The following is a 57,671-nucleotide window of genomic DNA, read 5'->3' on the forward strand; positions in this document are numbered from 1 at the left end:
TGTCTTGATTTTCATCCCATTTCCAGAAATTGCTGCTACAAATACGTTGCTAGTGGCGTACATCTGCGGCAAATCTTTTTGGAACTGGATCGGAGGATATTTGATAATTATCAGATATTTGGCTTGTTACCCGTAGCTTTAGAGAGTTGATTCAGGAGAGTCTCAATCCATTTTGTCGGTATGTTACCAAATACTTTCACACATATCCTTTAAAGTCTAAAGTTGAGAATATACATACCTGTTAATTCTATATTCTCAATCATCAAATTATTTCAGTGATATCACTTAATTATTTTCTTGATGATTGCTTTAAAATGAGAATATTTTTCCCACTTTTTCGAGCAACTATAGCGTTTTTCGGGGGAGCATCCCAATGAATGCAAAATCTAACAATATAAGCGTCATTGCGTCCGCGAACGTTCCTCTCTACGAGACGCGCAACGCGAACGCAATGACATATTAATTTTTATTATTTCATCGAATAATAAAAGCTTGGATGCACCCCGGACTTTGTTTGTATAGCTGCGATTTGAATCGTTGAGCAATCAGATGTACCGAACCTGATTTTCCATTTCATCCGCTGTTACTTGATTCAAAATTGCTAATAATCTTTGCGTGATGTCTTGAGGTGAACGACGAACAGCCAAAATTACGCCGTAATGAATTTGTCCGGTATCAAAGTACGCCTGTATAAGTTCTTCAAAGTCGGTTCGATTGTGCGTAACCAGCGTTCTTTCCTAGCTGACAGCATAAGCAAACTGTTCTTCATCGCTTGCATGAAGTTGTCCTGCGTCTCTTACAGTTAGAGCATCGAAGCCCCTCGCTTTCAGCAAATCTGCTACCAACACATTGACATCTTCATCTAAGTACAAGCGAATGAACAAATTACTCATAAACCTCGTACTAACGGGTCAATTAAATCATCGGGAATTCGGTTACGTTCGATATAAGCGTTAATCTCATCTTGATGATCGCTGTAATAGCTCAACGCATCAAATACTTGCGCCAGCCTTAGATGAGGCAAACCCTTTAGGATTTCTTCAGGAGCAATTCCCATCCGCCAGGTTTCAACAATTGCCCTAACTGATGTGCGTGTTCCTTTAATAATCGGCTCACCACTTAGAATATGCTCATCTTTAACAATGTAAAGATGTTCTGTTGATTGAACCATAGCTGCTTCTATCACCTAAAATATCACCAACACCAATTCTAGCGAATAGATGAGTTAATTAGAGGTTGATATGACAGCGCTTACATTAAACCTCAATTCTATAATTAAACTGACAAGAGAGCAGTTTTATCAATTGTGTGAAGAAAATGCCGATTTAAAATTAGAACGTAATGCCCAAGGAGAATTGATTATAATGCCACCTACGGGAGGAGAAACAGGGAGAAGTAATGTTAATTTAATTCTTCAAGTAGCATCATGGAATGAACAAAATCAATTGGGCGAAGTTTTTGATTCATCAACTGGGTTGACTTTACCTTCAGGGGCTGACCGTTCTCCAGATGTTTCTTGGGTAGAAAAATCTCGTTGGGATGCTTTGACTAAAGAGCAAAAAGAAAAGTTTATTCCCCTATGTCCTGATTTTGTCATTGAAATAATGTCACCATCCGACACTTTGAAAAAAGTTCAAGACCAAATAGATGAATATATGAAAAATGGGTGCCGATTCGGTTGGTTGATCAACCGAAAAAAACAGGAAGTAGAAATTTATCGTCCAGGACAAAATGTGGAAGTTTTAAAGTTTCCTCAAAGTATTACCGGGGAAAATGTTTTACCTGGTTTTGTACTCAATCTGCAACGAATTTGGGGATAATGTCATTGCTTTCGCGTAGCGTCTCGTAGAGAGGCAGATATTAATTGCAATACGAAAGCGCTCTTCGGGCTAGATGGATAAGTCAGGTGTTTTTCGCCCTTGCATAGTAAACGCTAATTTTTTATGATGATACAAACCTTAAACAAGCAAGTTACATTTGATGAATTCATCGAATGGTATCCAGAAAAATCTGACATAAAATACGAACTGCATAATGGAGTGATTATCGAGATGCCTAAGGCTACCGGGAAACATTCAAAAGTAGCTGGATTTATTTCGGGAGAATTATTTTTAGAAATTAGAAGATGCAAATTACCTTACTTCATTCCAAAAGAATGTGTTGTCAAAGCAGCGATGGAAACTGGTTACGAGCCAGATACAATTGTCTTAGATGAAAGAAAAGTTGCCAATAATGAATCTCGATGGGAAAAGGAATCAATCATTACGCAAGGTACTTCCGTTCGCTTGATTGTAGAGGTGATTTCAACAAATTGGAGTGATGATTATGCTTTGAAATTAGAAGATTATGAGCTATTAGGCATCCAAGAATATTGGATTGTTGATTATTTAGGTTTGGGCGGGAGAAAGTTTATTGGTAATCCGAAACAACCCACTATCTCCGTTTACACATTGATTGAAGGTGAATATCGAGTTAACCAATTTAGGGGGAGTGACCGCGTTGTATCGCCTACTTTCCCAGAATTGAATTTGACCGCGCAACAGATTTTTAATGCTGCTATTTAGCCCAAGCACTTAAATTTTGCTTAAAATTAAGCGATGAATCGCTTACTACTGTTATTAAGCGTTACTAGCACTATTAATTAGCTTTTCTCCTTTCAGCATCCGCAAAGCAGCTTCGAGTAAAGCTTCTTCCAGATAAGGTTTAGTGAAGTAACCACTAGCACCTAGTTGCACTGCCATTTGTCGGTGTTTATCTGCACCACGGGAGGTGAGCATGGCGATGGGTAAATGGTTGAGGGTAGAATCTTTCTGGATGCGAGAAAGCAACTCCAGACCATCGCAACGGGGCATCTCAATGTCGCAAAATACGATATCGCAGGGGAGACCGGAGCGCAGTTTATCCCAAGCTTCCTGACCATCACGGGCTTGTTCTACGCGATAACCGGCTTTGTTAAAGGTGAGAGAAAGCAACTCTCGGACTGTAATTGAGTCATCGACAATCAAGACTGTCGGGTCAATCTTAGTAGGTGTTTCTGCGGGAGTGGAAATATTTTTTTGTTCCCAAAGACTCATACCACTTTGTTTTGCCGTGCGTCCTTGGAAGATGTCAATTATTTCTAGGACATCAGCGATGGGCATAATTCGACCATCACCGAGGACGGTAGCACCGGCTACACCAATCGGTTTTGGTGCCGGTCTTTCAAACTGCTTAATGACTATTTCTTGTTCGCTGAGTACCTGATCTATTTGCAGAGCAATCAAGGTATTTGCCGATCGCACCACAATCACAGAAACCATATCATCGTCGCGATTTCCCCCGTAAACGTTACCTCGGCTGAGTAACCGATTAAAAGTTAAAAGTTCTTTCAGTGGTCGGAATGGTAAAGTTGTATCGCGCCAAGATATAAATGATTGTCCTTCGGCATTGGTGTGAATATTTTTGGCAGGTATATCTAAAGTATCTTCCACACCATCCATCGGGAAGGCAATTCTCGCTTTGTCGGAGACGCAGCACAAAGCTTTACAAATACTCAAAGTTAGTGGCAAACGAATTGTGAAAATGGTTCCCTTGCCTAAGGTAGAATCAGTAGTAATTGTACCGCGAATTTCACTGATAGAAGTGCGAACTACGTCCATACCGACACCGCGACCTGATAATTCATCAGCTTGGTCTTTGGTGCTAAAATTCGGTTCAAACAGCAAGTCATACACCTCAATGGGAGACATGCTTTTAGCTTCTTCAGTGCTAATTAAATTTTGAGCGATCGCCTTTGCTTTCACTTGATCTATATTAATACCCGCACCGTCATCCTTAACAGAAATAATCGTTTGGTTTCCTTGGTGGAAAGCACGGACGGTGATTGTTCCCACAGGTGGTTTACCTTGCTGTTGCCGGATTTGTGGGGTTTCAATGCCGTGAGCGATCGCATTATTGAGCATATGATTTAAAGGAGTCTTCAAATGCTCTACAATCATTTTGTCAATAAAAGTCTCTCCACCTTCAATTACAAGTTCCACTTGTCTGCCATGCTTGATCGCAGTGTCGCGCACTCCTCGTTGCAAACCATCGGTAGCTTGAGAAAAAGGCTCCATTCGCGCTTTTGTCAGTCCTTCTTGCAATTGAGTAGTTACTTGTCGAAACTGTCGCGCTACCCGTTCGGTTTCATCAGTAACAAAGTCAATGTCACTCGCTGACTCTCGTACCCGCACGATCAATTCAATCATTTCTTGAGAAAGCGTGTGGAAAGGAGTAAAGCGATCCATTTCCAGTTCGCTAAATCCTCTGTCGGTATTTGAATCACTAACTATCGGAAAAGATTCTTTGTGTTTGCGACTAGCTAATAAAGAAGCTTCCAGAAGCGATCGCTCATATAATTCTTGCATCCTCGCTCCCACACCCGATAATTGTTGTATCTGATGCAACAAGTTATCTAGGGATTGTCGCTGTCGTCCTTGATCCTCTTCTAAGGTGTTGCGATTTACTACCAACTCCCCAACTAAGTTACTCATATCGTCTAGATGCTTCACCGGTACCCGCATTGTTTCTTCAAATCTCGCACCCCGACGCGGCTGACGTTGATTTTTGCCTGTGCTTGATGTTACCGTTGGTGAATGCGATATCGTTTGATCTGCTTCTTTCAGTAGTTTCTCTAAATCACCAAATTCATCTGGTAGTTCTGAGGATACACTCGAACTTGTAACATGATTAACAGTCGGTGTTACCGTTGATGCTTTTTCCTCACCTAGCAACGCTTCTAAGTCAGCAAAATCCATGTCTGATATCTCGATATCAGGGGTAGATGTTACTTCATCTTCTAGTAGTGTTTCTAAGTCGGCAAATTCATCTAAAACAGAGGCATTATTTGCCGTATCTACATCTTCTATAACTTTAGCTTCTGCTCTGATATACTCTAATGCAACAGATTCATTCTCGATTATCTCATTAAAAGCAACTTCAGATTCTCGTATCTCCAACAAATCTTCATCGTCTGCTACTTCCAAGGCAGTTTCTACAGTTTTTGAGAGAAATTCCTGATTCGGATCTAGCAGTAAATTTTCTCCGGAAAATAAATCATTAATTAAATTCAGTTCTGAGTCTCCTAAATTTTCATTTGGAGAAAAAGACGTTTCTGTGAAGTTAAAGGCAGGTTGTAAGCTCTTATTTCCCTTCGCAACTTCTATATCTGTCTCTAACTGTGGTGAAGAAGAAGTTTCTGGCAAACCGATATCTACTGCAATTTCTCTAGCAAATAAATCTTGTGATTCTACTAAAGAACTTTCTGTAGTGTCAAGCTGGACATCAGTTAAGTCATTTTTGGGTGTATCTTCTACATTTAGCGAATTACGATCAAAAGCAGTATCTAAGAAATTACTTTCTTCTTCAAATATTTTAATAAAAGTGTCAGATGTAGTAAATTCGGGAACGACATCAACAGTTTCTGGAAGCATCGTTACCGATGTTTGTTCTGGCTCTAATTGGGTATCTTCTTGGGTAAAATCGTGAATATCTTGAGGAGATTCGCTAAATAGATCCCCTGACTCGGTTAATGTAAATTGAGCAAAGAAATCATCAGCCACATCCGATGAAAATGTCAAATCTGAGTCTAGGAAAGTTATATCTTCATCTTCTATCTCAAAACTTTCTTCTGACGATTCTTCACTGCTGCCAAAAATGTCACCTGAAGCAGCAGCAGCAAACAAACTTGCTTCTAACGCTCTGACTGCATCCTGCTCAACTTGTGGATTAAATTCCTGCTTTTGTTCTTCTTCGGTTTCCTGATTCCAAAAGTCGTTAAAATCCTCTATTGATTGAGAAGTTTTTTCTGGTGTTGGCAAGTTTAAAAATTCAAATAAATCACCTGATTCTGATTTTTTAGGAGATGATATTATCTCTTCTTCCGCAGCAAACAGACTATCTAAATAAAAGCTTTTTTCCTTTCCTTCAGCAATTTGGGGGAGATGACTAATTGGAGGATTTTCCTCTACCAAATTTGCATTCGCTGTTTCTGGAAAAACTTGCTCAAAATTATTATCCTGCTCAGGGGATAGTTCTTCTATGCTATCAAGGTCATTCAAGGAGGAAGTTTTCGCTGAGGTAAAAGTTCCATTGATATTCTCAGTTTCTGGTTGAGTTACTTCTCCTAAGTCAAATAATTCATTTTCATTGAGTGTTAATACAAATAAATCGTCTACCACATCTTCTGGTGGTTCATTATTTAAGGTAATATCGTTAGAACTAGTTGCAAGTTCTGGCAAAATAGAGTTATCACTCAACTCAAGGTTTGTTATAACTGTTTCTGAAAATTGCGATACTTGTTCTGGTAAATTATCGTCAAATAACTGCAAAAGAGTTAAATTTACGGTTGCAGTGGTGTTGATTTGACGATGTTCGCTGCTACCTTCTTTTTCAAAAGAAAGTAAATCGGCAAAATCCTTATCAGCATCTTCAGTGTCGTTGCTGATATCAATTTCCAATTCACCATCTGAAGTATCATCTAACATTTCAATTTTTTGCCAAGTTTCATCCAAGTCAGGACTTTCACCTTCAAAAAAGTCTGCAAGAGCATTTAACTCAGCTATTCCTACCTCTGGTCCATTCAAATCAATGTTTTTATGATTCAGCAGTTTGTCGTCTTGACTACTGTTGCGATCGCTTGAGAATATATCCGCAAAATCATCTTGGTCTAGGTTCACAGATGCGGATAACTCAGTTAAACTGTTGATACTGTCTTGACTATCAAAGTTTAATGGTGTTGATAACTCAGTTAAACTGTTGATGCTGTCTTGACTATCAAAGTTTAATGGTGTTGATAACTCAGTTAAACTGTTGATGCTGTCTTGACTATCAAAGTTTAATGGTGTTGATAACTCAGTTAAACTACTTATACTATCTTCTGGCTCAAACTCGAAAAGCTGTAAATTTACAGCATCATCGGCTAAATTATTTTCTGTCTCTACAGCTATATCAAGATTATTAGTGGTAGCTGATATTAAATTTTTATCTGTCGATGGTTCAAAAATAGAATCATCACTTACACTTATTTCTAAGACACCCAAAAGTACTTTGAGTTGCGGACTAATGGCAATTTCGCTGTCTCTGTTTTGTGTAGCTAATTCCAGAGCTTGTTTAATTTCGGTAATAACAGTTTTTGCTAAACTTAGAAAGCTGTTTTCTGGAAGTGCGATCGCACTTCCAGCCGAACGGCACAAACTACACCAATTTAAAAAATTCAACGACCCACCGAATCTCGCTAACTCATAACAACAATCTTGCAGTTGTTGTCGAGTTTCAAGTGTTGGCATTCGCTTAAATAATTGCAACATCTCGCGTAGTTTTTGCAACACCAGAACCTGAAACTCATCCACGCTTTTAGTTTCTGGTGCTACATGTAATGTCGAAATTTTCTGTGACTGAAATTTGTTATCTGAGCCAGTTATTTCTGTATTACTTGTTCCTTGATTACTACCTTGTTGTACAAGCATTTCCAAATGCTCGTACAACCATTCAAAGACCGGCTCGGTTTCTGACATCAAAGTGTTAGCAGCATCTTCTGTTAAACCAAAAGGTCCAGTCAAATGCTCTAACAGCACTTTCAAAGTATCAGAAACACCGAGAAACAAAGATTCTAACTTTTGGTCAATTTGAACCGGATGCTCTTTGAGAATTTTGAAACAGTCTTCCAAGCGGTGAGAGGTGTGCTGAATGCTACTCAGACCAAGCATCGCTGCTCCTCCTTTGATAGAGTGAGCTGCCCGAAAAACTTCGTTAATCATTTCCGGGTCGTTCAGGGTACTCTGGAGATTTAACAACCCCTGCTCAATCGTATTCAGGTGGTCTCTTGCTTCTTCAATAAAGTAACCTAAAATGCGCTGTTGTTGTTCCGGCAGCATAGTACAAAGTTAGGAGTTAGGAGTTAGGAGTTAGGAGTTAGGAGTAGGAGTTAGGAGTTAGGAGTAGGAGTTAGGAGTTAGGAATTAATAACTCATCACTCATTACTCATAACTTTTTTTACCTTGTTTCCATCGTTTCCACTCGGAAACGTTCAACGGAGGAAATTAAATCGCGGGATACACCGACAAGGTGTTGTAAAGCACCAGACACTCTCTGTGCTTCTTGGGAGGTTTCTTGCGCTGTGAGTTCCACGGACTGCATTACATGAGCCACAGCGCGGGAGGTTTCCGTTTGTTCTACAGTGTCAGTAGTGATAGAACGTACAAGAATATCAATGCGATTTGCGACTTGAATGATATTTTCAAGCGATCGCTTGGCTTCTTCTGCTAATTTTGTACCTTGAATAACCTGTTGCGTGCCTTCTTCCATTGCCGTCATTACAGAACTTGTTTCGCTCTGAATTTGCCGGACAATTTCTTCAATTTCTTTCAAAGATTTAGCCGATCTATCTGCAAGCTGACGCACCTCATCAGCAACGATCGCAAATCCTCTTCCAGCTTCTCCGGCTCGCGCTGCCTCAATACTAGCATTCAGCGCTAACAGATTGGTTCTAGAGGCAATTTGCGAAATCAAAGCGACAATTTTAGAAATTTCTTGGGAAGATTCCGCCAACCGCTTGACTTTTCGAGTAGTTTCTGCAACAGTTTCGCGAATTTCCAAAATCCCCGCCACGGTGTTTTCTACCGCTTCTCCACCTTTAAGGGCAAAAGCGCTAGCTTCACGGGTGACAGTTTCGGCTTCTCGCGCTGCTTCCGCTACCCGCTGAATCGAATCTGTCATTACCTGCACGGAATTTAAAGTCACTGCCAACTCTTCAGCTTGGTGCAAAGCATCACTAGATAATGCTCTAGCAAAAGTTTCTGAATTGGTTGCTCCTTTTGTCACTTCCCGCGCTGCCACTTTCACCTGTTGGACGATATCCCGCAAATTTTGAATTGTTAAGTTAAAAGCGTCCGCAACTGCTCCCAAGACATCAGCCGTCACCTCAGCTTGCACGGTCAAATCTCCCCTTGCAGCTCCTTCCACATCGTCCAACAACCGAATTACTTGGCGTTGAAGATTTTCTTTTGCTTCTTCTTGTTCATCAGCTTTGCGTTGAGCTTCGTTTGTGGTGGTGAAAATTACCCTCGCCATTTCGTTGAAGCTAGCAGCTAACTGTCCTAATTGATCTTCAGAATACACCGTGGCTTGGGCATTGAGATTTCCTTGACGCACCGCATCAAACTGAGTTTGCAGATCCTTAGTTGTGCGACGAATTTGTTTGACTGTGACATTTCCCATAAAGCCAGCGGTACCAAAACTAGCAAGTCCGGCAGCTAGAGCCATTACCCAGCCTGTATTTCGCACTCCTTCGCGTTGTTGTGGGGTTGACAAATTAGCGGCGCCGAAACTAACTACAGCCACAACTACAGCCGAAACAATACCGACAGTCCCAGCAATGATCCATTGTTTTTGTTCCAGGGGAGCATTTTCTAATGGTGCTAATAACCCTTGTTCGACATTAACAACAGGTTCTAGTTTTGAGACATCTGTTTGGGTAAAAATGGGGACTGCTTCTTGGGAACCAGTCATGCTGAAGAGTTCCGAATCGCGATCGCGTAGCGTCTCCGACAGGAGATCGTTTGTTTCCGTGCTTTGTGGAACTTTTTTGCCTATTTTACTACTGGTTTCCAATGAACCAGAAGGTGTTGACATTTCCCCGAAATTAGAAGTTCCTCCTGTGAGATCAAAACCAGGAATGTTTCCTAAATCGTCAAAGGCATCAAAGTCGTCTAAAAAGTCGATGTTATTATTTTTGGAAGTATTTGCACTAATTACACTGTTTGTATTTTCCTCATCTATTAACGCATCTGAGCCAAAGGCAGACTCAAAAGCCTCAAAGTCAAAACTATCCTCATCATCTAACCCGTTTTGCTTTTTGTCAGTTGAGTCTAAATATTCAGACTTTTCCTCTAAAGCAAAATTACCATTTAATGATGAAGTTTTTAAATTATTTTCTGGACTGCTGTATACCGAATTATTTATTGGTTTTGATCCATTTTTGCTAAAAATCTCGCTCATAAATAAAGTTTCGTCTTCAACATTATTTAGTTGAGACTGAAACTCTTCACTAATTAATGCTTGGGTATTTTCAACCATCAAAAAATCCGCAGGTTTTTCTAAACTATTGTCTGTTGATGGTAGAAACTCTTCAAAAGGCGAACCGCTATCGCTATTGCTGTTAATTGGGGAATTTTTCTCAGTATAATTTGCGCCACCTCCTAGCTCTTGACTAGCTTGTAAGGCATCTTCTGGGGAGAAAGCTGGCAAATCTAACTTTGATTTTTCCTCCAAATTACTTGAATCTAATTCTGATTCTGCATTCAAGGCAAAAGGATTATTGCCAGCAGGATCTGAAGATTCTAGTGACGTACCAAATACAGTACTGTCTTCGAGCATTTCAAATGGGCTACTAAAAGATACTTCTTCGATCGCGTCCACAGCTTGTGGATGCTCACTATAAGAGCTTAAATCAAAGTGATTATCTTCATTGCCTGTGCCCAAAGCCACAACTTCAGGCTCGCTAAAATTCATCCGCTCATCATCTACCTCGGCGATTTGTTCTTCTTGCTGTCGGTATTGATTGACATTTTCAAGACCATTACGAGCAAAAGTAATAAGTTCTTCATCGTCACTTAACTGCAAAACTTTTTGGTATTCTGATAATGCCACGTCATATTGTTGCAAAACATAGTAAACGTGACCCCGCAACAAATGGCAGTTAGCGTCATCGGGTAAATTTTTTACCACAGAGTCAACTAAGGTGGCGGCAAGTTCATAGTTTTGTTGCGCGTATGCCGTACAAGCTTGTTTATAAATTTCTAAGTATTCGTCTATATTTGCTTCCATTTCCTGCCTCCCAATTTCATCCTGCCCACCGTGCGCTCCGCAAAATAGCTATTTGATCTAGCAGTCGCAGACACTGATTTTTTTGAGCATCTAATAACCACTCTCCCCGCAAAAAGGGAGCCATAGCGTCTGGCACGTTATTTGGTGCAATTAGATGCTGTACGTCAAGCCAGTCCATGCCACCAATTTGTTCTACTGCTAAACCAACTATTGTGTCTTGCTCTTCTATAGCAATCACCGGAATTTCTGCTTTGTCGGTATTTAACGGAGTTACTTCTCCTAAAAATTGACCCAAATCAGCCACCCAAATTACTCGACCTCGTAAATTTAGAGTACCCAAAAGTAAAGGAGAAGCATTAGGAATTGGAGTAATTCTATCGGGACTTAGTTCAATTACCTCGCGGATGCCTGTGGCTGGTAATGCAAACTCCTGATGCAAGGGAATATAAAACCGTAAATGTAACTCACCTTCAGGACTTTCTACTTGAAATTCAGGACGGAAGTGGTCTTGACCGCTGCCTCCTAAAAAGTCCGGTAACTTAACCATGTTTTTTCCATCCTTATCCTCGCAGCAGTTGTTTGACTGTTCCTACCAACTCGGTTGGCTGAAACGGTTTGGCTATGTACGCATCGGCGCCTTGTTTCATACCCCAGTAGCGATCGAATTCTTCCCCTTTGGAAGAACACATGACTACAGGCACGTTTTGGGTTTTTGGATCTGACTTTAGCCGACGACAAACTTCGTAGCCATTCATCCTGGGCATGACAATATCCAATACCACTAGATCGGGAGCTGTGGTTTGAATTGCTTCTAACGCTTCTAATCCGTCACTTGCGTGGGTGACTGTTAAGCCACTCGCTTTTAGGAGGTCTGTAATCATCTCCCTTTGTGCCACACTGTCTTCCACAATCAGAACTGTACTCATAAATGCCTAATTTACCTCCTGAGGTAGACGTTTCCCTATCTGGAGCATTCCCTGAGTTAAGCGCAAGCATTTAGTGTATAAATTTATTCTATTTTTCACTAATGTACTAGATAATATCGTTTTACTGGGGCATTGGGCATTGGGCATTGGGCATTGGGCATTGGGCATTGGGCATTGGGCATTGGGCATTGGGAATTTTTCTTTCTCCCCATCTCCCTATCTCCCCCATCTCCCCATCTCCCCATCTCCCCATCTCCCCATCCCCCCATCTCCCTATCTCCCCATCTCCCCATCCCCCCATCTCCCTATCTCCCTATCTCCCCAGCCCCCAATACTGCTGATTCTGTGATATTATCTTTTACTCGATCTAGTAGGGTGTCAACAACTCTTACGTTTTGGTTGTGTCGCCAAACAAGACTATAGTTGAGATATTTTTCTACAAGCATCAGCAATTCTGTGTCTGTAAATGGTTTTGTTAAATAATCTGTTGCTCCAACCATCCTTGCTCTAACGCGATCAATAAATGCATTTTTACTACTTAGCATGATAATCGGCACGAGACGAAATGCTGTTGAATGTCGCAGCATTCCACAAATTTCGTAACCATCTAACTCTGGCATGGTTATATCGCATAAAATTAGATTTGGCTTGATTTGAAAAACACAGGCGATCGCTTCAAGGGGATTGGTGAAGGCGATCGCTTCATAACCTTTTGGTTTCAAAATAGACTCTACAGTTTCACAAATCGTAGCCGTATCGTCAATACACACTATGCGTGCCTTTTGTAATAACTCTTGTTTCCTCTGTTGGATTTCTGTAACCGTAGATATACTTGAATATACTAAATGCACGCAACCTTGTTGCACGTATGGATATATTGCTTTAGCAACTGTCAAAACGTCTCGATTCAGATACCGAGCCAATTGACGCAAAGATGTTTTACCATCGACCCACTGCTGTAACTTATTCACTGTTGCTGCTGGCAATGAGGAACGTAGTTCAGTTATATCAGCAAGCACGGGAAATTGATCGGGAGATTGAATATGCGGATAAAGCAACTTCCACTCTTGCACCTGCTTCATAATTGTAGTGACAAGCGGACCAATCTCTAAGGTAGTTAATTGCGGGGCAAATGCCGAACCCAAATCGAAAATGAAGCTACCTTGATGTAAACTCAGCAAATCAAACAAAGTCTCATGCACCAAGCGGTGGATAATAGTTTGCGCCACTTTTGGTTGAATAATATTCCGCTCTAAAAGCGTCCAAAGATAGCCGTATTCTGGAGCATTTAGTGTTTCTAGATAAGCAAGTTGCACTTTGTCAAGTGGTTTCTGAATTTGGTAATGACGCAAGTAATCGGCAATTCTTGTCAAACTGCTGTCGCTATCTTGGCAATAAATAATTTGACCATTGAAAAAAAATACGTACCAAGACTGTTGTTTAAACTCAGACCAAGAACCCTGTCTAATTACTTCATCTACACTCAGTTTGTTGCTATTGTGACAGCTACGGGCTTCTACAAATAATTGCCCTGTTCGCTGCCCCAACTCAATCAATTGGAGAATACTACGAATATCAATTTCATTTAAATTTCCGTACATTTAGCTAAAAGGCGCTCCAAGTCATTTTATTTAGATTCAATGTTAATTTTGCCCTTCTTTTCCACGATACCCTCACTTCAAACTTTAACTTTGTTTAATATACTTTTACAATGCTAGTGATAACACGGTCGTCATCACAACTGCTACCAGTACAAAATGTAAAAACGCGACAAGTTGATTTTATAAATATCAAGACGAAATCTCGCGTCTATAAGTAGTTTTGTTTGTCTTATTTTCCTATATAGGTGAAATAAGATAAATTTACGCAATTATTTAAGGTATAGCCCAATATAGGGCGTTAAGTACATCAAAAGGAATAGCGGTGTGCTGTATTTAGCAGAAGTACAAAAACAAAAAGGCGGCTTACTCGGTGGTGGTTCTAAAGCAGAACTGAAATTACTGGCTTGTCAACGGACAGACCAAAATTGGAGTAATGTTTCAGAAGAAGTGATTGCAGCTGAAGACGCTAACAAATTAAACGATGGCGCTTTAGTGCTGGTTGAATTGAATCCTCAGCGTCAAGTGCAGAGAATTCAAGAAGCAGGGCGTCCGCTAGTTAATATTTTGCAGAATTTTTCTCGTCAAGTAGAAAAATTCAAGCTCAAAGAAGAAGAAATTGATCAGTGGAAAGAGTCACTGACATTTCAGGCACAAGAGTTAAATCGCCGCGAAATGGAAATGGAAGCGCGTGCGGAACAACTGCAACACATGGATGATGATTTTCAACATCTAGAAGCCGAAAAGCAAGAAGTTGATACTTCAAAACAGGAAATAGAACGGTTGCGAGAAGAATTTGAACGCAATCGCCAAGAACTAGAAGGTGCTTGGGAGCATTTGCGCGGTGAGCAACGCCGTTTTGAGGAACATCAAGCAGAATTTCAGCAAGGGAATGTTTTAGATGAGGAGCAAAGCCGGGTGTTGAGAGAGTTGCTCGATCGCCTTTCCAGTCAAGTCGCTCCCACTGAAACGGTGCGAGAGCATCTTAATTTTGCCTTAGAAATGGTGGAAAGCCAACAAGCTACTCTTAATCCACGCTGGCAAGAATTAGAATCTTTAAGAACTACGGCTACTCAACAGCAAGCGGAAATTGACCAACTAGAGCAAACAAAATGCGATCGCCAAACTGAATGGCAACAAGCCCAAAATGCTTTAGAGCAGCAAACAGCAGAGTTGAAAATAAATACAACATCTCTGACCACCAAACTTGAATGCGCTCGAATGCTTCATGTGCAGTTACAACACCAAGAAGATTTACACCAGCAAATTGAATTTTTGGTGGCTATTTCTGGAGATGTGGTTTTTGGAGAGCAGGTTGATGTCGAAGCTTTGGAAAAAATGCCACTAGAAGAACTGCAACAAACTGTGCAGGACTTACACGAAAAGTTGCAAATTGACTCTAGCTTTGTCCACGAGCAAGAAGTAGAACTGAAATTCAAACAAGACTTTATAGACGAACTGCAAAATAAGTTAAATCAAGCATCTGACAATGACCATATCAATTTAGAAATGGAATTGGCAGATGAAAAAGACTTATACCAAATGTTAAATGAAACATTGGTAGGACAACGCCGCAGTTTATTACACCGGCAAGAGTCTTTTAAGCAACACCAAGCGGTATTGCATCGCCGACAAGGATATTCATCTACTAATGAAGATGAGTACAAAATAGATTTAGTACCAATTTTGCGGCAATTTGAGGCGCAACAACAACAACAGTCGGAGGAACTGCAAAACTTAGAACGTGAGATTGAAGAGATTCGTTCTCAAATTGAGCTAGCTGAAAAAACGTTCAACAATCAAATTCACTTCACAGAACAGAAGCGCCAAGAAGTAAAAGTCTTGGAAGAAAACTTGCAGTCGTTGCGAATAGCCACTGCTGAATACTGGGCTAAAGCTAATGTTTATCAAGAAACGCTACAACCAACTCAGGATTCCCTCGACGGTTTACGCCACAAGCTGCAAGGCATAGCTGAATCTTTGGCTACAGTACAGGAAACTGGTGATTATCAACTTCAGACTATTACCCAGATGCGTCAAACTATTTTAAGTTTGATTCAACCACAATTGTTGGCGTCTTAGGGACTGGGGACTGGGAAGAAACAGATCGATGTGAATAATCCCTAATCCCTAGTCCCTAATCCCTAGTCCCTAATTAATATCCAGTCGTTTTCTACTTTGGCGATCGCACCCCCAGGAAATGGATCGGTTTGCGATCGGTTTGGTGCTGTAATTAAAGCTGTTAGTTTTTCGATTTGCTCAAAACTAGGCGCACATGGAAGTATTTGTTGTAAACAGTAACGCATGACGCGACGCTGCAACGCCAATGGTGCTTTCTGCAAAATGCGACGATTTAGTTTTAGGGGGAGTATCTCCTCTTGTCTCTCCATCTCCCCATCTCCCCCACTCATCGCCTCACAACGCAAGCGATCGGCTGCTTGTTCTAAATATTCCACTTCAGCTTGGAGAAGTTCGGCGGTTTGAGCTAAAGCTGATTCAACTTGGGGGTTGAAATTTTCTTGCAAATATGGTAATAATTCTAGTCGGATGCGGTTACGGGTGTACTTCAAATCTTCATTTGTGCAATCTTCCCAAATTGGTAGTTGAAAGTCTTGACAAAAATCTCCCGTTTGGGTACGAGTGATTTCTAAAAGTGGACGCACTAGCAGAATGTTATCAGTTAATGGGCGTTGCCAAGTTAAAGCTTGCAAACCATCAGCACCAGTACCACGCATTAAGTTGTAAAGAAGAGTTTCCGCGCGATCGCTCTTTGTGTGACCTGTAACGATATAGTTATAATTATGTTCAAGTGCGATCGCTCTCATTGCTTGATACCGCCAGTTGCGAGCCGCAGCTTCACTATTTAAAGCTTCGTTAGCGGTTTCTAAATAAAAGAATATTTCCCAACTTTCGGCTAAATTTTTTACATGATTGGCATTAGTTTGCGAGTCAGGACGCCAGCGATGATCGCAGTGAGCAATACCTAAATGCCATCCCCATTTTGGTTGTAAATCTAACAGTAATTTGATTAAACACAGAGAATCCTGCCCACCGGAAACCGCAACTAATAAGCGTTGATTGCGTTCAAATAAATGACGCGATCGGATGGTGCGATGTATTTTTGCATGGAGAGGAGTCCAAAAAGAGCGGCTCATTGTTGATTAATACCCGACGATTAAAATCGCGGCTCATTGTTAATTAATACCCGACGATTAAAATCGCGGCTCATTGTTAATTAATACCCGACGATTAAAATCGCAGCTACACAAACAAAGTCCGCCTTCGCGGACTAAACTAACCATATGATTTACATAAGATAGCCAAATAAATTTGGCTTATTCGCTTATATCCCCCGGTTAGAAACCGGGGGTTTTACGCATCACGACTCTACCAAAAAACGCATTTAGCCCACGCAGGTGGGCTTTGTTCCTATAGCCCCAGACTTCCAGTCTGAGGGCATTATGACCTACATTCCGCACTTGGTTGTTAAAAATTTCCCCTCTTATGTGAGAGGGGAAAAACAATAATATTCCTAAAAAAACCAACCGTAAGAATGCAAACCTTTACCCAAAAGATTCACACCCAGATAGCAAATCCAAACAATAACAAAGCCAATAGCAGCTAAAATTGCTGGACGACGCCCTTGCCAACCACGAGTAATTCTAGAGTGAAGATATGCCGCAAACACTAACCAAGTAATTAGTGCCCAAGTTTCTTTCGGGTCCCAACTCCAATAAGTACCCCAAGCTTCATTTGCCCAAACTCCACCAGCAATAATGCCAATTGTAAGCAGGGGAAATCCTAAGCCAATGATGCGATAACTAATATTATCTAAGGTTTCGGCAAGGCTGAGGCGCTGGGGTGTAAGAGTTTCTTGGGAATTTTGGATTGGTGTTGCAAGTACTGTATCCAAAACTGCTGTTTTGCCGTTGCCGTTGTTATTAATTTCAAAACGAGCAAAGCTATTATTTTCCGCAGCGGGTGTTGATTGTTCAGAAACTAGTTCACCAGCTTTACGCAAGCGGTAGCCGTTGCTGCGATAACCACCAGCACCGACAGAACTACCTTGTAGTTGAATATTTTGACCGCTAGTCACGAAAAGAAAGGCGATCGCTAGCAGCGAACCTACCATCAAAGCCGAATAACTAAACATCATCACACTAACGTGCATCATCAACCAATTAGACTTCAGTGCAGGCACTAAAGGTTCTGACAATCGCATTCCTGATGGCAGTGTCAGGGTGGCAAAAGCGCTGATACACATCGCCACAGGTGCTGTAAAAACCCCCACCAAGCGGCTGCGGCTAGTGTTTTCCGCAATTAAATGGACGGTGGTAATTCCCCAAGTTAAGAAAAATAACGATTCATAAAGATTACTTAGAGGAAAATAACCCGCTTCGATCCATCGCGCTCCTAGTAGCGTGGCTATACACAAATTAGCGATCGCCATACCAGATGTCCCCAAAGCGGCAGTTGCGGACAAATTCGGAAAAGCTGCCCCAACCCAATAAACCAGCATCGTGAGAAATAAAACGGCAAAGGAAGCATTGTCCAGCCAGTTCTGGAGTACAACCAGATTCATACAGTGTTCTCCCCAGTGGATTTAAATAAAAAATGGATTCTGACTTTATTGATCGTATCTGTTTCTGGGGAATATGGGGACGAGGAGAGAAGGGGACAAGGGGACAGGGAGATAAGGGGAGGGGGGGAGGGGGAGAGTGGGAGAAAGAATAATTCTTCTTTTTGTCTCCCTTGTCCCCTTGTCTCCCTTGTCCCCTTGTCCCCTGTCCCCCCTCTCCCCTTACGGAGTGAGTGTAGTTGTTGGAGTCGGAAGAGGTGCTGACTTATCACCTTTTTTTAACTCGATAAAAATGTCGTAGCGGTTACTACGACTGTCACTGACGGCAGATGTTATGCCAATTGAGCGCGTTGCTTCGAGTACAATTTCTTGATTGGAGAACAACGTTGGTAAAGGAAAATTTTTCACGGTGCGTTCCACATCCAAGAAAAATTGACCGTTTGTCGGATTAGGATCTGAAGGAACTGTTTTTTGGAATGGGAAACTACTAGCTAATGTGTTGTTTGGTTTAGGAACAATTTTATTGGTGACAGGAGCACCCATAATTAAGTAAGCGACATCATTATCTAACCAGCCGTGGGTAGCAGTTAAGGTTCCATAAGGTCCAATCCAGTTGACAGCGGGTTTATCTGCTATGGTCGTAGGTTGAATCTGGAATTGATATTGATTTCTCATAACGTCATCCAGACGTTTGATTGATGCTTCGGCATAAGTGCGATCGCTTGTTTGTACCATGAATACAAATGCCGCACGAAAGTCTTCTTTATAACGTTCTTTCGCAATTGATGGCATTATCGAAATTGAAAACTCACCACCCATCCACCTTAATAAATCACGATCTAAATCAAGTTCATTATTGCTGAGTGATTTTACTCCACTTCTAATTGTTTCTGGCGGTATAGGCGAAAGTGGATTAGAGTGAGATGTTAAAACGTAATCTGCCCACAACCGTTTGAGATTACCCCCAGAAAGCATCATTAAGGTTTCTGCTGGTAAGCGCTTTTGCATATTCCCAGCGTTGTTTTCTACCGCTAGGGTACGTTGACTATTCGGATTTAGCCAAGAAACGCCTTTTAAGCGTATTCCTTCTGACTCTAAAGTAATTGTCCCCGCTAAACCTTGGTTATTCTGAAGTTGAGCCAAAACTTGAGCGGGTAAAGGACGATTTGGAGAGGCGGCTGCTATTTTAGCAGCTATTGGCACATTTACATAAAACTGGGCGAAGGGTTGGTAATTAGCGATTTTCGGGAAATTATCTGCAAATCCACCTGTTGTAGCAAGTGTTGTTTGATTTTTATAAGCATCAATCGCTCTTTCTGTGGCTTTAGGATTATCGGTGATAACTAAGAAACGCTGATCTAGTACTGTAGCCGAAAAGTTTTCTCCTATTTGCCCTTCAGTTTCTTTGATGGCAATTCCTTGATAGCTGCGATCAACTAATTTGCCACCTTTGAGCATTTTGGGTTGTGCCAAGATGGTTTTAGCACTTTGTGGGTTTTTTATTGGCAAAACCATCACCATCGACTGCTCTTTAGTCGCAACTTCATTAGAAGCTATGGATTTAGGTGCAACTTTTTTCATGTCTGGGGCAAGAATGGCAATTGTAACTTCATTGCCTACCCAAGGACTGATATCTTTTTGGAAATTGTAGCCGTTATTAGTGAGAAAGCGATCGCGCAACTCCACTAAATACTTATCTAGCTCTCCTTGGGTTTCTTTTGTGCCAAAAGAGCGCAATTTCTGCCATTGACTGGCATCGGTGGTTAAAGAAACCGCAAATAAGGCATCTTGTGGGATAATATTTGCACCCACTGGCAAATCTCTGGAAAATAATTTTCCCTGAGTTAAAAACCAGAATGCTGCACTCCCCACACCAATCAACAACCCGGCAGATGAAAGCGTCAGCACTAAAGACGGTTTCTTTTTTTTCTGCGTTGATAAGATAGATATAATAGGTAGTGCCATTGAAACCTAACACCTCATAATTGCGAACTCATTATTTGCTTGATTAGTACATTAAACTAAAAAGTCTACCCTTCTTCAGGACACTGAATTAGATTAGTTTCTTTTTACTGAGAGTTATTAATACTTTGGTAATTGACATAAAGCATTGTTTTCTCAAATTACTACTGTTTCATTAGTGCTGCTTTTGTAGCGAGTTAGCCTTTTTTACAGTATGCACTTAATTAGAGACCACGGTTGCGCTTTTTGCCCTATAGATACCCGCAGCGTAAAACCAGCTTTCATCCCTCCAACAGGTAGATTCTCGTAGGTTGGACGGTGAGAGTCATTATAAAGTGTCCGGGCGAGAAATTCGTCGCCTCAAGCGCTAAGAATATATACTTAACTTGACCAAGCTGCAAGTGTTTAGCTGCTTCATGCCCTATTTTGATAGAGACTAACGCGAAAAGCTGTCAAGCGATGGTGTATGCGCGACCTTCGTTGTGGCTGACGGCAGTTTTAACTGCCTTCAATATTTAACCTTGCCTATAGTTCAAAGGTCAACAATTCAATATTTTTTGACCTTTGACTATTGACTACTAACTAAAAATGCGGATGGCGAGACTCGAACTCGCAAGGGCAGTGCCCACACGCACCTCAAGCGTGCGCGTATACCAATTCCGCCACATCCGCATAACTTCTCTGAAGATAGAATATAGCATAAAAAAACAAATATAGTAAAGTAAGAGCTAATTTCCGCTCAAATTTAATTTATTTAAGTGTACGAATTCAGAAATTTTCCGAATGCGGATATCAGACTGACAGAAATTTAGCAGTTGCACAAGAGATATTAAATGGTGTGCGGGGAGAACTACTCCCAAAAAAAGCTTCCACTTCAGAAGTGGAACCGCACAAAAAGCGCTCTTACTGCCTGGACTCGGCAAACTGACATAGATTAATAACATTTGTGTTGCTAGTCTAGTTAAGACCTGTAGAGGTAGGCAGCCAGATCCTTCAAAGCAACGCTCACAACGGAATGAGGCTTGGGAATCTCCTGTGATAATTTGCAATAACACGAAAGCGTTGTTTCAAGTTGGATAGGAGAGAATGTCAATCTACTGGTACTGATATCGAAGCTAGAAGATGAAGTTTGATAAAATATTAATTGCCAATCGGGGAGAAATTGCGCTTCGCATTCTCCGTGCCTGTGAGGAAATGGGGATTGCTACTGTTGCAGTTCACTCTACAGTTGATCGTAATGCTCTCCACGTCCAACTTGCCGACGAAGCGGTTTGCATTGGCGAACCTGCCAGCGGTAAAAGTTATTTGAATATTCCCAATATTATTGCTGCGGCACTGACGCGCAATGCGACTGCGATTCATCCGGGTTATGGCTTTTTGTCAGAAAATGCTAGGTTTGCAGAAATTTGTGCAGATCATCATATTGCATTTATTGGTCCATCTCCCGAAGCGATTCGCTTAATGGGGGATAAATCAACGGCAAAAGAAACCATGCAAAAAGCCGGGGTTCCGACTGTACCGGGAAGTGATGGGTTGGTAGAGTCTGAGGAAGAAGGATTAGCTGTAGCCAAAGATATCGGCTATCCAGTCATGGTCAAAGCCACCGCAGGTGGTGGTGGACGCGGTATGCGTTTGGTAAAAGATCAAAGCGAATTTGTCAAGCTTTTCAAAGCAGCCCAAGGTGAAGCCGGAGCCGCTTTTGGTAACTCTGGCGTTTATATAGAAAAATTTATCGAACGTCCGCGCCACATTGAATTTCAAATTTTGGCGGATAATTACGGTAATGTCATCCATCTAGGCGAACGGGATTGCTCAATTCAGCGTCGCAATCAAAAGCTACTAGAAGAAGCTCCCAGCCCTGGTCTAGACCCAGATTTGCGAGAAAAAATGGGACAAGCTGCCGTCAAAGCTGCCCAGTTTATCAACTTCACTGGAGCAGGTACAATCGAGTTTCTCTTGGATAAATCCGGTAAATTCTACTTTATGGAAATGAACACCCGGATTCAAGTTGAACATCCAGTTACGGAGATGATTACCGGCATAGATTTGGTTTGCGAACAAATTCGCATTGCTCAAGGGGAAAGACTCAAAATTAATCAAGAGCAAGTAGTCTTGCGGGGTCATGCGATCGAATGTCGCATCAACGCTGAAGATCCCGACCATGATTTTCGCCCAGCCCCCGGACGTATCAGCGGCTATCTTCCCCCAGGAGGTCCCGGTGTTCGCATTGATTCCCACGTTTACACCGATTACCAAATTCCTCCCTACTACGATTCGCTCATCGGCAAATTAATTGTTTGGGGACCAGATCGCCAAACAGCTATTAACCGCATGAAACGCGCACTACGCGAATGTGCAATTACCGGATTACCTACAACTATCAGCTTTCATCAAAAAATTATGGAAAATCCCCAGTTTTTGGCAGGTAATGTTTACACCAGTTTTGTGCAGGAGATGAATAATAGTTAAAAAATGGGCATAGGGCAATGGGCATTGGGCATTGGGCTTTTCCCTTTTGCCTTTCCCCTTTACCCCTCTTTAAAATCCCTATGCCCTATGCCCTATTTTCTATACACGAGACATCATGGTCAGCAACCCTTGCTGACCTAAAAGAATTTCTCTTAGCAAACTGAGAATTCCGACCCAGATGATCGGGGTAATGTCTACTCCGCCGATAGGTTGTACAATATGACGCAATGGCACTAAGAACGGTTCGGTGGGCCAAGCAATCAGATTAAAGGGCAAACGATTTAAATCTACTTGGGGATACCAGGTGAGAATTATCCGGAAAATAAACAACAATATCATCAGTCCCAGTAGTAGACTGAAAATTAAATCAGTAAGGTTAACGCCAGTCATTGGTTTAAGCTACTCTCCGTGCAGATAGAAAAAATTTTAAGCTTTGTAAAGCAGTGTTTATAATTTTATTTCAATAATTATAAAGTATTTATACTCACTTATTCTGAGTTTGTAATCTAAAGCCCTTATGGATACTCAGTTGATTGTGTACTGTTAGCGCTCCCTTGTTTATAATATTTTATCTGAATGCGATCGCGCTATAACCACAAGCTTTGACTAGCCTGCGTGGTTAGATAACCGAACATCGAAGCGCAGTTGATTTAATTGTTTGTTAACTTGGTCACTAAGTTGAGGAGTTAATGCTTGGAAGCTTTTCAAGGAACTGATACAACATTAGAATTATGATGAAGAGTGTAAATTAATTTTGAAATCTATGACGCCTTCTTTAGCAAATTTCCTTTGGAGTCTTCTGTTGGGTGGAATAATTGTCGTTGTTCCGACGACTGTTGGTCTGATTTTTATTAGCCAAAAAGATAAAATCCAGCGTTAAGAACAATTGCAGGAGTAGAGACTTGGTTTGATCGCGTCTCTACTCTCACTAAATACTTGGTTGCAACTCGAACAGCGAGTCTGAAATGGTAGTCAAAGGTATACTTAGCTAGCAGACAGATATTCTAAATGTAGAGACGTGACCTGATCGCGTCTCTAGATTAATATTTTGTCTCTCATTAGAGTAGTGATTTTAATCGCTAACATAGATGTCATATTAGGAAAATAGCAGTCAGGAACCCTAGCTATCAGGGCATAGGGCTTGAAAGAGAAATCTAACAAGCCATTCTGACCCGCCTAAGTCTTAACTGACTACGTTTTTTGAGTCACGACACCTTGGGATACGTTCGCGTAAGCGTGTCGCAAGACAAGCCAGTCCCCTGCCCTGTCGCTTGTGATTAAACAGTTCTAAGGTCAATGGAACAGTGTTGCACTTTCCTACAAGCTCTTAAAACATTGGCAAGGCTAACATCACCCCGAAAGGGAGGGACGCAAGTCCAAACATTATGCGTACAGGGTTGTGAGATTTGAAATGGTAATTGTCAAGCGCGAAAGTGCAATACAACGGCACACCTAATCAAACAACTCCAAGGCGGTAATGGTGTAAATATAAAGCCGTCCTACAAAGACGGGGTTTCAGACCGCAAGGAGTTTCGATGATAAATTTTGGGCTGAACTCAGCCAGTTTCCTGGCTCAGGTAAATGTGGGAGCAACTCCAGCCACTTTCCTAGGAATTTTCCTGGCTGTGGCTGGGGCAGCTCTGTATTTTCTCCGCTCTGTGCGTCCAGAACTGTCAAGAGACCAAGATATCTTTTTTGCAGCGGTGGGCTTACTGTGCGGCTTTATTCTTATCTTTCAAGGATGGCGTCTAGACCCGATTTTGCAATTTGGTCAGCTACTTCTGGTTGGGACAACTGTGTTTTTCGCAGTTGAAAGTATTCGTTTGCGGGGTATTGCGACTGAGCAAGCCAAGCGGAATACGAAAATTGTGGATGATGGTCGAGATGTCAGCGAAAACTATTCTTATAATCGGCGCTATAAGGCTGAGGTGGATGCAGAGCTAGAACCACTACCTTATGATGACTATGAATCAGAACGTCCGCGTGCTCGGATTCGAGGTAGTAGGGACGATCGCTCTAGAAGCGATGATTATTACACTGATGAAGCACCACGTCGTTCAGAACGTCGTAATACTCGCGAAAGACCAGAAACCACAGACAAACCACGTCGTCCTAGTTCGCGGCGCCCTGTGAATCCTAACCCAGAAAGAACTGATGATGAATGGGGTTCTTCTTCTCGGCAACAAGTGGATGATTGGGACAATTCTGAGGAGGGGAGAAAACCTGCGCGTCGTGGTGGTAATGGTAATTCTCGCCCAGAAACTCGCACTGAAGATGAGACTCCCAGAGCAAGAAGAAGACGAACTTCCGGAGGAGTTTCTTCTGAGGGAGACGCTAGGCGAATGCGATCGCCTAATGACTCTCCTGTGCGTAGAGAACGCGAAGATGATGCAACGCCGACTGAATACGTAGATTACAAACCTCTTGAACAGCCAGATGAAGAGTCGGATAATTCGACTAAATTTGATGATATTTAATAAAGCTTAGGTGAATGTCGCAAAAATTGCGATGAAAAACATTTGAGGTGACAAAATTTACACCTAAAAATTGGCTCCAAAGACCGTTTTATTGGAGTTTTATCTTTAGCTTCACAAGCTTACTTGTATCCTGTGATTCCGGCGTTATCCCGTTTGCTTCCAATTCTCTCAACAGTCGCTACACTGAAGAGCAACCAAGTTTGAGTGGAAATGGTCGCTTTTTAGCGTTTGTCTCAAATCGCAATAGTATTCATCAGTTATTGGTGTATGACTTACAACAGCAACAGTTTATTCCGACACCCCGTTTAAACCGAGCGGATACAATTGCCGAAAGTCCAAGTCTGAGCTACACAGGGCGTTATATTGCTTACATTACTAGCGACCAAGGTAGACCAGTTGTGGCACTTTACGATCGCGCTACGCAACAATCGCAAATCCTCACCCCAATTTATCGCGGCTGGATCAGAAATCCTCATATCAGCCCAGACGGACGTTATGTTGTATTTGAAACTGCCAGTCGTGGTCAGTGGGATATTGAAGTACTAGACAGGGGACCAAATATTGAGTTAGATATTCCTAATGGTGCAATTGTGCCTTGAGGGGCATTGGGCATAGGGCATAGGGCATGGGGCATGGGGCAGAAAAAGATTTGGATTTCCAGTGTTTAATTCCTAATTTCCAATGCCCATTGCCCATTGCCCATTGCCCATTGCCCATTGCCCAATGACTCTTGATTAATATATGAAACGCTTTATTTTTATACCTGTGTTGGCATTAACGGGCTTGTTAAGTGGCTGTGTTGGCTATCCTCGTCTGTTAAGTTACCCTTTTGATCCGGGGGGTAGAAGTCTTAATAGTTCAGCTTCGGAATTAAATCCGCAAATTTCGGGTAGGTATATTGTTTTTACTAGCGATCGCCGGGGCAGCCAGGATGTGTATATGTTTGATATGGTGACTCGTAATTTAATTGATTTGCCTGGTTTAAATTCTTTGGATGCGATCGCTTCACATCCTAGTGCTGACGGTGATGGTCGTTATATTGTCTTTGCGGCTTCTCGTCAAGGGCGATCGGCTATATTTCTTTATGACCGGGAAACGCGACAATCACGCAATTTGACTGCCGATCTTCAAGCGGAAGTCCGCAACCCGACAATTAGCGCTGATGCAAGTAGAATCTCTTTTGAGTCTAGTTTCAATGGACAGTGGGATCTTTTAGTCTATAACCGTTCTGGACAGCGTTTGAATTTACCTTAAGGGGACAAGGGAGACAAGGGAGACAAGGGGGATAAAGAAAAATTTCTTCCTTATCTCCCCCATCTCCCCCATCTCCCCTAGTCCCTAGTCCCCAGTCCCTAGTCCCTCTTGTTGAACAGCTTCGATAAGCGATCGCACTTGTTGAGTTCCTTGTGAAGATTCAAATGAAAGTGGGAATTTACCTTTAGAAATCATCCGTAAACCTAAGGGGGCAATATTCAGCAATCCTCTTAAGTCTTTGAAGTAATTACCAACTACATGTAAGCCAAATTTACGTTCATCAATCCAGCCACCTTCTTTAACTAAGTCTATCAGTACCTTGCGGTGGCGAATTGAACGGCTGTCACTTGCTTGTTTGCGATCAATAATTTCTTGTTTAATTTTAGTGATTTGTTCGAGTGGCTCTACATCCATCGGACAAACACTATTGCAGTAAAGACAACGAGTGCAACCCCAAACTCCTTTAGTATCTTCGTTGTAATTTTCTAATCGACTTTCATTTAGTCCATCGCGGGAGTCTGCCACCATGCGGTAAGCTTTGGCAAGAGCATGGGGACCGACAAAATCTGAGTTGACTTCACGGGCATTGCATTCAGAGTAACAAGCTCCACACATAATACAATTGCCCGTTTGATCGAGAAGCGATCGCTCTTGTGGTGTTTGCAAAAATTCTCTTTCTGGAACTTGTCGCCCTGCTGTGCTGACATAAGGAGCAACTGCCTCTAGATTATCCCAAAAACTGCTCATATCGACAACTAAATCTTTAATCACCGGCATATTACCCAATGGGGCGATCGTGATTTCGGGAATAGCATTTGCGTTACTTCCCGATGCTGGGATATTTTCTCTTCTTTGTATTTCACTTCTGAGATTTTCCTTACATGCTAAAGCTGAACGTCCATTGATTCGCATAGCGCAGCTACCACAAATAGTATTGCGACAATTTTTGCGATACGCTAAAGTCCCATCTTGCTCCCACTTAATCTGATTGAGACAATCCAGGATTGTATTGCCCGGTTCTGCCTCTAAACGGTAAATTTGTACAACAGGGGATGAATTTTCTGTCTGCCGAATGACCTTAAAAAGAACTTCCATTTCCACCAACCAAAATTTTTAAATTATCTCACTACTAAATCATGAGTACGTGCATATTCCTTGTACTCATTGACCCATACTCATATTGCCCTTAATTCAAAGCCATCTGTAAATTGACTAATGATAAAAGAGCTACTGATTCTAGTTCAAGGATAACCAGAAAAATCTTAGTTCTCTAAATGCCGAATCGGTTGGGCGATCGCCCGAACCCCTATACCTAGTTGCAAAATCGAGATATAACTATATGTTAATGTCCAGCAAAGACAATCCTGACATCGAAATATCCCTCTTAGGATGGCTAAACGATATTTTTTTGGTTATATAGAATTGTTAAAGCTTGTAATAAACTTCTTGGGTTTCACAAAGGATAGACAGGTTTAGTCTAGCGGCATAATTCTTTTCCAGGATTGGAGCGCAGAACACTCAAACTGCGGTGTTGCCTTTCCCAAATCAAGGAAACGCCGTAACTACGTCAGTTGTCAAAATTCCGTCTTTAAATTAGATGAATTTTTCTAAAAGTTGTGCAGTAATAAGGAATCATTGGTAATCAAGCTGGAAGACCGCAGTTTTGCCTTGAGGAAATCACCACTGCAAAGTTTCTCAAAATCATATCATTTTTACCTCACGGTAATAAAGCACTCCTGAAAATCCTCACCGTTTTTTGTTTTCCCAGGGGGAGGCATTTAAATAAAAGTAACTTTGCAACTTTAATTCAAAAATAAACAACTATTTTGCTATTATTAGTCCATGCTAGTATTTAATATAAAATTAGGAGGCAACAAAACCAGTATAAATAGTCGTCCATTCTCTGGCTATTATTATAGTTTTGTTTCTTTATAATGTAGAAAGATGAAATTTTTCGTCTATACTGGCAGGATAAAAGGGTGTATGCCACAAGAACCGTATGCAAATACTATGCTGTTTTAAGAAACGCTCAGATGAGGAAGAGGAAAACCTTACTAATCAAGAGTACCAAAGGCACTTCGCCGAAACTTAAAAGCCTGCATTCTCCGTTGGTCTACAACTTATTTCTAGTAGTAGAAGCCACACAATTTGTTAAGGTATCTTAAGATTACACCGCCGTATTAGCGCTTAAAGAGAAAATTAATTCACTCTCTTGATGGCAAAGAATGCTTAAAAATGCCGTACACTCACCGAAATGAATGTTTGTGACAACCATGACCTCTAATCTATTGTGGGCGACATAATAGAAGGAATATAAACAAATAACTCCCACTACTCAGATACAAGCTGTTCGTCTGTTGATGGTGAAAACAAGAGTTAAGTGTGAATAACATCTACACTGCCAACTCTTTGGAGAATAGACACTACTTTTTACCTGGGATCTTATGGCTTTTATAAGCAGGAATTCATATCTTATCCTAAGGTCTTAAGTAGGTTTGACAGGTGTCAAAAAGCCAAATACTGGCATGAGACAATATCGTTTATCAGTTTGGAGAGACTAAGGATAATTTGAGCGTAATGACTGAAACCGCAACCGCACCATTAACTGGAAAAACACTGCTTGCTAAGGTAAAAGAACTTTCTACTTTACCACGAAGAGAAAGAGCCAGACAATGTGGCTACTACACAACTACTAAAGGTGGTCAGGTACGAGTAAACCTGACCGATTTCTACGATGCTTTGCTATCAGCTAGAGGAATTCCTCTCAGTCCAGAGGCACCAAAAGATGGGCGTGGGCGTGAACCGACCTATCGTGTTAGCGTACATCAAAATGGTCAGATTGTGATTGGAGCCACCTACACCAAAGCAATGGGCTTAAAGTCAGGTGATGAGTTTGAAATTAAGCTGGGATATAAGCATATTCACCTGATTCAAGTTGGTGAAGGTGATAAAAAATTGACCGAGGTAGATGAAGACTTAGAATTAGACGAAGATGAAGACGAAGAAGATGAAGATGAAGACGACGAGGAATAAATTTTTCGGATTTAGGTATAGGTTCAAGCTAAATGCTTGACAACTTGTTCTCTATGTAAGAAAAATTAACACATTCTGTTTAACAATTGTGTCAAATCAAAAAAATACGATTAGACATCTTGTAGAGATAGCCATTTTGGTAGAAACTTGATTAAAAAACAAGAAATCTATGTTTGCAAGAAGTGTGTCGTATTTGTTGTCTGTTTCGTTATCATCATTTGAGCCATCAATCAACACTTTATTGTCATTTATTGAAAATGCACCAGTAATAGTTGTAGTGATGGCTTTTTTTATTGGCTGGATAGGATGCTGGTTCCCTGTAGCAATAGTATCGGCATTAGCACTGAATTTGGAACTGGGCAAACCTTTGCAGTCAGAACAAAAATTGCCTTTATTAATCTCCCTTTATTTATTAGCACCTTTTATTCTCTGGGGTATAAATTGGCTCACTAATACATCTTTTTCAAATTATGGCTTTAATGTAAATATTTCCCTTCTGGGTTCTTTAGGACTGGGTTTTGTTTTGGGAGTCTTCAGTTTAGCTGTTGTATTTGGTGGGCAACTTTGGCTTTCGTGGTGCAGTTGGCAAGAGTCCCAGACAAAGCAATTGCAATCTATCTTGCTACCTATTTTTTTGGTTGCTTTGTTTGTTGGTGGTATAGAAGAATTGGTTTTTCGGGGTTTTTTATTCACTCAACTAGCAGAGGATTACCCAGTTTGGTTAGCAGCAGTTATTTCTAGCTTGATTTTTGCTTTACTACATTTAGTTTGGGAACGACATGATACTATACCTCAATTACCTGGACTGTGGTTAATGGGAATGGTGCTAGTATTGGCACGGTTTAGCGATCGCGGTAATTTAGGTTTAGCTTGGGGACTGCACGCTGGATGGGTATGGGCGATCGCTTGCCTGGATACAGCAGAGTTAATTAGTTATACTGGTAAAGTCCCTGAATGGTTGACTGGTAAAAATAAAAAACCCCTAGCTGGTGCTACGGGAATTGTTTGTTTACTACTAACAGCACTGATTCTCTGGGTTTTCTCTGGCTATATTTAATAAATTAAAAGAGCTAGATTAAATCGTCAAAATTTAATCTCGATTAGGCTCGGCTAGAGCCGAATTTACGCCTGTGGACAAGAACCCGCCGACGGGCTTGAAGGAGAGGGCGATTGCACTTGACATTCAAGACAGTCGCTACAAGATTAGGCGATCGCACTGTCGTTACAAGATTGGCGATCGCTATTGATAATCGGACTACAAAATTAGCGATCGCTCACTCGTGTTTTGATCAGCTGCTCTAGTTGGTTGAGATCCTCTTCATTCAGTCCACCGCTTTGTCGAATTACACCAGGCTCGTTGTGCAATCGCGCCATATAGATACGTATTGCTTCTTCATCTTCGCGGTGAGTAAGTACATAAGTTCTGAGTTCTTTTCGACTCATCTGTTGAAAATCAGGCTTCTGTGTCATCATCAAACTCCCAATGTCCGTTTCCTTTGATAGTGGTACCGATTGTGTCGCCAGCCAGAATGTAAATTTCCTTACGCTTTTCGTCGTAGCGGAATAGGTGGATGTCGGTATAGAAGTTAGACAATGTTTGGCAGACTCGCACACAGACAAGCATTTGCTCGACAGTTGGTATCATCTTTGATCTACTTCCATCCGCAGTAATTGCTTCCCGAACTTGCCAGCATTATAATCCTATCGTATGTGCGATCGCCCTGGCTCAAAACCATTGATGGCGAGCGGCGATCGCACTATATTGTTTTCGTCATAGGAGCGATCGCATTTTGAGGGAGAGTGCGATCGCCTAACCTAAGAGGCTTGATCTGCGTTCCAAGATAAAGGATTTGTCTGCACATGAAGCCAATTAATCGGATACCCATGCTTTTAGAAATATTACCAAGTTGGATTATATTTTTTCAATGTCTTCATATCCGCTCCTCCTTTATTTGCCGCATCAACCGTGTTATACACTTTATTTTGTGCTGGGTCATAAATCCTCCATCCAGTGTATTTGCCCCACGGATATTTATCTCCCTTAGACGAGTTTTTTTCCTGCGATATTATTTGTGCATTACGGGGGTGATTTCCGCCCCCCCACGCCTTCGGGTAAATATGATCTACTGCTGCTATGTGTGGGGTAATTGTACTTGGATCTATTAGTTGCTTGCCATCCTCGTCATCAACCTGAAGATCGGCATTTTTTGAGAATGTAACAGACTTTTGGGTTTTTAAGAAATTCTCCTTCAAAATCGTGAATCGTTGATTGCTATCGAAGTTTTCATAGGGACCTACTCCTCCAGGAGAGTCTAAGTTAGCATACGGAGAGTCTATGTCAGGTATTATGCAGGCGTCGCGCTGTAAGACTGCTCTTGCTTTAGCATAAGGCGTTATTTGCTTGTTGGTAGCGTTGTGGCTAAGGTATGGTACTTGAGATTCTCCCGTATCCCTAGTTTGCGATCGCTGCACTACCCCCCCATTCTGCTGCACCACATGGGTCAACTCATGGGCAATCAGCTCCTGCCCCCCCCGACTCCCCGGCTGATACGCCCCCTGCCGAAAGAACACATCCTTCCCTGTTGTAAACGCCTTCGCCTGGATCGATTGATTCAACTGGTCAGACTGAGTATTCGTATGTACTCTCACCCCGCTGAAATCAGCTCCCATCGCCTGCCCCATTGACCGTTGCAGACCCGCATCTAAGGGCTGCCCACCCCCCCTTGCACTGTTTATGGCAAATGTCAAATCCGTTGAAGCTTCCCCTCCGGCGATCGCACGCTGTTGGGTTGATTTCGCTTGAAGTTCCTCTGGCTTTTCTTCTTGCCTTTGGAGTGCCGTAATCTCAGATTTCGCCTGAAGTTCCTCTGGCTTTTCTTCCTGACGCTGTACCGATCGCCCTTGAGTTGACTGGGCTGAAGCGGGTGCATTGATCTGTCCCACCACCTGGGATGCAACCCGATCTGCCTCCTGTTCGTACTTGTCTCCTGGCTCCCCAATGGTCAGCTTTGCTTGGATGGGTGATGCTGAGGACTGTTGGGGGGAGTTCAAGAGCGATCGCTGTACCTCCCTGTTGTCGTTGACTTCGCTTTCAAACGCGGGCATCAGTTGCACCACTGGCTGACTTCTGCTACCAGCCTCGCTGGTAACAGATTTAGCTTGCAGGGCTGATGGTGAGACAGCCTTGGGTTGGAAAAACGGTGTAGAAGGTGCCCTTTCTGTCGAGAAGAAAGCATGTTCCGTCCCTGCCCCGAAAAAAGGTTTTTGCGCTGCTGGCTGATGATTTGTGCTTTTTTGGTTCTCGTTCGTTTTCATCGGTTTTCCTCAGGCAGAAAAGTAATGGTGAATTCCTTTTCGATAATTTGCAGGCTAATGCCATTGCACAATCAAAAGTTGGTTCATCCAGGGCAACGTCACCATGCTTAGTCCCCAAGGCAATCGACTCAGCAAAATATCGATCGCCTGTTGTTCGACCTGGAGTTTCCAGTTACCGTCCCCACTGCGGGTGAGTTTGCCCTCCCGTTGTAAAAAGCCCTCCCGCAGCCCTGATGGGCTAGTATTTTTCAGGGCTTCCCAATAGGCGATCGCCGTTTCTAACAGGTGTTCCCCTTCGCTCAGAGCCGCTTCTGGTAAATCCAGTCCCCGCACCACCGGCTCATTCAGCGACCAGCCACAGAGCAATTTGGGCAACACCAGTTCATATTCGGGCGCATCGGTTTGTTTTGTCGCCAGATAATACAGTAAGTATATCGCCATTTGTTGGGCGGATTCGTCCCGAAAAGATTTGCCCGACCACAACCCGACTGCTTCGAGATAGAATCGTAAAAACGGATGCAACAACACCAGCCCTGCCTGGGTAACATACAGTCCTGCTGTCTCCTCTTCCCTCGATAATGTTGAGTTGGGAGCCAGTTGGGGGGGAGGCGCTGCATCGATTTGAGTCTGCAAGATGGACATTTGCCTCCAATTTTGCGATGGGGCGATCGCTTGAGCATATGTAGCAGTTAGCACTTGATCGAGGGCAGTCAACCAAAGGGAACTTTCGGCAATTGGGAATGCGGCGATGATAGTATGCAGGCGTTGGCGATCGCTTTCATTGGTGGTTTCCTGGTAATTATAACGCTTATCCTGCTTCAGTTCTGTTGCTTCAGTGCGGGATGTTTCTGTTAATGTCATCGGGGATCGCTGCTGCGAATCGGCTGCTGGGTCAGATTGATTCTGTTGCCAAGTCTGCACTAGTTGAGCTAGCCAGTTGCGAGTCCAGGTTCCGGGAAATGGTCTTGTCGGCGCGTTATCTAAAGTGATTTCGGCAAAAAGCAGTAACCAAGCAAACCTTTCCAATTCCTGGAAGCTGTCGCTGCTCAGGCTCAGGGAGTGCATCAGAACTCTTGCTTGTGCCAGCAAGGTGTGCCAGATCGTCCAAGCTGGCTGTAACTGCAATACTAGCTGATGCCGCAAGCCTTCGGGTAACTGTGTCACGATACGCTGTTGCGTTGCTACATTATTTCTCAGCGATTCCCGCAAAGGCATCTGCCACACGGTTTCAGTCAAGATGACAGTTTCCCAACGGGGTAGCCAGGTCAGCAAGTCCTCTGATGCTTGCTCGCTGGGCAGACGACCAGACTGCAAAAAGTACAGCAAAACTTCCCAATTTGCCTCAGGGGTGCTGGTGATGTCACTAGGCTCTATCTGCTTGAGGACAAATTCCTCAGCGCAATCCGGTTCCTCTGTTTGTCTATCCGTTGTAGTAGTTAGCACAAAGTCGAGGGCAGTCAACCAAAGGGAACTTTCGGCAATTGATAGAGCTTCAAAAATGGCGCGTAGTTGTTGATGAGCAATTTCATTAGGGTTTTCCCGGATGTATGGAATAATTTGGTCTTTTTTATTACCTTTTTCTAAGGAAGTCGGGGCTTGCTGTGGCGAATCGCCTGCTGGGTCAGATTGATTCTCTCGCCAAGTCTGCACCAATTGAGCTAGCCAGTTGCGAGTCCAAGTTGCGGGGAATGGTCTTGTCGTCGCATGATCTGAAGTGATTTCGGCAAAAAGCAGTAACCAAGCTTGTCGCTCTAGGTATCGAACAGCACCGCTACCCAATTCCAAGGACTGCATCAGTTGTCTCGCTTGGGTCAGCAGGGTGTGCCAAGTTATCCAGGCTGGCTGTACCTGCAATATCAACTGGTGCAGGAAGGGTTCTGGCAACTGCTCAACTAGGCGTTGCTTTGCTGCTTGGTTTATAATCAGTAATTCCCGCAATGTTTGCCGATAAATAGTATTATTTTGCATCGCGGACTCCCAACGCCGGAACCAGGACTGCCAGTTGTCATTTGGACACCACCAAGGCAATCGCCCATAGCGTAAAAAGTACAGCAACACCTCCCAATCGGAGCCAATGCGATCGCGGGTGATTTTTTCGGTTTTTGCACCAGCAACCAAGCGATCGCCTAAAGTCTGGCTGAGGGCGTCCAACAACTTGTGTATAAATTCATCCGCTAAAAATCGGCGATCAATGGTGCCTACCTCCACCACCACCCGATCCAGCCGCACAACCTCCTCATCCCCTACCAGTTGGTCAAAGAGACGCTCTATTGCCGGCACCCCCTGCTGCTGAAACAAGCGGATCGCGTCTTCCTGTAAGCTCCATACATCAGCTATTTGCCCAGTATCGAGTTCTAATACAGTCCGTCCAATAATGTGGCGTTGTTTGCTCATGGCAGATTTAAGAAGGCACAAGTCAAGAGTCAAAAGTGAACGGTTAATTAGTAGACATTTCCATAAATTAATTATGCCTTGCCCGAAACCCTTGTAGAGACGTTCCGCCGAAACGTCTTTACATTTTTAACCGGACACGATAAGTAGTCAGACAAAAATATTTACAGTCATTGCGTAATTAATTCTGTCTGAGTACTTATCACTCCCCATTTCAGCCGCTATTGGTTTTGAGCGATGGTGAGTTCTGTTGATGCTGAGGCTGTTTTGATGAAGTGTAAGTCCAACCCACTATTAAAAGCAGGCTAGCTACACTTAAAACTAGTACCTGGGTCGGCTTTATTTTGTACTCATACCTAATGGCTTTGGATTCGGCGATATTCTTACCACTCGTCTGAAATAAGACACGCAGTCGGTTGAGTAGTGTAGCGGAGTTGGGTGTGGGTTGGGTAGGTTTATCCGTGTCGGTTTCGCTGTCATTGATGCGAAGAATCACGGACGAAGCGGTTCCTTCCAAGCGATCGCCGTTTATTTCCCTGAAAGCTTGTGCTGTAATTCGATGGATGCCTACAATTGGTTGCCAGTTAGGCAGATGGTAGGGTCTACCATTAACTGGTAGACTTACCTCGGTGCTAGCATTAGGAGCAGTATAAGTAAATATTACACTGCCTAAAGTAGCAGGGATAGTTACAGCTGCGATCGCGTATTCATTGTTTCGGTTGAAGTCAGATATCCTGAAGATGCAATCGCTCTCCAGTGTGGTACTATCAAGAACTTGATTATTGCTGATGGTTAACAAATTAAACCCCACCACACCACCAAAGGGAATGGCAATGCGTTTCGTGACTGGCTCACTGCTACAATTACCGAGAGTTGGTGGGGTGTTAACCCTCAGCGTGATAGATACCTCAGCACCAGCTACCCAAGTATTGAAATCAAAGTTATAGGTAATAATGAACTCACTGTTGGGATTACTGATATTGCTGCTACCACCAAGGTGTTCCCAGACAAAGCGAAAAGATTTCTCTGTCGGTTGAATATTGAATACGCGAATAGAGAAGCCTTGCCCGTTGATATTGGCAATCTCTGCCTGAAAGTCAGCTTCAGGTACGGGGTTAATTGTTACTGTGCGGCTGAGGGTATTTTCGCATTGAGTTTGCGTACTGCCAATCAGTGCTTCAATTTTCACCAATTCTGGTTGACCCCCTTTTGCATATTGCCTGGGATTCAAAATCCGAGTTTGGATGTCGTTAATGCTCACCTGAATTAACTCTACCTCTTCAGATGTTCCCTTAGCCAAGGTAATCTCTACAGATGCTGCATTCTGACAGAAGTTTTCACCTTCACTGATTGATAAATCAGCTTCAGGTACGGGGTTAATTGTTACTGTGCGGCTGAGGGTATTTTCGCATTGAGTTTGGCGATCGCGAATCAGTGCTTCAATTTTCACCAATTCTGGCTGACCCCCTTTTGCATATTGCCTGGGATTCAAAATCCGAGTTTGGATGTCGTTGATGCTCACCTGAATTAACTCTACCTCTTCAGATGTTCCCTTAGCCAAGGTAATCTCTACAGATGCTGCATTCTGACAGAAGTTTTTACCTTCACTGATTGATAAATCAGCCTCAGGTACGGGGTTAATTGTTACTGTGCGGCTGAGGGTATTTTCGCATTGAGTTTGGCGATCGCGAATCAGTGCTTCAATTTTCACCAATTCTGGCTGACCCCCTTTTGCATATTGCCTGGGATTCAAAATCCGAGTTTGGATGTCGTTGATACTCACCTGAATTAACTCTACCTCTTCAGATGTTCCCTTAGCCAAGGTAATCTCTACAGATGCTGCATTCTGACAGAAGTTTTTACCTTCACTGATTGATAAATCAGCCTCAGGTACGGGGTTAATTGTTACTGTGCGGCTGAGGGTATTTTCGCATTGAGTTTGGCGATCGCGAATTAGTGCTTCAATTCTCACACCTTCTGGCTGACCCCCTTTTGCATATTGCCTGGGATTCAAAATCCGAGTTTGGATGTCGTTGATACTCACCTGAATTAACTCTACATTCTCAGGTGTTCCCTCAGTCAGCGTAATTTCTATAACATCTGCATTCTGACAGAAGTTTTCACCTTCAGTGATTGATAGATTGGGTCTCGGCTTAGGATAAATGGTTACAGTTAGGGTATCATAGGTGTCGTCTACCGCGTAGGCGAAAGTGATTGCCACTTCTAACCCCTTAGCCAAATCATCAATACTTGCTTGGTCAATGCTACTGGGTTGGAAGAGTTGTTTGATTCCCTCAAATATGACTCCTTCTCCCTTGACTGTTCCACCTTCTGGTTCTAGAGTGAATTGGTACTTTTTGCGATCGCCTTCACAAAATACTGTTTTTTCCAGTATAATTATAGGGCGTGGTCGGGCTACTACATAATTGACTGCGGGTGTATCGCTACCGCAGCGATAGGGGAGACAAAAATCCCCGACAACAATATCTTTCCGCTTCTGCAATTCTTGGAATAGCTTCTGTGAACTACTGATTACCTCTTGATACAAATCTGGTGGCAACGCAGCAGATTTTTGAATAGTCTCAGTGCGTAAAGTACTTAATTTATAATAGATTTCCGAATTTTTGTCTTCCCTGAGAAGCTCATCAACCTCTTCTCCATCTACGTACACCAAGATAAAAGTGCCACCTTTGGGAACTCCACCCAAATGTTCCATACCGGGATGCTGTTCGGAAAATTTATGGAACAAATGCAGCTTCATCAGTTGCTCTAGTCGCTGCTGATAAGCGTTTATTAGTCCTTTGATTTCAAAGTAATTGAGTTCCTCAGCTGCGTGTGAGTTACCCATGTGGTAACTTTCGGTATTAAATTCTTGAGGCACATCTCGTAACAAACTGTAAAGAGTCTCGAAGTCCTGAAACTCCGACTGTTTGATGGCTGGGTAATTGTTGTTATCAATACTAACGGCAAAATGATTCAACGAAAGTAAAACAAGGGAATACTGGGGAGTAGGGGACGGTAGGTTAACTACATCCTTTGTTGAAAGCTTGAGGTGATACTTTGCTGCGTTACTAGATGAATCAATTACTATGCCATAAGTGACTTTACCTAGGGATAGGCAGAGCGCTATTTCATTTGCAATGCGCAGCTTTTCCTCTGCAATTGCATCATTAGCAAGTCCTGAAAAGTCAATGATTAGGTCATTAAAGTCGTTGAGGCTATTTCCCTCAGTGCTGGGAATTTGCGTAACGAAGCGGGCAATGTGCGTGTTCGTTTCGTCGCGGACAAAAAGCCGAAAGTGAAGGTCTGTATCACCTTTTACAAATTCATGTGCCTCTGGTTTCCGAGCAATCTCCAGAATCGGATTAAATAGTTGGCTGCTAGTGATGACAGTTAGACCAGGTTTATCAAAGAAAACCTGCTTCAGTGTGTTTAGCAAGACATTTTTTGGTTCGCTTGCATACTTAGTCCAAAGTTTCTGGAAAGTATCCTTTATCCGGCTAAAGTCTGATTCTAGGTCATCAAACTGACCAGAGATGTTAAGATCCTGGAGACTGGCTACACTACCAAGCTTGAGGGTAATGACATCAAATGCTAGGTTGTAGCGTTGCCGATAATCCTTGATGTGTTTGAGTGCATCGCCGTTAGCCTTGCCGATATGCCCCTCAATTCTGTAAAAATTATAGGCATCCAGCCGATAGGTCAGATCGTTGAAGACATGAGGATTTTCTTGTGAATCCTGCTTCGGGTAAAAATAAGCAGGATGGCGATCGCTCCGTCCTTTACGATAGACATCGTAGTTCCAGTATTGATATAAGTTTGGATAATTCAGGTAGTAAGGGATTGCTTGCTCGCTGAGTGGTGCCGATTGGTCTTTACTGGGAGTGATTTTAAGTGGTGTATTGTAAAACGGTAGTAGGTAAAAACTATCTTCTGCACACAATTTTAAAAGACGTTCATAAAGGTAGCGAACTTGCTTAACGCGAACCTGATTGCCGTTGTAGATAGGGGGTTGGGTAAAATCACTACGATATCCAGTTTTCGGTTGACTTGATATTGCAGGAACTAGCCCCAGCATGAGAAACTTAGGAAAACGTCGAGTATCAGGTGTGCAATCATCCATCAAGTCAAAAGCTCCCTCAGCCAATTCATAGTAAGCAGCAACCAGCAGACTGAGATAATCATAAAAATATTGCAGCGTATAGATCGCTTCTGGAGTTTCGACCTTTTCAGATAAAAGCGTTGTTTCCTTCTTCTTAAAGCTGTTTAGTCGTTTTTCCAGGTTTTCCTTCAGTTGACCGAAGTCATTACCCGAAGACGGCTGGAAAGTAGTAAAAAAAGGTGAGAACAGCCAAAAAAGCTTGGGAAAAGCGTTATCGATCGCAGCGATCGCATTTACACAAATCTGGTAGTAGTTCTCCCGGAAGCTCTTGTAGTCATTAATTTTCGTCAAATCTACGCTATCATCAGCTTCTACATAGCCAAATCGCTGAACCTGGGGAGCAAAATCTTGGAACTTTTTAGCCTCAAGGTCAAACTCTTGGAGAAAGTGGTTACGTGCTTCAAAAATTGCTTCAGTGGCAAATCCTTTCCAAGGTTCCATCAACTGATCGATCTGATAACCTTTGTATAGTAAGGTTTCTGCACTAACCTGCTCAGGAGTTTCCAGTTTCTGCACACGCGGAAGCAGAAAAAACCGCCAGCGAAAATTTCGGAATTTACCCAGGTCATCGTATTCGAGGAAACAAGAGTCACGCTGCTCATCCTGGGTTTCACATACCACCACCAGTACCTGGTCAGCGAGAAATTCTCCAAACCCGTCTGCATTGCGCTCGCTACCTTCGGGAGTTTGGTGCAGAGATATTCGTTTATCCCCGCTTTGCTCGAAAAGTTCTATCACCGTGTATTGCAGAGATGCTCTAGCAGATACGTCTTCGCTGGATGCAAACAACAAAGACTGTACTTTCGCTTCACTTTGATAATGCGTCAGCGTTATCGGGGGAAGGGAAATCACATACCCTTCCGAAGTAATGCCACATCCTGCCGAGATAGATATTTTAGCATCCGCCGTCTGATAGCTGCTGCTTACCTCCATCCCGCAAACGATCCCCATACCAATTAGGTGGGTACGGGTCAGCCGATTTTGACTATCGAGATAAGAGACAAGGCTATTCAGGTCATTGTTCTTCAACACCTGATTGGGCATGAAGATAGGATAGCCGGTTTTGTTGATGATAGTGTTCATGGCTTTATTCATTTGCAGTTCCTAAGGCAGTCTGGTTAAGAATAATCGGTTGATTTTCAGGGATATTTGCCTGGGAGTCGTACAGGATGCCTTTGGGGTAAACACTCCGCAGTTGGGGTATAATTGCCAGTAGACGATTGAGCGTCCCAGTTAGATCGCAGGCGCCACCATCGCAAGCATCCAAAGCTAGTTGCTCCAGCCAGTCGTGATAAGCAACTTCAAACTCGCTCATTTGCCGGACATCCAACCAAGCAATTTTGAGAGCGAGGTGGGCTGGTGCTTCCAGTCGCAGAGTACGTTCAACAAATCGGCGAAAATCTATATTCCGAAAGCGTTCTGTCCAGTATGGTAAAATGACAGTGATCCAGAAAGAATAGGGGTCTTGGTAAGTTAAATTCTTTTGTTCTCCCGTTTTGGTTGTGGTATCATTGGCATTGACGAAGATGGGCAAAAAGTTATCTGAAACTGTTTTCGGACGCAGGAGAATATGCTCCAAGATATGAAACCCTTCATCGTTGATGCGTGTCTGTAGCGCCTCAATGCCTTGTTTTTGCTTTGCTTCACTGCTGTAATATTGGGTAGCTAAAATTGGCTGTTTATCCTTGTTGGTCAATGCCCAGCCAAAGAGTCCATTTTCAGCGGTTATCAACCGGAAATTACCCGAATTTTGAGCGAGTTCGATCAGGATATTGCCGTTCTGCCAAGCGTCTTGTATGTTGTCGTAGTATTGCTTGCTTTGGAGGAGGATCTGCTCATCCTCTCCATAAATTTGCCCGATATTATATTGTTGCTGTATATTGATGCTGAGGCGAGTAGTGCGTATTAATAAAAATAGGCGGTTGATGACAGCATCTCGCTCGGCAGCTGTCCTGTATATTTGTGGGTGGATAGCAACTTCACTTTTTTGATCGGGGGGACGACTCAGTACCCGGAACCCAAAACCGTCTGGGGTAGCTGTGGGATAAATTGCTCCCGGTTCCAAGATACCCAATAGGTCATGATAAAAGCGATCGCCTGCTGCACTTTCATTATCGAATAATTGGGTGCTTTCCAACAGGGTGACTCCATTGTAATCTACTAACCGGAAGCGATCGCCAGAGGTTGTCTCTGTCACTGCTTCAATTCGCAAAAACGGCTCAACTGAGTTTAGCAGTTTAAAGGTGCCAAAGTGATTGCTCTGTGTTGCAGACATCGCTAGCAGGTTGCCACTTTGATCGACGATTCCCAACCAACGTTGTAAGGCGATTTCCCGTTCTTGTTCTGTGGGGAAACGTTCGGTGCTTTCAGCGAGGACTTTCCCTTCGTTATCTACTAATACATAGCCGTAGGTAGTCAATTTATTGATACCATCATCATAGCGATCGCAAAGACGCTTGTAAAAATCAGTATGGAGGGCAAACAGCAACAACTTTTCCATAGCTGCCTGAGCTTCTTCCTGGGTAGCGTAGGTTTGTGAGCTTTCTAAGAGAATATCATCTGAGCTACCGCTCAAAGAAATTATCCAGCCACCAGGAGCAATCCGATAATGGCTCAGGTTGCGCCGTCGCACGTCTTCAATGCCCAGTAAACGAGAAACCCGCTTTTTGAAGCCTGACACATTTTCAGTGTCCCATACGGCTTTGCAGTTGCAGTAATTAAAAGCGCGGAAGCGATCGCGACTTAGTGATGGATAATCATGTAAAAAGTGGGCTTTGTCGTGAATAATCTCGGTTTTATGCTTAACTTTATCCATCCGGTAGTTGAGCAGCACATAATCACCAAAGGACTCAGCAAAGCGTCCTAGCAGATGGTCGAGAAAACGGTTGCGGCGATCGCGGGAAGTCTCAGGATCTTCGATAATGGAGTTGAGATACTGCTGACCATCCCCGATGATGGCGGAGCTTTCTGGAAAATCAAGCATCTCGGTGAAGTAAGTATGCCATTTACCGTTAACTTCGTCAATTTCCCAAGAAAACAGCTCCCGCACATGGGCAAGTTGGGACAAGTAGTTGGCTAGCAACTGATCGAAAAAGACCAGGTATCCTTTCAATTGATGGGCTTGAGCCTTACGTAATTCCGAAGCCGTTTCTGGCAGCCCATCTTCACTGATGCCATAGGTTAGGGGAAAATCGTGCTGAATCGAATAGTGGTCGGCGAGGTTATAATAACTACCCTTTGGTACAGATAGATCCAGTTCATAATCTTCGCGGAACGCTTTGATATTGGCAGCCTGTTGTTCATTATAACGGCGCTTTACCTCATCGACATTGGTCGAAATTGGTAAGGTACCCTTGAAAAGCTTGACCTTGGAAGATTCAACCCCCACCACCGGACTGTAGCCTTTGGTCAGTTGCAGATACCAGGGATGTTGCGACTGGGGTAAACCATTGATATAGTTGATAATGCTCAGTTTCCTGACTGCCGCTACACCAGGCACTTTTAATATTTCTTGGTATAAATCTGAGGTGTGGATCACCTCCGGCTGGGTAAGTGCTTCCAGTTCGGCAGTATCAATAAAGCCATGACTGTCGTAAGGTTCATTATGAAGAACCGCAGGTCTGCCAGCAAAAATTTCGGCTGGGCTTTTGCCTTTGTCTAGCAATTCTTCTAAAGTATAAAAATGCAAGCGTGGCGAAATAAATGCATATAATTTTACATAAACTTCTACCAGTACATCCTCAGCATCAGCATCAGCTTCTAGCTCAATATCGGCACAAAGCGCAATTTCTTCTTTACCCAAAACGACGATATCGTGAACATCTTCGCAGAGGTTACGGTAGTTACACAGCACAGCTTTAACTTGATCGAGGGTATCAGACCAGGAACGGGAAATCTGCCCACAGGCATTTTTGCGATATCCCACATCAAGGTCAATATAGACAGTATAAAGTCCACGGGGATGAAGACGTGGGGCGTTGTCCGCCGCTGGGGGAGTAGATTGCAGATGGCTACTAGTATAATCTACGTAGATGGCTGGATTATAGGTTGTCAATTTTTCCAGCCGAGCGTTGCGGACACCTGGAATGTCGATCAGACGCTTGCGTAAGTCCAATTCCGTGACTGGATTACAAGTCAGTATTTCATCGGGGGTAAAAAAGTTGTTCTCCCGACGATGAGAATCGGCTGGATTTGAAGTCAGCAAATCCTGAATATCTAGGTTGTTGCGGTAGCCCAAATCCGTGACAGCATAACATAACACCTCCAGAATAGTCACACCCGGATCGTGCAGATTGTAGTCTGTCCAGAGTTTACCAGACAGAGCTTGTAGGTGTGCGATGCCGATATCCCGCAAGGTTTGAAAATTTAGATAATTGGGAAATTCGGGGTTAAGCTTCGAGATGCTTGGGTATTCCAGCATGGACTTCAGACGCCTTTAACATATAGAATACTACGAAAAAATACTGATTTTATGATGCTGCACCAGTGAAGAGGTGATAAATAGAGCCACCAAACAACCACACAAGTGCGATCGCTATTCCCAGAGTCAGTAATGTGAGATACTTGAGCAGTTGTTGCAGACGCAATTCCATCTGCTGCTTATACTCAGTAAATTCCTTGCTCAAAGCTTCCAGATTGTGCTGGATCTTGTCTACTTTCTCTTCCAGTTCCTTGAGACGGGATTTCCAATCGGCACTTTTGCCCGGTTGCTGTCCATCTTGAGCGCAAATTTCTTTTTCAGCTTTCATTTCCCATAATGCACCTTCGTAATAGACCACATCACCTTTTTGGTACGTCTGTCCAGGTTTCCACACACCATAAAATTGATCGTCTTTTTTATTCAGGAGCGAGGTAATCAACTCGGCAAACTGGGATGCGGAGAGATGACTATTATTTTGGAATAAACTCTTAAGTTCGGTACGATTTTTCAGAGTCATCTAAACCTCCAGGAGACCCCCACCAAAGCTGTACTCAGCTTGGTGGTGGGAGGAATGGGGGTTTGATTTCAAAACAGTCTTTAAGTGTTTTTGTGGGTAAGCACAAACAAGGAGAAGACTAGTTTTGAAATCAACAAATCTTTTATTGTCCATACGAGTAACCATCCTTTGAATGAATGCGTTTACAAAACTTGTACGATATCCCCTGAGCTAATCCGTTTTTGGCAGTAATATTGAAACTACCTGATGAACGAATAGCTACTTTTCCAACGTAACAGCCAACTTTTTTACCAGTCGTGACAACCGCTTTAACGATGTCCCCAGTTTGAAAACCAAAATGGATTTTATTGCTAGGCACATATCGATTTGGGAAACCGTATTTGTCGGTTCTACACGATTGCCTAGAACCATGACCTACTGTTTTAATTAACAAAGGCTTGGTTGTTAATATTTCCAAACTTTCAACATTGCCAACACATGCAGCATCTAACCAATGGGTTTTAGAAAGTTTGAGTCTAGTTCTATTGAATTTAGTTTTCCCTCCAGAACCCGTGCTAACTGGCAGACATGTTGTGTTCAATGCGTTAAATAATGCCCATCTAGTAGAATTCACGGCAGCCGCATCTTTTAATGGACGTTTGGCTGAAAAAAGAATTTTCTTTAGAAGCTCCGGTTTTTTGGATAAAAATGTTTTAATATCCTGAGTACCTTTTTTCTTATTACATTTGTCGCAAGCTAGGCAAAGGTTTGATATTTTATTACTACCTCCTTTGGCTTTTGGATGGATATGTTCTACTTGTAGTGCGACATTTTCTATCCCACAGTAGGTGCATTTTCTATCCCATTTGTTGAGTAAATATTCTCTAACTTCGTAGCCTAAAAGTTTACCTTGCTGATACTCAATACCCGATATCTCCGGATTCTCTAGTTGTTGTAAATCGAATCTTACTAACTCTTGAGATATGCCAGTTACAGGAGACAATTTAATAAATTTTTTGACCCAAGTTAATACAGTTTCTACCCGATGCTGCAAAGACGGTGCTAACCACCCTTTAGGTCTAGCTCTATTTGAAAATCTCGGTTTACGGTATTTAGTATGTCTTGCCCTCCTACCACGTCTTAATGATTTTCTAGATTCTAAAGAGGCTTTGATAGCAGAACCTCTATGCGATAATTCCGCACCAAAAACAACTTTACTGTCTTGAACTAAAGCTAGTCCTGTTACTTTTGAACCAGGGTCAATTTTTATTTGAACAGGTTTTGTTTCTTTGGTCGAAACACTTTTTAAAATGATTGTGAACGGGTAAGTCCGGTATACAGCAGCTTTTTTTGAACTTAATAATTTTCTAGCTGTGACAGGGTGTATTGGGTTACAAGGCTTTTTATCGGTATCGATTACAAAAACGAAATTGGACATAAAGTCCCTCCTTTACAGGGTAATGTTAGCTCGGTATCGATTACAAAAACGAAATTGGACATAAAGTCCCTCCTTTACAGGGTAATGTTAGCTTCGACAAAGTTAATAGTCGGTACTTTCCAAACAATACTTACTTAACCCCTTAAATATGTTTAATTGTTCGGTTCTAGTGCAATGGACTAGCTTCGCATCCATTGGTAGGTCTCTTAACACTTGCTATTAACGTAGTACTCGCTCGCGTAGCGGACGCACCAGAAGTACTTAGTCTGGTAAACATCAGGCTTTTAAAGCCCCCACCATATTGCTTGATTGCAATTGGTGGTGGGTAGTTTACATTATCAGTAGATATGGTTGCCATAGTTAAAAATTTGGTTTATAGTTATGGGTTTTCTTGTAAAATAATATCCGCTAATGCCTCATAGCCAAGGATGCCAGATGCAAGTTTTTGATTAGCAGCGAGGGTAGTTGCTTGATTAATAATGTGGGTTTGACCAGTGGTTGCAACCGACACCGAGGTGAGTACCGATCGCGCAGTTGAAGCGATCGCTTCCCGGACATCCCGCTGATTGTCATGATGCATTTTGAAATTCACAACATAGTCAACGTAATATTGCTGTTCGATGAAATTGAGAATAGAAGAACCGTAAATAGTACCTCCGAAATGAATTTCCGCTCCTTTATCGACCGTCCAGGGTGTGAGAAAGTCGGCGATCGCTTGCTGCAAATCCCGGCGATAATAACCAAAGTTGCCGTTATAAGGAGATTTAAACTGCACCTCACACTCCACCTGGATATGCTCGTATGCAGGATTTACAACTTTGATATCTGCCCAAGGAGAACTAACACTGACCAAATATTTCTCAATTTTCTCTAGCAGATTAATGTTGACTTTGGGTTCCAAGTCATTGGTGGTGCTACGCTGAGACAAATCGGGAATCACAACTAAGGTAACAGCCCCAGGCACCAGTTCCTGAAATTGTTTGTCTTGATTCACCTGTCCGTGGTTGATGCAGCGAACCTTATAAATTTCGGGGAATTTTTCCAACACCAACCGTTCATAATCGAAGATAGTAACAGCCCGACCTTTATGGCGCAGATGTTCGCTGATTCGGGTATAAAAATGATCTGGCTGCTCTTTAACCTTGCCACCAAAGGAATTATATAGTTGCTCTACTTTTTTGACTTCCGGTGTGGGTACAGCTAATTTCGCGATGGTACCAGGTGCTAAGGCAACAGCCAAATGGTTAGGATCGTTACCAAGGTCAGTAAAACTCACCCGTGCGGCTTGGGTATGAACACCAATTATTTGACAAATAGCCCCGCTACGTGCTTTGACACTGGCTTTGAGCCAATACAAGCTCGGATCGAGGATTGTAGTTTTATCCTTGCTAATGTCCTCCGGAATCCCTAAGTTGACGATGCCAGAAGTAATTAGCCCATTAGTACTATCGCTGACAATGCGATCGCTCAGAGATTCCCAGTTATTATCTTTTAGGTAATGCCAATTTATTTCTGCCTTTGCTAAATCCGTATTAGCGGTTTCTTCCGCTACCTGGAAAAGCAACGGTAAAGCTGTGGGGGGGTCGAGGTTCTGCAATCCAATCAGTAATTCGCCCTCATTGGTAAATTGCGGTAGAAAATAGGGTAATTCCTCCTGCAATTGGGCAAACCCGTCAAATGGGTGAAGATGAAAAAGTGTATAATCTTTTTGGTCTGCGACTGCTGTGTAGCTCAGAGAAAGCGATTGAATAACAGGCGTATAAGGTTCGTTAATCGCAATTGGTGCTACTGTTTGGGGAAAGTTAACACTTGGATTCCATCGCGTTAAGGTGCGGGTTTGATTTGCACCTTCACCTGTTACCACTTCATACACAGCTCCGTTAACATATTCCCCAGTCTGAAAATTTTTCGCTGAGGCTAATGTCTGTAGAGCAAATTTACTGGGAAACTCATTATGCAAGAAATCTTGATTGAGTACAAATTTGAGAAAACCGCTATGAGTTTGGACATTGAAGCTGGTTAAATTGTCGATTTCCTCCCCAGGCAGCGGAGTTTGAGGGGGAGTTCTATCTATAAGCCGATCGCTATCTGGATTGAAAAGATTATAGTTGTTGGGTTCTGATGACCAAGTGTGTTGAGTGAGTCTCTTTACCTGTGCCGAAAAGTTGTTAAAGTTGGGCGCATTTTGATCTCCCTCTACATAGTACCCACGATAATAGTTTACTAGATTGGCAGGTAATCCTTGCCATGCAATTTTAATCTTGAGAAGAGAGAGATTTTTCTGAAAAATTTCTTTACTGCCAACATAAAATGTCGATCCCACCGCTGGTTTTGCTCCAAAGGGTTGGAAGGGTTTTGTCGGATCGATGGTGGATAAATCGTTTTGCAGTACCAAGTCGCGGACTTCTATTTCCTTGGTGCTGATAGTGAGTTTGGTAAGTTTTAGGTTGCGGAAATAACTGTAAGGTGAAAAATTATTGACCCGTGCCTCATCTTTTAAATAGAGTCGAGCGACGGGCAGATTTGTAGACAGAGCAGCACCAGGTAGTTCGGGATGATAAATACCGATTGGCTCCTGGTCAGCAGTTAAACTCACTTCCAATTTGAGAGTTTTTTCTTCTTCCAAGCTGCTTTCGTTGTTAGTCTCTGACTGGCGAATTTTCCCCACTATCCAATCTTTTTTGCCGCTAAAATCAACAGTAAAAATATTAGGTAAATCGCTGGCTTTCACCGCAGTGGGTGCTTTATCAAAAGTTAGGGTAAAAATGACAGTACGCGTCCCTTCCTGGAGATAAAAAATATTTGAAGCGATCGCTAATCCTAAGTTAGCGCGATCGCGTTTTTTATCGCCAAAAGGCAACCAAGCTTTAACCGCAAGTTCTTTGGGAAAATCTCCACCTTTCCCATCAAAGGAGTTTGCTTGGGGTGAGGTATACAAACCCAGAAAATTATCGATTCCTTTTGAGTCCAAAAACAACCCTTTCAGGCTGGCTATCTGGGCTTTGTGGAGGATAGTTTCTGTATCAATTTTGTAAAATAGCTCGATGCCACTGGCATCTTTACCAGCTTTGAAGCGAGTTTCGACATCTAGCTTATATTCTGTTTGGGATTTAGCCAGTTCAAATATTAAGTGAGCATGGTCTGGTTCCGCTGGGCGATCGCTTAGGCGCAGCACATGACGGTAGAAAAAGTCAAGGTGTCGCTGGGTCATGCGATTCAGGTCATCGCGGGCTGGTTGCATCACCTCCCAAAAGGCGAAATACAGGGATAGGTGGGGTGGATGATCCTGTCTGGCTGTCAGGCTGTCTTTGAGATGCTTCTGTGATTCCTTGATGATTTGATGGTAAGTTTGAAACAACGCCTGAAAAACAGGGTCAAGTTCGGTACGTGCTTCAGATTTACTGCTCATCACAGTGCAATCATTTGTTGGCGTTGAGCTGAGATCAAGCCCAAATACTGTAACAAATTTGTCGTATAGTTCTGTGGTTACATCCCCGTAAATCCTTTCAAAAGACTGCATACGTCTTAAAGGTTCTGTGAGGTTGGTCTTGACCAGTCCTTTAATGATGGATTTTAGGGGAGTGTAAGGTTCTAACACCTCATACCACTCCGGGATTGGCTTTAATAACTCTTCTTTCCAGAGATTCAGAATCGGTGCAAGAGTCTCCCGTGAAAGATTTTCCAGGAACTTATCCAACTTCAGCTTATACTCGTCTTTGATTCTTTGGGGGCGAATTTTGCTGATTAGGGCGATTTGCACCGGTGTGCTGCTAGCAAAAAAATCTTGCCAGTTACCATCTTTTTGGTTGTCAGCGTCGTAGTAAATAACCTGCTGACTGAGTTTGTGAGCAAAAACCAGAAAGTCGCCCAGGTCGCCTTCATCAATCTTGACATAATCGGGTGACAGGGCTGAAACCTGTCGCTGACGCTGGCTCACCCCATCGCGGATTAAGGGATTTTTCGGTATGTCGCGGCGGATGTTCATGATTTTCTGGGAACTGAAAGCAGGTTTGCAATACCTTCTTGCAGGTAGAAAGGATAGACAAAACTGAAGCGAGAATTTGTACTAATGATGGTATAATCCACCGTGATGTTCACCACACCACTTAACTGTTCATCAGAATTGAGATCCAGGCGATTCAGGAGGATGCGGGGTTCGTGATACAAAATGGCAATACGTATTAGTTCTTTGATATTACTGGCGACAGTGGGGCTAAGAGGTTCAAAGAGCAAATCTTGGAGATTACAGCCATAAGTCGGTTGCATCACCCGTTCACCCTGGCTAGTGGACAGCAGAATCTGCAAACTCTCGCGGATATCATCTTCAGCCCTCACCAGTCCCACGCTTTGAGACTTTTTAGAAAAAGTGGGTGGAAATCCCCAGCCAGTACCCAGGTAGGCTTTATCGTTGTTTTCCATGTCAGCCTCCGATCAAGACAGTAAATGCTCCCAAAACAATGGAGCCTCCGTGTGCCGTGGTATCACCCAGACGAGCAGCGGGTTTTCCCCCGATGAACACAGTTGCTGACCCTAAGACGATGGAATCTGGTGGTCCAGTACAGATGCAGATATCACCCACAACAGCGGCTGGTATGCCAGCAATTAAAACAGTTGGTACTCCTGGACTAGCGATCGGTCCGCCAACATGGGGGACAATGCCAGTTACCATCGGACAGACATGCATATCAGTAAGACGTGCCGCAGGTTTTCCCATAAAATTCTCCTTTCTTAGTATAAAACTCCACAAGTTAATCACGAAATTTCTAACAAATACTCTGCGTTACCTGGTGCGTCCCTCTGCGTTTAAAGATATAGCGCTTCTCGTTTGAATCAAGTACAGATTTATCTGCGTCCATCTGCGTTCATCTGCGGTTCCTTAATTCTTTGATGTATTGCACCCAACTGATAACCGCTATAATTCTGCGTAAGTCCTAATTAATCTGTACTAACGATCCTTTCAGCACCGCGATCGCACTTGTGGAAACTTCAGCCCCAGCATTACCTGAAGCCTTAAATTGAGCATTGGCTTTGGCATTCACATTTAAACCCTCAATACTGGTATCTTGTGTAGCTTTAAGTGTCAACTTGCCTGTAGCCTCCAAAGTGATGTCTTTAGGACTTTTCATGGTGATGCCGCGATCGTTCATGGTAATGGTATTACCGTTTTGGTCTTTCAACGCAATACCCTTATCTTCGTCAGAAATAATCATCTTATTACCCCCCGGTGTTTCCAGCGTGATGATTTTCTTTTCGTCATCGAAGCTCACCTTCATTTGGGAACGGGTAAAAAAGCCTTTGTGATGGTTTACGTCAAAGGCTTTCAGGGGTGCTGGTTTGGCACTACTATTGAGCATTCCCAGCACAATCGGGTCGCGGGGATCGTCGTTGAGAAAGCCCAAAATCACCTCGTCACCAATTTCGGGGCGAAAGAAGGAACCGCGATTGTTACCGGCGTCTAAGGTGGCAATCCTTGACCAAATGCCGTCACTTTGAAAGTCAATTGTGGGGACTTTGACTAAGATCCGGTCTTCGCCGTTGGGGTCGTCCTGCAACTGTACCACCACCCCAATTTGCAAGCCGTTGACACCGGGAAGCAGTCCCGATGCTGGTCTGTCTACGATGTCTGTTTCCTGGTAAAACCACTGAGGTGCAAGCCCAAGCTGCATATGAGTATACCAGGCTCCACCATTCAACTCGTGTCGAATACCGGAAACGTAGGCTAACCCATTGAAGCGTTTACCTACCCCTTTGAGTTCGATCAACGTGTCAGGTTTCGCGTCGGGGTAGCCGATGGTCTTTACCCGTCCCTGAATCTTGGCTAACCGACTTTTCAGCAGTTGGGCATCAGCCCAAGCTTTGAGTTCCGGCTCTTGTACCCGACCACTGTGGTGTAGTTCCCAAGCCTTTAGGGCGATCGCATTCGCCAAATTTTCCCCTGATAGGTTGCCCTGTTTATTCACCGTCGGCTCAGACCCCTCAACCTCCACCAACGCCTGATCGGTGTAGCTCCAAGCCTTTGCGTTTACAGCTTTATACTGAGAGCGAGCGTCCATTTCGGCTTCAAATTCTAGCAGATTAACGCCATAGGTGAGGGTAACTAAAGGGCTACCACTGGTGCTAGGAGCTTTAATTTTGAGCTTGCCACTTTCTGCTAGGACAATCTGCCCATTCATTTGCGATCGCGACAGAATAAAGTCCCAATCGGTAGCGTAGTATTGGACAATTTGCGGATGTTTACCTTTAGTGCTTTCTACATCCTGGGATATACCACTATAACTGCTAATAATTTGTGCGATCGCATCGCTGTCTGTAACTTCATTAAAGTATCGGCTGTGCCGACCGATAGTTAATTTAGTCACCGCATCCTTACACTCCAGAATCAGCCTAGAGTCACCATTAGCCCCGACTTTCAAAGAATGCTTGACAATCAGCCCTTTAAAGATTGTTTTGTTATGCCCATCGTAGCCCAGAGCAATTTCCAGTTCTTTCCCTGGAATCAGGTCATTCCCCTCGCTTGCAGCAAAGGTTTCTTCAGCAGCCTCACCATCTTGCAACACCACCCGCGCCGTTGGTACTCGGTTCACCTCCTGGGTAACTGTCAAAGACAACACCTCATAAATATTTGTGATGTCCTTGCCATCAGAAAGTAACTTAAAAGTGGCGACTTCATAGAGCGCATTTTGGGGGATGATGAGGTCAGTCATAGTTCTGTTTTCTCCAGCGGTGGAAACCTCAAATCAGTGTTAGTAGCCAGACGGCGAAAATTGACCAGTCCATTCACTTTGGCAACCTGTAGATAATAAGATTGGTCGCCGTAAATGCGGTGAGTCATCAGGGGTAGTGTATCACCAGCCGTTACCTTACGGATATGGGTGACATCAGGCGATTGTTTCCCTTCTTCGCGAAGACGTCGTTCCTGCTCAATGTAGTTGACAAAGGTAGCGCTAATCTTTGCCCTCAGGGGCTTACCATCGGGAGAAAACAGGGTGTAGTTGATTTGTAAGTCTTTGAGGATGCAGTCAAAGCCGTTTTTATTGCCAAAGGAAAAATTTCCCCACAGCAGCCGCAGAAAATTGGGCTTGTGGGTATTGTTTTTCATTGTGTAAACCACATTGAGAAACTCCTGCACCTGTCCTGCTACATCCTTATAGAATGTGTTAGCCTTCCCTTTGATTGGTACTACACCGGTGCCATCGAAGGTGAAATCAAGCTTGAGTTCTTCAGGACGGGTGAATTTAAATCGCGGATCGTTGCCTTGGGAGCCTTGAGCCTGGGCTAAATCGTATTCTACTTTAAAGGCTTGGGAAAATTGCTCCGGATTGATCGGCAGATCGAATTCTCCGTGCTTACTCTGAAATCGCTTATCCTCATAAGCCAGAATTTTAACTTTAGTGAGTTCGCCTGTCATAACTTATCGCTCTGACTTTTCCTTGAGGATGGCTAGAACCTGCTCCACACAAGCCGCAATAATGGCAGCCTGGGCATCAGCATCAAAATTGCCTCCCGCTTCACCTGGGTTGACATTTTGACCTTGACCATCCTCGTTAATTGAGGTCTTAATGACCAGTTCTCTAATTTCCAGTGGCATAGGCTCGTTTTCCGTAGAATGTTTTCCGGCTCAGGTTAGAGAAAATAGCTATAAGCACTAAAGTGCTTACTACGAACCGAATTTATGTCAGTGTCTCGAAGTAGCTGTAATTCAACTCCAGCGATTCGATCGCAATAGAGTTTTGTTCGGCATTAAATTCCGAGACCGACCACTTCTTGGGCCACGCATTAATCACCTTCCAAGTAATTAACGGTGCAGGATTTTGAGGTGGCTTGTTCCCCCCGCTAGGCGGGATGTGCAGCAAGTTGACCAGCAGATTCATCGGGCGGATGTCAAAATTGAGCATCGCATCCATGCACCACTTCACCATCTGGGAATTTTTCACTACACCGCGCTTCAGCATCAGCGGACTGTACTTTGTACGCACTGGCAGGATATGCTCAAAACGGTTTTCGCCCCCCTCCTTCAGGGTTTCGGTCTGCATGTCTACACTCAGACCGGTAACGCTTTGAAAGCGAGTTTCTACCACATTTTGGATCAGGTTTTCGCCCTGAAAACTGACATCAAAAAAGAAACCGACCGGGGGATAAGTGTATACCATCGCTAACGTTATTTCATAAATGAGCAATCAAAAGTTACAGTTTCTGACCCTGAGAGGAATGAGCGCAAAAACCGAGATCGCTCCTCTTATTTCTCTGTGTTCTCTGTGCCTCTGCGGTTCGTTTTTCTATAATAGGACTTACGCACTCAGCCTTTGAGAAAACAAGACTTTGAGATTGCTTCCTTACGTCGCAATGACGGAAATACGTAGTCCGTGCGTAAGTCCTGTGAAAAACTAACCGTTCTGAATAGTCAATCCTTCGTGGACAATCTCAATAGTTTCGATCGCAACCTCATTGCCATCACTTTTGAGATCGGTAGAATTTGCCTTCGTGGGCCAAGCCCGATTCACCTTCCAAACCACGACTGGCTCATGCTTCTCATTCAAGAGACTAATCGTCAGATCGCGACGCTCAATTGTGTTCAGAGCTACGGTATTCCACCACTTGAAGAAATCGTTGTCCCCCTTGACAGTCCCCCGTTTCATCGTGATCGGTCCAAATTTCTGCATCCCCGGCATCTGTAACTTGTTATATTGGGGCATATTTCCTTCACGGTATTCAATTGGCTGGGTTTCCACATTCAGCCCGGAAACTTCGGTGAATCCGAGACGTTTGCCGCCCCACTCTACCTGAAAATGAAACTTGGGTAATGGATAGTTGTCAGCCATGATTAGTTAATAAGTAAAAGAGTAATTTCGATCATTGGTCTTTGTGATTATGGGCTAATTCGCCCATCAGCTTTCCTGCATCTTGTGGGAGAACTTGAGGATGATGAATTCAGCCGGACGCACCACAGCCATGCCAATCTCAATAATCATGCGACCTTCGAGAATGTCTAGGGCAGTCATGGTTTCATTCAGCCCCACTTTGACATAGAAAGCTTGCTCCGGCTTGGCTCCGGCTAATGCACCAGCTCGCCATTGTAGAATGAGGAAGTTTTCGATCATCGCCCGTACTTTCACCCAGGTGTTGGCATCGTTAGGCTCGAAGACAAAGCCCTCGGTGGCTTTCTTGATCGATTCTTCTGCCATGTTGAAGAAGCGACGTACTGGTATATACCGCCATTCATTGGAATTACCGTCTAGGGTACGGGAACCCCAAATCAAGGTACCTTTGCCAGTAAAAGCGCGGATGGCGTTGATCGACTTACCAGAGGTATCGACATTTAGGTTTTCCTGATCGGCACTCGTGATTTTAATCGTCGGCTTGATCGCCGAACTCAATGCCACATTTGCAGGAGCTTTAAACACTCCTCTGGTACTATCAACAAAGGCATACTGACCGGCTACTAATGGACTAGGTGGCAGAATCAGGGGAATCGCATCGATCGCTGCTTTCGCTAAGTTCAATAAAACGGCATCTCCTGCCATCTTGTCGTCCTGTTTCGGAGCCAAGTCGGACATGGGTTTATTATTAAAATCACCAACTTTGGTAGTTCCATTAGAGAGAGCTTGGGAATAAACCAGTGTTACGGTAGCTTGGTCATATTCATAATTGAAAATAGTCTCAATATTAGGCGTATAAACGGCGGAGTACTTTAGAGCATCCAGATTCAAGCTGAGATTCCGAAATTCCCCTGCGGCATCAAAGATACTTTGCCCTTCTGTGGGCATCTGCATATCCAAAATCGCAAAGCGGTCTTGCAAATTAAAACATTGTTTGATTGCGTCATCGAAAACCCCCGCTCTATCATCAGAACTTAGGGCTTGGGATTCAGGTAAGACAAATAGCGTCACCTCATCTTCTTTGGCAACCTGTGCAATCCCAGCCTGGAGATCTGAAGCCGTAATTATTTCCGCAGCAGTCTTTATCTTGCCAACGGACACGATATAGCAAGGTCCTCCCCCATTGGCAAAATATGCTTGTAGGGCATAGTACATATTGTGTTTGGAGGGGTTATCGTTCTTCGCTGACACCTTGCGATCTGTAACTATGTTTTTCTCGTTAAGAGTTTCTTCAATCGTGACAACAATTCCAGTCTCAGGTTCGGTTTTTCCAAAGTACAGTTCGTACTCTAATAACGAAGTAATCCTGACTGTTACAGGCAATTTTGCGGCATCTGCTTTTGCCAAAGCTGTTTTTGCGGCATCTGCTTTTGTTTTATCGTCTGGTGCTTCATTGGCTGCTTTTTGTGCTGCCTCTGCTGCTGCTGTTGCATCTGCCGCGACTTTATGGTAATCAACCCCTCTGACTACAGCCATTTGTGTATAGCCAATAAAGGCAGGAATGGCGGTTTCAACTTCAGCTACAGAAGGGGGAAACTTGGAAATTTCCTCGATATAAACCCCTGGAGTTTTGTAGGTACTTGCCATAGTTGTGTGATTGGTAATGGGTTATTTTTTACAGATGGATATCAGAAAAGATGGTGGTGATGCGTTCCTTGGCATCGGTTACGGGCTTGATTAACGCGATCGCAGGAGCTGGTAGCATCTGGTCTTTGCCATCAGTGAGCAAACTGTCTGGTTGCAAGCGCAGACCCAGTAACCCTTTGGTAGCATAAGTTTTGGCATCTATTAATTCAAAGTTAGGTAAATCGTCTTTGGTGAAGCCATGAGGCTTATCGTAGCGATAACGCCAGCGGGTTGCCCGATTTTTCCAGCGAATAACGTAGGTTTTCGGTTTTATCAGGGTATTTTGCAAGAAGGAGAAAGCTGGTGGTACGAGGCTTTGATTCAGAACAATTTCGACCAGAGCAAATGCATCGCGAGCGATCATCGGGTCACACAGCACAAACTCGTCTACTTGGGTATTATTTAGGCATAGCTTGTAGCGTCCGGGGATAAGTCCTGAAAAATTCAGACTACAGGCGATCGCATCACCCGCAGTATGAGTCTTTGAGGCTGTAACCTCCAACGCAAAGGTTTTTTGCTCATTTGCATCTACCAAGATAAAGCGAAAGGTATCGCCAGGATTAGCTTTAGGGATAGTATATATTCGAGAAAGTCCCTGTTGGGGGAACCTATCTAATTCTGAGACATATTGGCTACTAGGCAAGATACCCCAATTATCAGCGTTAGGGTTCGCGCTGGCAGAAGACTGGTAAAGCAACGCTTCTAAAGTCTTGCCATCGTGATTTACTAATTGCCCTAGATGATATTCGCTCTTACCAGTGTAAAGCGACAGGGGTTGAGTCAGGAATAAGGCATGACCCTGATTACCCGATAAGTTTGAGAAATAATAAATTTGATGGCGAGGTGCGTTTAGGGGAAGATTTGTAAAATTGGCAAAATAGCGATCGCGCACTATTAACCAGAATGTCAGCCGTTCAGGACGATTAACTGGTAGCACAGTGGCAAAATCACCGTCCGATGCAGGCTCGACATGAGCAAAAATACTTGCTCCCCGTGGCTGTGGACGGAACAGCCAACGTAGATTTCGCAGTATCCGCATACATTCTGGGGTCGGCACTAAAGTCAAAATGTCAGAGATATCATAACCAATCGGTGGTGACTTAGGAGGATCGGGCTGTCCCAAGTAATAGTCGTGCCATATCTCCAGATCGAGGATTTTTTTATATAAAACCTTCATAGCTGGTTATTCCTCATTCATAGAAATTCCGGAGATAACTTCGCTTTCAGCCTGCCGTTTTTGTGCCTCTATGGCTACAAGACGGGCACGATAAAGTACAAAAGGTACTTGTTTGCCACCTAGAGATCCCCAGAGGTGATTAACTTGCTCGAAGGTGAGAGAATATAGGTCTGGTATCACCCGCACATTATGCGATATGCTGCCATTTACAGGCGTAGAAGTAAATGAGATTTCCTGTTGCGACTGAAAAAACTCTACTACCCGCGAAAGCAGTCTGAGGGCTGTTTCGTACTGATTGTGTAATGAGGAAAAAAGAATAAATAGGTTGAGGTTTACGGGAGGGTTTTGGTAAATAGTACGCCCGTTCTCCAAGCGATAGTGACTAACATTTTTGAGGGTAGTTTCTTCTTGGAGATTGACCAAGCTCATCACCACATGCCCATTGAGCTGATTGTTTGACCCACCGAGTTCTTCAGCCATACCAATATTATCTATCAGCACAATCTGTCCCAGACTAAGTTCTGGCTCAAGTTCCAAGATGTAACGCTGCAAACCAACCTGTATCAACCTCATTGCATCAAATATCATAAATTTGTCGGCGAATCAATCAACCGGATCTGAGTTTGATCT

At 43.2% G+C, this 57,671-nt stretch carries 43 protein-coding genes, 1 tRNA gene and 1 pseudogene; 11 read left to right on the forward strand and 34 right to left on the reverse strand.

Annotation, left to right across the window (positions count from 1 at the left end):
* Positions 1-545 precede the first annotated feature (545 nt).
* Both TOL9009_RS50650 and TOL9009_RS0134760 read right to left on the reverse strand, forming a co-directional pair.
* Positions 546-893: pseudogene (locus TOL9009_RS50650) on the reverse strand (DUF5615 family PIN-like protein).
* On the reverse strand, positions 890-1,171 hold the full coding sequence (locus TOL9009_RS0134760; protein ID WP_029637968.1) for a DUF433 domain-containing protein: 282 nt from the start codon (positions 1,169-1,171) through the stop codon (positions 890-892). Before TOL9009_RS0134760 ends, TOL9009_RS50650 begins: the two are co-directional and overlap by 4 nt.
* 70 nt (positions 1,172-1,241) lie before the next feature.
* Between TOL9009_RS0134760 and TOL9009_RS0134765 the strand changes: the two genes are divergently transcribed.
* Together TOL9009_RS0134765 and TOL9009_RS0134770 are read left to right on the forward strand one after the other, a co-directional pair.
* Positions 1,242-1,820: a Uma2 family endonuclease gene (locus TOL9009_RS0134765; RefSeq protein ID WP_029637971.1), complete on the forward strand. Its 579-nt coding sequence runs from the start codon at positions 1,242-1,244 to the stop codon at positions 1,818-1,820.
* Positions 1,821-1,946: 126 nt separating this feature from the next.
* On the forward strand, positions 1,947-2,564 hold the full coding sequence (locus TOL9009_RS0134770; protein WP_029637973.1) for a Uma2 family endonuclease: 618 nt from the start codon (positions 1,947-1,949) through the stop codon (positions 2,562-2,564).
* Positions 2,565-2,618: 54 nt separating this feature from the next.
* On the opposite strand, the gene TOL9009_RS0134775 is transcribed toward TOL9009_RS0134770, so the two are convergent.
* From TOL9009_RS0134775 to TOL9009_RS0134800, 6 genes are all read right to left on the reverse strand, one after another.
* On the reverse strand, positions 2,619-7,892 hold the full coding sequence (locus tag TOL9009_RS0134775; RefSeq protein WP_029637975.1) for a hybrid sensor histidine kinase/response regulator: 5,274 nt from the start codon (positions 7,890-7,892) through the stop codon (positions 2,619-2,621).
* Between the two features lie 118 nt (positions 7,893-8,010).
* Complete coding sequence (locus tag TOL9009_RS0134780) at positions 8,011-10,842, reverse strand: methyl-accepting chemotaxis protein (RefSeq protein ID WP_029637977.1); 2,832 nt, start codon at positions 10,840-10,842, stop codon at positions 8,011-8,013.
* Positions 10,843-10,858: 16 nt separating this feature from the next.
* Positions 10,859-11,389, reverse strand: coding sequence for a chemotaxis protein CheW (locus tag TOL9009_RS0134785; protein ID WP_029637979.1), 531 nt, complete (start codon positions 11,387-11,389; stop codon positions 10,859-10,861).
* Positions 11,390-11,402: 13 nt separating this feature from the next.
* Complete coding sequence (locus tag TOL9009_RS0134790; protein ID WP_029637981.1) at positions 11,403-11,768, reverse strand: response regulator transcription factor; 366 nt, start codon at positions 11,766-11,768, stop codon at positions 11,403-11,405.
* 6 nt (positions 11,769-11,774) lie between these two features.
* Positions 11,775-11,957 (reverse strand): hypothetical protein, encoded by a 183-nt coding sequence (locus TOL9009_RS48165; protein ID WP_186227760.1) that lies wholly within the window; start codon positions 11,955-11,957, stop codon positions 11,775-11,777.
* A 116-nt stretch (positions 11,958-12,073) separates the two neighbouring features.
* Positions 12,074-13,369 (reverse strand): response regulator, encoded by a 1,296-nt coding sequence (locus TOL9009_RS0134800; protein ID WP_029637983.1) that lies wholly within the window; start codon positions 13,367-13,369, stop codon positions 12,074-12,076.
* A gap of 324 nt (positions 13,370-13,693) precedes the next feature.
* Here TOL9009_RS0134800 and hmpF point away from each other — a divergent pair, with 324 nt between their 5' ends.
* Complete coding sequence (hmpF, locus tag TOL9009_RS0134805; protein ID WP_029637985.1) at positions 13,694-15,448, forward strand: pilus motility taxis protein HmpF; 1,755 nt, start codon at positions 13,694-13,696, stop codon at positions 15,446-15,448.
* A gap of 62 nt (positions 15,449-15,510) precedes the next feature.
* On the opposite strand, the gene tilS is transcribed toward hmpF, so the two are convergent.
* From tilS to TOL9009_RS0134830, 4 genes are all read right to left on the reverse strand, one after another.
* Positions 15,511-16,521 (reverse strand): tRNA lysidine(34) synthetase TilS, encoded by a 1,011-nt coding sequence (tilS, locus tag TOL9009_RS0134810; protein ID WP_029637987.1) that lies wholly within the window; start codon positions 16,519-16,521, stop codon positions 15,511-15,513.
* Between the two features lie 377 nt (positions 16,522-16,898).
* A complete protein-coding gene (gene ccsB, locus TOL9009_RS0134815) occupies positions 16,899-17,948 on the reverse strand; it encodes a c-type cytochrome biogenesis protein CcsB (protein WP_029637990.1) in 1,050 nt (349 codons plus the stop codon).
* Between the two features lie 219 nt (positions 17,949-18,167).
* Positions 18,168-19,910 (reverse strand): DUF3352 domain-containing protein, encoded by a 1,743-nt coding sequence (locus TOL9009_RS0134825; RefSeq protein ID WP_029637992.1) that lies wholly within the window; start codon positions 19,908-19,910, stop codon positions 18,168-18,170.
* 586 nt (positions 19,911-20,496) lie between these two features.
* A tRNA-Leu gene (locus tag TOL9009_RS0134830) sits at positions 20,497-20,579 on the reverse strand.
* Between the two features lie 450 nt (positions 20,580-21,029).
* Here TOL9009_RS0134830 and accC point away from each other — a divergent pair.
* Positions 21,030-22,376 carry an acetyl-CoA carboxylase biotin carboxylase subunit gene (gene accC / locus TOL9009_RS0134835; RefSeq protein WP_029637994.1) on the forward strand — a complete coding sequence of 449 codons (1,347 nt, stop codon included), beginning with the start codon at positions 21,030-21,032 and terminating at the stop codon, positions 22,374-22,376.
* 99 nt (positions 22,377-22,475) lie between these two features.
* On the opposite strand, the gene TOL9009_RS0134840 is transcribed toward accC, so the two are convergent.
* Complete coding sequence (locus TOL9009_RS0134840; protein ID WP_029637996.1) at positions 22,476-22,766, reverse strand: YggT family protein; 291 nt, start codon at positions 22,764-22,766, stop codon at positions 22,476-22,478.
* Positions 22,767-23,139: 373 nt separating this feature from the next.
* Between TOL9009_RS0134840 and psbX the strand changes: the two genes are divergently transcribed.
* From psbX to TOL9009_RS0134850, 3 genes are all read left to right on the forward strand, one after another.
* Entirely contained in the window at positions 23,140-23,256 is a 117-nt protein-coding gene (psbX, locus tag TOL9009_RS44130) for a photosystem II reaction center X protein (RefSeq protein ID WP_072022214.1), read from the forward strand.
* A gap of 655 nt (positions 23,257-23,911) precedes the next feature.
* Complete coding sequence (locus TOL9009_RS0134845; RefSeq protein ID WP_029637998.1) at positions 23,912-24,853, forward strand: Ycf66 family protein; 942 nt, start codon at positions 23,912-23,914, stop codon at positions 24,851-24,853.
* A gap of 47 nt (positions 24,854-24,900) precedes the next feature.
* Positions 24,901-25,452, forward strand: coding sequence for a TolB family protein (locus TOL9009_RS0134850; protein WP_029638001.1), 552 nt, complete (start codon positions 24,901-24,903; stop codon positions 25,450-25,452).
* Here TOL9009_RS0134850 and TOL9009_RS48170 read toward each other — a convergent pair.
* The gene (locus TOL9009_RS48170) at positions 25,430-25,570 is read right to left on the reverse strand and encodes a hypothetical protein (RefSeq protein WP_186227761.1); all 141 of its coding nucleotides are present in this window, start codon (positions 25,568-25,570) and stop codon (positions 25,430-25,432) included. The two genes, TOL9009_RS0134850 and TOL9009_RS48170, sit on opposite strands and share 23 nt — an antisense overlap.
* Before the next feature lie 24 nt (positions 25,571-25,594).
* Here TOL9009_RS48170 and TOL9009_RS0134855 point away from each other — a divergent pair, with 24 nt between their 5' ends.
* Positions 25,595-26,107, forward strand: a complete 513-nt coding sequence (locus TOL9009_RS0134855; protein ID WP_029638003.1) for a TolB family protein — start codon at positions 25,595-25,597, stop codon at positions 26,105-26,107.
* 84 nt (positions 26,108-26,191) lie between these two features.
* On the opposite strand, the gene TOL9009_RS0134860 is transcribed toward TOL9009_RS0134855, so the two are convergent.
* Positions 26,192-27,202 (reverse strand): succinate dehydrogenase/fumarate reductase iron-sulfur subunit, encoded by a 1,011-nt coding sequence (locus TOL9009_RS0134860; RefSeq protein ID WP_029638006.1) that lies wholly within the window; start codon positions 27,200-27,202, stop codon positions 26,192-26,194.
* A gap of 1,482 nt (positions 27,203-28,684) precedes the next feature.
* Here TOL9009_RS0134860 and TOL9009_RS0134865 point away from each other — a divergent pair.
* Positions 28,685-29,140: an AbrB family transcriptional regulator gene (locus TOL9009_RS0134865; RefSeq protein ID WP_029638007.1), complete on the forward strand. Its 456-nt coding sequence runs from the start codon at positions 28,685-28,687 to the stop codon at positions 29,138-29,140.
* Positions 29,141-29,309: 169 nt separating this feature from the next.
* Positions 29,310-30,197, forward strand: a complete 888-nt coding sequence (locus TOL9009_RS0134870; RefSeq protein ID WP_038298274.1) for a CPBP family intramembrane glutamic endopeptidase — start codon at positions 29,310-29,312, stop codon at positions 30,195-30,197.
* A gap of 206 nt (positions 30,198-30,403) precedes the next feature.
* Here the strand turns inward: TOL9009_RS0134870 and TOL9009_RS0134875 are convergent, their stop codons facing one another.
* Positions 30,404-30,583, reverse strand: a complete 180-nt coding sequence (locus TOL9009_RS0134875; RefSeq protein WP_260676007.1) for a DUF6887 family protein — start codon at positions 30,581-30,583, stop codon at positions 30,404-30,406.
* 10 nt (positions 30,584-30,593) lie between these two features.
* Entirely contained in the window at positions 30,594-30,785 is a 192-nt protein-coding gene (locus tag TOL9009_RS0134880; protein ID WP_084763446.1) for a DUF6888 family protein, read from the reverse strand.
* Positions 30,786-30,811: 26 nt separating this feature from the next.
* Here TOL9009_RS0134880 and TOL9009_RS49895 point away from each other — a divergent pair, with 26 nt between their 5' ends.
* A complete protein-coding gene (locus tag TOL9009_RS49895; protein WP_260676008.1) occupies positions 30,812-30,934 on the forward strand; it encodes a hypothetical protein in 123 nt (40 codons plus the stop codon).
* Positions 30,935-31,039: 105 nt separating this feature from the next.
* On the opposite strand, the gene TOL9009_RS48630 is transcribed toward TOL9009_RS49895, so the two are convergent.
* From TOL9009_RS48630 to TOL9009_RS0134965, 17 genes are all read right to left on the reverse strand, one after another.
* Entirely contained in the window at positions 31,040-32,455 is a 1,416-nt protein-coding gene (locus TOL9009_RS48630; RefSeq protein ID WP_051503202.1) for an eCIS core domain-containing protein, read from the reverse strand.
* Between the two features lie 54 nt (positions 32,456-32,509).
* The gene (locus tag TOL9009_RS42430) at positions 32,510-34,849 is read right to left on the reverse strand and encodes a contractile injection system tape measure protein (RefSeq protein WP_029638016.1); all 2,340 of its coding nucleotides are present in this window, start codon (positions 34,847-34,849) and stop codon (positions 32,510-32,512) included.
* A 211-nt stretch (positions 34,850-35,060) separates the two neighbouring features.
* On the reverse strand, positions 35,061-40,103 hold the full coding sequence (locus tag TOL9009_RS0134895) for a hypothetical protein (protein WP_029638018.1): 5,043 nt from the start codon (positions 40,101-40,103) through the stop codon (positions 35,061-35,063).
* Complete coding sequence (locus TOL9009_RS0134900) at positions 40,096-43,428, reverse strand: YegP family protein (RefSeq protein ID WP_029638020.1); 3,333 nt, start codon at positions 43,426-43,428, stop codon at positions 40,096-40,098. Before TOL9009_RS0134900 ends, TOL9009_RS0134895 begins: the two co-directional genes overlap by 8 nt.
* Positions 43,429-43,477: 49 nt before the next feature.
* On the reverse strand, positions 43,478-43,945 hold the full coding sequence (locus TOL9009_RS0134905) for a carbohydrate-binding protein (protein WP_029638022.1): 468 nt from the start codon (positions 43,943-43,945) through the stop codon (positions 43,478-43,480).
* A gap of 142 nt (positions 43,946-44,087) precedes the next feature.
* A complete protein-coding gene (gene iscB, locus TOL9009_RS0134910; protein WP_029638025.1) occupies positions 44,088-45,362 on the reverse strand; it encodes an RNA-guided endonuclease IscB in 1,275 nt (424 codons plus the stop codon).
* A 379-nt stretch (positions 45,363-45,741) separates the two neighbouring features.
* A complete protein-coding gene (locus TOL9009_RS0134915; RefSeq protein ID WP_029638027.1) occupies positions 45,742-49,347 on the reverse strand; it encodes a baseplate J/gp47 family protein in 3,606 nt (1,201 codons plus the stop codon).
* Positions 49,344-49,781, reverse strand: a complete 438-nt coding sequence (locus TOL9009_RS0134920; RefSeq protein ID WP_029638028.1) for a GPW/gp25 family protein — start codon at positions 49,779-49,781, stop codon at positions 49,344-49,346. Before TOL9009_RS0134920 ends, TOL9009_RS0134915 begins: the two co-directional genes overlap by 4 nt.
* 1 nt (position 49,782) lies before the next feature.
* Entirely contained in the window at positions 49,783-50,076 is a 294-nt protein-coding gene (locus TOL9009_RS0134925; RefSeq protein WP_029638031.1) for a PAAR domain-containing protein, read from the reverse strand.
* Between the two features lie 217 nt (positions 50,077-50,293).
* Positions 50,294-52,066: a type VI secretion system tip protein VgrG gene (vgrG, locus tag TOL9009_RS0134930; protein WP_029638033.1), complete on the reverse strand. Its 1,773-nt coding sequence runs from the start codon at positions 52,064-52,066 to the stop codon at positions 50,294-50,296.
* The gene (locus TOL9009_RS0134935; protein WP_029638035.1) at positions 52,063-52,770 is read right to left on the reverse strand and encodes a CIS tube protein; all 708 of its coding nucleotides are present in this window, start codon (positions 52,768-52,770) and stop codon (positions 52,063-52,065) included. The genes vgrG and TOL9009_RS0134935 overlap by 4 nt, the downstream gene beginning before the upstream one ends.
* 3 nt (positions 52,771-52,773) lie before the next feature.
* Positions 52,774-52,950 (reverse strand): DUF5908 family protein, encoded by a 177-nt coding sequence (locus TOL9009_RS48175; RefSeq protein ID WP_186227762.1) that lies wholly within the window; start codon positions 52,948-52,950, stop codon positions 52,774-52,776.
* An 82-nt stretch (positions 52,951-53,032) separates the two neighbouring features.
* Entirely contained in the window at positions 53,033-53,512 is a 480-nt protein-coding gene (locus TOL9009_RS0134945; RefSeq protein ID WP_029638038.1) for a phage tail protein, read from the reverse strand.
* A 234-nt stretch (positions 53,513-53,746) separates the two neighbouring features.
* Positions 53,747-54,181: a phage tail protein gene (locus TOL9009_RS0134950; protein ID WP_029638040.1), complete on the reverse strand. Its 435-nt coding sequence runs from the start codon at positions 54,179-54,181 to the stop codon at positions 53,747-53,749.
* A 66-nt stretch (positions 54,182-54,247) separates the two neighbouring features.
* A complete protein-coding gene (locus tag TOL9009_RS0134955) occupies positions 54,248-55,825 on the reverse strand; it encodes a phage tail sheath family protein (RefSeq protein WP_029638042.1) in 1,578 nt (525 codons plus the stop codon).
* Positions 55,826-55,853: 28 nt separating this feature from the next.
* Positions 55,854-57,041 carry a hypothetical protein gene (locus TOL9009_RS0134960; protein ID WP_029638044.1) on the reverse strand — a complete coding sequence of 396 codons (1,188 nt, stop codon included), beginning with the start codon at positions 57,039-57,041 and terminating at the stop codon, positions 55,854-55,856.
* Positions 57,042-57,047: 6 nt separating this feature from the next.
* Entirely contained in the window at positions 57,048-57,629 is a 582-nt protein-coding gene (locus tag TOL9009_RS0134965) for a DUF4255 domain-containing protein (protein ID WP_029638046.1), read from the reverse strand.
* Positions 57,630-57,671: the final 42 nt, after the last annotated feature.

The organism is [Scytonema hofmanni] UTEX 2349 (assembly GCF_000582685.1).
Lineage (GTDB): Bacteria > Cyanobacteriota > Cyanobacteriia > Cyanobacteriales > Nostocaceae > Hassallia > Hassallia hofmanni.

Excerpts from the sequence above, each read along its gene's own strand:
- TOL9009_RS48165 (WP_186227760.1), bottom strand. The coding sequence starts at position 11,957 with ATGCCCAATGCCCAATGCCCAATGCCCAATGCCCAATGCCCAATGCCC.
- TOL9009_RS0134900 (WP_029638020.1), bottom strand. The coding sequence starts at position 43,428 with ATGCTGGAATACCCAAGCATCTCGAAGCTTAACCCCGAATTTCCCAAT.
- TOL9009_RS48175 (WP_186227762.1), bottom strand. The coding sequence starts at position 52,950 with ATGCCACTGGAAATTAGAGAACTGGTCATTAAGACCTCAATTAACGAG.
- TOL9009_RS0134790 (WP_029637981.1), bottom strand. The coding sequence starts at position 11,768 with ATGAGTACAGTTCTGATTGTGGAAGACAGTGTGGCACAAAGGGAGATG.
- TOL9009_RS0134925 (WP_029638031.1), bottom strand. The coding sequence starts at position 50,076 with ATGGGAAAACCTGCGGCACGTCTTACTGATATGCATGTCTGTCCGATG.
- TOL9009_RS48170 (WP_186227761.1), bottom strand. The coding sequence starts at position 25,570 with ATGGGCAATGGGCAATGGGCAATGGGCAATGGGCATTGGAAATTAGGA.
- TOL9009_RS0134800 (WP_029637983.1), bottom strand. The coding sequence starts at position 13,369 with ATGTACGGAAATTTAAATGAAATTGATATTCGTAGTATTCTCCAATTG.
- TOL9009_RS0134960 (WP_029638044.1), bottom strand. The coding sequence starts at position 57,041 with ATGAAGGTTTTATATAAAAAAATCCTCGATCTGGAGATATGGCACGAC.
- TOL9009_RS0134915 (WP_029638027.1), bottom strand. The coding sequence starts at position 49,347 with ATGAACATCCGCCGCGACATACCGAAAAATCCCTTAATCCGCGATGGG.
- TOL9009_RS0134775 (WP_029637975.1), bottom strand. The coding sequence starts at position 7,892 with ATGCTGCCGGAACAACAACAGCGCATTTTAGGTTACTTTATTGAAGAA.
- TOL9009_RS0134950 (WP_029638040.1), bottom strand. The coding sequence starts at position 54,181 with ATGGCTGACAACTATCCATTACCCAAGTTTCATTTTCAGGTAGAGTGG.
- TOL9009_RS0134945 (WP_029638038.1), bottom strand. The coding sequence starts at position 53,512 with ATGGTATACACTTATCCCCCGGTCGGTTTCTTTTTTGATGTCAGTTTT.
- TOL9009_RS0134785 (WP_029637979.1), bottom strand. The coding sequence starts at position 11,389 with ATGGTTAAGTTACCGGACTTTTTAGGAGGCAGCGGTCAAGACCACTTC.
- TOL9009_RS0134845 (WP_029637998.1), top strand. The coding sequence starts at position 23,912 with ATGATAAATTTTGGGCTGAACTCAGCCAGTTTCCTGGCTCAGGTAAAT.
- TOL9009_RS0134895 (WP_029638018.1), bottom strand. The coding sequence starts at position 40,103 with ATGAATAAAGCCATGAACACTATCATCAACAAAACCGGCTATCCTATC.
- TOL9009_RS0134875 (WP_260676007.1), bottom strand. The coding sequence starts at position 30,583 with ATGAGTCGAAAAGAACTCAGAACTTATGTACTTACTCACCGCGAAGAT.
- TOL9009_RS0134765 (WP_029637971.1), top strand. The coding sequence starts at position 1,242 with ATGACAGCGCTTACATTAAACCTCAATTCTATAATTAAACTGACAAGA.
- TOL9009_RS0134955 (WP_029638042.1), bottom strand. The coding sequence starts at position 55,825 with ATGGCAAGTACCTACAAAACTCCAGGGGTTTATATCGAGGAAATTTCC.
- TOL9009_RS0134935 (WP_029638035.1), bottom strand. The coding sequence starts at position 52,770 with ATGACAGGCGAACTCACTAAAGTTAAAATTCTGGCTTATGAGGATAAG.
- accC (WP_029637994.1), top strand. The coding sequence starts at position 21,030 with ATGAAGTTTGATAAAATATTAATTGCCAATCGGGGAGAAATTGCGCTT.
- TOL9009_RS0134865 (WP_029638007.1), top strand. The coding sequence starts at position 28,685 with ATGACTGAAACCGCAACCGCACCATTAACTGGAAAAACACTGCTTGCT.
- ccsB (WP_029637990.1), bottom strand. The coding sequence starts at position 17,948 with ATGAATCTGGTTGTACTCCAGAACTGGCTGGACAATGCTTCCTTTGCC.
- iscB (WP_029638025.1), bottom strand. The coding sequence starts at position 45,362 with ATGTCCAATTTCGTTTTTGTAATCGATACCGATAAAAAGCCTTGTAAC.
- TOL9009_RS0134840 (WP_029637996.1), bottom strand. The coding sequence starts at position 22,766 with ATGACTGGCGTTAACCTTACTGATTTAATTTTCAGTCTACTACTGGGA.
- TOL9009_RS0134855 (WP_029638003.1), top strand. The coding sequence starts at position 25,595 with ATGAAACGCTTTATTTTTATACCTGTGTTGGCATTAACGGGCTTGTTA.
- TOL9009_RS0134965 (WP_029638046.1), bottom strand. The coding sequence starts at position 57,629 with ATGATATTTGATGCAATGAGGTTGATACAGGTTGGTTTGCAGCGTTAC.
- psbX (WP_072022214.1), top strand. The coding sequence starts at position 23,140 with ATGACGCCTTCTTTAGCAAATTTCCTTTGGAGTCTTCTGTTGGGTGGA.
- TOL9009_RS0134860 (WP_029638006.1), bottom strand. The coding sequence starts at position 27,202 with ATGGAAGTTCTTTTTAAGGTCATTCGGCAGACAGAAAATTCATCCCCT.
- TOL9009_RS0134780 (WP_029637977.1), bottom strand. The coding sequence starts at position 10,842 with ATGGAAGCAAATATAGACGAATACTTAGAAATTTATAAACAAGCTTGT.
- TOL9009_RS42430 (WP_029638016.1), bottom strand. The coding sequence starts at position 34,849 with ATGAGCAAACAACGCCACATTATTGGACGGACTGTATTAGAACTCGAT.
- TOL9009_RS0134870 (WP_038298274.1), top strand. The coding sequence starts at position 29,310 with ATGTTTGCAAGAAGTGTGTCGTATTTGTTGTCTGTTTCGTTATCATCA.
- TOL9009_RS0134770 (WP_029637973.1), top strand. The coding sequence starts at position 1,947 with ATGATACAAACCTTAAACAAGCAAGTTACATTTGATGAATTCATCGAA.
- TOL9009_RS0134760 (WP_029637968.1), bottom strand. The coding sequence starts at position 1,171 with ATGGTTCAATCAACAGAACATCTTTACATTGTTAAAGATGAGCATATT.
- TOL9009_RS0134825 (WP_029637992.1), bottom strand. The coding sequence starts at position 19,910 with ATGGCACTACCTATTATATCTATCTTATCAACGCAGAAAAAAAAGAAA.
- vgrG (WP_029638033.1), bottom strand. The coding sequence starts at position 52,066 with ATGACTGACCTCATCATCCCCCAAAATGCGCTCTATGAAGTCGCCACT.
- TOL9009_RS0134920 (WP_029638028.1), bottom strand. The coding sequence starts at position 49,781 with ATGGAAAACAACGATAAAGCCTACCTGGGTACTGGCTGGGGATTTCCA.
- TOL9009_RS0134905 (WP_029638022.1), bottom strand. The coding sequence starts at position 43,945 with ATGACTCTGAAAAATCGTACCGAACTTAAGAGTTTATTCCAAAATAAT.
- tilS (WP_029637987.1), bottom strand. The coding sequence starts at position 16,521 with ATGAGCCGCTCTTTTTGGACTCCTCTCCATGCAAAAATACATCGCACC.
- TOL9009_RS0134880 (WP_084763446.1), bottom strand. The coding sequence starts at position 30,785 with ATGATACCAACTGTCGAGCAAATGCTTGTCTGTGTGCGAGTCTGCCAA.
- TOL9009_RS48630 (WP_051503202.1), bottom strand. The coding sequence starts at position 32,455 with ATGAAAACGAACGAGAACCAAAAAAGCACAAATCATCAGCCAGCAGCG.